The sequence below is a fragment of the Deltaproteobacteria bacterium genome, assembly GCA_023382265.1.
Taxonomy (GTDB): Bacteria; JAMCPX01; JAMCPX01; order JAMCPX01; family JAMCPX01; genus JAMCPX01.
Genome location: JAMCPX010000017.1, coordinates 1 through 57,671 on the forward strand (window position 1 = coordinate 1; position 57,671 = coordinate 57,671).

The following is a 57,671-nucleotide window of genomic DNA, read 5'->3' on the forward strand; positions in this document are numbered from 1 at the left end:
ACCAGAATCTACATACTTCTCTACAAGTCGTAACAAATGATTCTCTGGGATCATTTCCTCTACCTTGATATGGTAAAACATTGGTTCTGTCTTTTGTTTCTCTCCTAACATCATGCCTCCTGTGAATGAATTACTGATGTTTTATCACCCTCGGATCATAAAATAAATGGTTTTTTAAGAGGAGTTTTTCAACAGTCCATTGAAAAACTCGGATTACTGTTATTGCGAACGCGGGCACACAGCGGAGATGGGTCGAGCAATCCCGGTTTTTATAAATCAATAAGTTATAGATTGCTTCGTCGTCCCGCCTCCGGCGGGACTCCTCGCAATGACAAATGAAGATTGTGACACGCCCCTTGCCCCTCTTTATAGAGGGGACACTTGGGCGCCGCTCCTCGCAATGAAATACAGGGGCTTTTTCAACAGCCTGTCAAGAGCTGTACCCTTTGCCCCCAGGAAGAAGAAAAAATCACGGGTCTGAAACTTTATTCCTGAACAATAAATTGCTATAGTATACGTAAGGAGCATCACATGGGTATGAAGCGATTATCGAAAGAGGATCTGAACAATCTGAAGTATGCAAAGGCTCTTCTTGAAAACATAAGCCTTGCCATCAAGATAACCAACAAGATTGGCCAGCCGATTGAAAAGGGCATCAAGTTGCTGCCCCGGGGATGGAATAACAAGGTCAACACGTATGTACAAAAGGCGCTTATGTCGGCGTTGAATTTTGCCGTGTACACACTCAAGGATACCACGTCCGCATCTTCCAATAATGTATTCCATAAACTCATGGTTGGTGGAACGGGATTTCTTGGCGGGATGGGCGGATTTCTGACGCTCCCCATCGAACTGCCGGTGACCACAACATTGATGCTGCGGTCTATTGCACAGATTGCATCGGGTGAAGGGGAAAATATCAGGAACATTGAAAGTAAACTTGCCTGCATCGAAGTGTTCGCCCTCGGTGGAAACTCAACCGGGGATGATGCAGCGGATACAGGTTATTTTGCAGTCCGGGCTGCGTTGGCGCAGGAGATTTCCAAAGCAGCGGAGTATATATCGGAGCGGGGATTGGCAGATGAAGGTGCGCCGGTGATAGTACGGCTGATCGCAGAGATTGCCTCCCGTTTTGAAATCAACATCACGGAGAAAGCAGCGGCCGAGCTCATGCCCCTTGTCGGCGGCATCGGCGGTGCAGGGATCAACGTTATTTTTATGCATCACTTTCAGAATATGGCGCAGGGACACTTTATTGTACGGAGGCTGGAGCGTACATACGGGCCGGATCAGATACAACAGGCGTATAGGGACGCGTGATGTCCCTGCTGTCGCAATGGGGCAGCTGATTAATGACCGGGGGCAGGGCTACACATTACTCAATTCCCAATCCGTTGAGAAGAGCAAGGAAACTTAGTGACAACCCACATATTTTCACTGCAATAAAATGCGGTTAAATCTTTCCAGAGTGATGAAAAATAGAGCCCACATAAATATTCCTTACAAACTGAAATATGCTTATTAAGAACAATCCATTCTCTCTAATATGGAAGTTGTTCATGGATTTCTACACATCGCCAGTAGATATTTGTCAGAATAGATTTTGAGTAGATGCGGTATTTAGGGTTAAAATGGCACAACCTCATAGAGTATTATGCCGCAAGAATGTTTTTCGGGTTAATTTACTGAAAACTGTATGCGCAGCTTCAGCGTACCGTTTACCGGTTGCCCGTCCATGGTTGCGGGAGAAAATTTCCACTTCTTGAGTGTATCTATCACCACTCTGTCCAATTCATCATAGCCTGTGGATGACAGCAGTTTCGAGGTAAACGAAGCATCCCTGTTTACAAAGAATTCAACCCGCACGTATGTACTGTACCCGTGTGTCCTCAGGTTTGATGGTATGACAGGCAGGGGATTAAAGATCGGTATGGGGGGCAGGAAGATGTTGTTCGATACGGATGTCGAAGTGGCTGATGTGCCCTGATGTGCAAGTACTGTCCCTGCCTTTATGTTTCCTCCTGATGGTACTGAAAATCCATGATTTGTCGTTGTTGAACGTGCCAAAAACCTGTTATGCCCGGTTTTGTTACGCTCCGGTGCTGTTTTGACCGGATGGATCCGTTGCGGATGAATATGACTTATGCGAACGGGTATCTTTGGTTTGGTGACTTTGTTGAACTGTTTTATCTGCATCGTTACGGGGATAAGGATTTTCTGCGGCTGTTTCCTGCTTGATATGCCTATCCATCCTATGGCGTACAACGCGACTATGTGCAGCGCTACCGCAAGAGTGGCTGCTGCAATCAAAAGTATCTTTTGCCGATCAGTTTCCATGATTCTATTTTGTTACTGCTGCAATGGCGAATTTCGTTGCACCGGCTTCCCGGGATATATTCATGATGTTTACAACAGCGCCATAGTTAGAATCCCTGTCAGCATTGATCACAACCACATCATCCGGATACTCTATAAGCTCCTGCGACAGCTTTGCAGAGAGCCGGTCCGGGTTCGTCTTTTTGCCGTTGACAAACAGCTTTTGGCCTTTTGTCAGGGTAATGGTTATAAATTTGGCATCCGTCGTTTTTGCTGTCGATGCATGCGGAAGATCAACCTTGATCCCTTTCATGGCTATGATTGAGGCGGATGTAACCATAAAAAACACCAGCAGGAAGAATATCACATCGATCATGTTGATGATCTCTATCCGTGCCTTTTTCGGCGGTTCCAATTGCCGTATCTTCATGGCTCTACCTGCTTGACCATTCTGAGGAATTCATTGGACGCAAACTCCATGTCCTTTATCAATCGCCGTACCTTTGTGTTGAAGTAGTTGTAAAACAGCAGGGTAAAAACAGCGATGATCAGGCCGGTTGCCGTTGCAATAAGTGCCTCGCCTACGCCGCCGGATATTGCGGTGGGCTGGTTCAAGCCTTTTGTCGAGAATATCTGGAACGCCTTGATCATGCCGGTTATGGTGCCAAGGAGCCCGAGCAAGGGTGCCATGGTGATAATGGTATCAAGCAGCCATAATTTACTTTCGAGTTTCGGTATGATGCTGACCGCGTGCTGCTCCATTGCAATATCCATGTCGTTCGCATTTGCATCCATGGTATCCACGCCGGTCATGAGTACATCGGCAACCGGCGTTTTTTGGCTCGACAGAAAAGCCCTTAAGTCTTCCCTTTTATTGTCCGTTAACAGGTGTTTTGTTTTTTGCAGTAATGAGACATCCAGATTGTTTATCTTGGCGAAGAACATCAGCCTCTCGATGATCAATGCCATGGATACGACGGATACGAATAGAAGCGGGTACATCATGATCCCGCCTTTCATGATAAACTGTAACGCATTTGATATGTTTTGCATGTTTCACCTCATAAATATTTTTTAAACAGAATAGCTATGGTACGCGGACTCCCCCAATGGGTATTGTTAAATCCGTTTTGCTGGTTTATCAGATACGATGTGTTCAGGATATTGCCTATATCAAGTTCTATATCCGATTTGCCAAGGTAGAATCCCTTTTCGAAATTGTATCCTAAATTTAAACCTGCAATAGTGTGCGGAGGAACCCTTAAATAGTTTACATCCCCTGTTACAGCATTATATCCATACGGGAGACCGCTGCCGTATTCGAGATCAAGCATGCTCCAGAATCCGTGGTTCCGGTAACTGATAAGTGCCGAGGACGTGTATGTTTGATCGTGATCGAAATAGAAATAGCCCTGCGGTACCGGTTCGACCGTGAACAATCCGCCGGTTATTGCGCCCTTTCCCTGAGACCTTTCCCACGCTATGTTGAACTCTCCGGATAGCCCGTCCACCTCTCTTGATTTAATGCTGAATTCAATGCCCCTGGTATAACCGGATTGGATATTATAGGGAACATAGATGTTGGAATTCAGCAATTGGTTGTAATCTATAACATTGGTCATCAGCTTGTAGTACCAGGTAAGCTTTGCGAGGAGATAATCGGTTATCATCTGCTGGTCTCCGACTTCGAAGTAGTTGTCACGCTCAGGCTGAAGAGGTATACTCATATTCTGGTTCGCAAACATGGGTATTGAGTTTACATGGATATTTTCGAACGGTGCAGGCTGGAAAAAACGTCCATAATAAGCGTGGATGGAATTTGTTTTGAAGAGTTTTACCGCTATCCCGATACGCGGGCTTAACTGATCAGCGGTCACGTATTCATTGATGTAATCATACCGTAACCCTGCATTGACAGTTACCGGGTCGTAATGTAATTCGTCCTGCGCATAACCGCTGTATTCAAATCCGCTGTCCGTATGGTTATCAAAAAACGGCGGATAGGATTGTGGGCTTTCAGCCAGGAAAAAGCCCTGCTTGTTGATTAGATATTTATAGCTTATGCCTGCCTTTATCTGGTTGTGTTTTATGACATTATTGGTATAGTTTGCCTGGGCCCCGGAACCGAGGAATGATTCTGCAACATTGTTTAAATATGCAGGAGACGTAAGGGTGCCGCCGTACAGATCAGCAGGGCTCCCATCGTAGCCGAGTGTGGATCCCCTCCTGTAAGCGGATACGATAAGATTGGAATCACTCTTGAAATTGTGGTGCCAGAGAATGGTTTCATAATCATTGGATTCGTTCTGATTATCATTCACCACAAGAGCCTGTTGAAGGTCCGTATTCGGTATCTGATATTGAGATATATCCCCGTACAACAGCACACTCACCCAGTTGTTGTTGTCAATCATATAGCTGAAATTACCGAACAACGAATGTTTTAACAGATTGTCGTGAATGGGATTTACAACCGGGGTGTCGAGTCCTCTGCCCGTAAAATAGCTTATGCCCGATAAAGAATACGTGAATGCGGATTTGCTGCCCGAGACATTAAAGTTTATGCTGTGCGTATTGAAATTGCCTTCTTTTATACCTATCTCCTTTTCCGGATGCTGCCTGGTTGTAATATTCACCACACCCGCAAGGCTGTTTCCGTATTCAGCAGGATAGCCGCCGGTCATAACGTCAATGCTCTGGATGTCCTGAGGATCGAGTATGTCCGAAAAGCTTCCGGAAACGGCAGACGGTATGCTGACGCCGTCGATTCTGTACGTTATTTCTGTGTGGGCACCGCGGAAATGCACCTCTCCGAAAGGCCCCTGTGCTGCACCGGGAACCGTATACAGGAGCTTGGAAAGGTTGTCGCTTCCTGATAAAGCCGATACTGTTTTTTGCGATATCTCTGTAGAAGATGAAGAGCTTTTCGTGTTTATGACCAAGGCATGTGCATGCACCGTATAGACAAGTTCGCTATGGAGATTGATATCGTGCAGAGAGGCCTGCCCGCCGGTAATGTTGATCGTTATTGTCCGCTCTTCAAATCCCTTTGATTTTATCTTTACGCTGTATTTGCCGGGTTTAAGGCTGGCAATGATACATTGGCCATAGGTATTGGTAGTGCCGGTTATCGTCGCACTGTCCGAGCGTACCGTTATGGCAGCGCCCGGTAAGGGTTTGCCGGTATCACCTATTGAAACATGTATGATAAGCGTGCCGGATGAAGGTACAGTGTTCGCTTTTAAAATACCTGCACTAACAATTACAACTGCTGTAGACAGTATGATTGCATTTATAAATTGCATTGAAAACCTCCTTGTGTTCGTCGTTTTTTTATTCGTTACGGGAGCGGTATAGTGTACGATCTGATATCATGGTGTAACTCTCAACATTCATTTTTCGTGTTATTCCCGCGAAAGTTGGAATTCAGTTATTTACTTTTTTCTGGATCGCCCCGCATCAAGTACCGGGGCAGGCTGCGTCAAACACAGAATGACATCGTGTTAGTGTTTTCCCGGAGTAGCCCGCTTTGTGGGTATCTGTTTGCGAACGTACTGACCCGTAATATTTATGAAATTTGGTATATTCTTATGAAACGAACGCAGGAGGGGCTCTTTCACTGATAGCTGAAAGGGCAGTATACTTAATCCTAATAAGTCTGACCGGTATGTTATAGATGAATGAGAAGAATGATATTACTATTGGCATTACGTGATTAACAACACCATAACTTGCAATGACAAAGGCATGTTCAGGGCAATTAGCAGGCTCCGGTTGGCCAAGCACAAGAGGATGATTGTGCAGGAATGGAAGGAAGATAATTATAGATAAATAAAGCGACGCAAGTGCTATTTTTACAAGCCGGACTTTATCTGTCGGTTTATTATTTTTTAAAAACATATATTTATACATATAAGGCATACAAACAATTTATTCAAGGTTTTGAGAAAATAGTAAATAGGTGTCAGTTTGTTGACTTTTGCATACCATGCCGTGTTGCTTCATTAGAGTTATCCGTTGATGACGCTTCTTGTATTTTTATTCCATAATATCTTGTTGCATTTTGGACATACTTAACGAACAAACCATGCTTCACTATTTGATTATCCCGGTTAAATACATACCCGGTTTATGTGGACTCGGGATATTTTGTTATACCGAGTAATGCCTTTGTAAAATTAATCTTTGAGAAATGTCCACTGCTTAACAGGGTCATCGTGTCCTCTTTACCGAAGATCTTTCTTGTTATAGCACGCAGGCTCATACCGTTTTTGTAAAGAGCTTCTACCTGCGCCTTTTTCTCCTCAAAAAACTCGAGTTTTCTGCTTAATGCCCTTTTACCATTTGTTACAGGTCCGATAAGGCTATCAAAAATAACATCAAAATCCAGTGTCAAAAGCATTTTCAGGCTATCTATCATTATAATGGGACTTTCATCATCCCTCATATACTTTAATGTCTCCGAAAGAAAAACATCACCGGAAAATAGCCAGCCGTGTTTGCTTTCATAAAATACCTTATGATCATGACTATGACCGGGTGCAGGGATCACTTCAAAGGTGTAATGCCCTGTTTTTACCCGGGTATCGAGCACCTGAACATTTGACGGCTCTGGTGTGCCCCATACAAGTCTTCTGTGGAACTGCAGCCTGCGCGGATGCATTATCAACTCAATACCTTCTTTAGGCGCGTACGGGACTAAACCCATTTTGTTTGCCTCAGCATTTGCACCTATGTGGTCCTCATGATGATGCGTAATTATGATTGTTTTAATATTATCATCCTTTATAATCATGGCAGTTTGTTTGCTTGCAATTGGTGAGCCTGTATCTATCATAAGATTATCAACGATAAATGCATGCACAAAATATACCGGTGAGCCGAAAAGAATTCTGGACATTTTCAATATCTTTACTTCGTTAAAAGTGTCGGTCTTATAATAGATCTTCATAAATGTTGTTTTATATTTAAAACATGCTCTATTCTTATAAGTATACTATGCTAAAAGATTATATACTTGCATTCATAACAATATTCGTTGCAATTGATGTACTCGGTTTGTTACCCATATTTATTTCTATTACCGCTGATTACGAAGTCAAGGCAAGGGATTTGATTGTAAAACAGGCAACGTTAACAGCTTTTTTGGTAAGCTTATCTTTCATAGCGATAGGAAAGCTTGTTTTCAGCGCTCTGGGCATAACAATACCTGATTTCCAGATTGCGGGCGGTATCATCCTTCTTATTATAGCAATAAATGATATAATATATCCGGACAGGCCGACGAGGAAGCCGTCATCAGCCGTTGGCATAGTTCCTATCGGCATTCCTCTTATAACAGGTCCGGCAGTGCTTACCACATCAATACTGGTTATTGATCTTTATGGTACAGTACCTACAATCGTATCGCTTGTTGTAAACATGCTTATAGTGTTCTTTGTTTTAAAAAAAGCAAGCCTTGTTGTAAGAATGTTAAGAGATGGCGGCACAAAGGCTATCGGCAAAGTGGCGAGCATACTGCTTGCCGCCATTGCTATTAAACTAATAAGAATGGGTCTGGTAACTATAATATCAGGAATAAAATTGCATTAGTTTTTATTGCTTATGATAAAAATCTGTATATTTTTAAATTTATGGAAGTCGTAAAACATATTCATATTATCATATCCGGCAGGGTTCAGGGTGTGTGGTTCCGGTCAAGTACAAAAGAAAAGGCTGATGAGCTTGGAATAATAGGCTGGGTGAGAAACCTGCCCAATAGAGAAGTTGAGATAGAGGCTCAAGGAGGAATATTACAGTTAGAGAAATTCATAGAATGGTGTCATAGCGGACCGCCCGGTGCTGATGTAACAAATGTAGAGATAGAAAACATTGAACCGGGGCAGGCATTGATGGATTTCAGAATTATCAGGTAACTCAAGATTACATCATGAGAGTTTGATCAATAACCGTATATATTTTAAGAGATAAGAGATGATTAAATGTCAAAAATGAACGCTTCCAAAAGAATGGAGAACGTAACAATATTTTTTGGCGGTAAAGAAGGTCCAGTGTTGTATGCTAATACTATTGTTGTAAATGCTGCTTCAAAGAAGATAATCCTTGATCCTTCTGCCGATTCAGAGGAAGTTAAAAAGCTTGCATCCGAAAGGCCTTTTGTAGTTAACAGCCACTATCACGGGGATCATAGGAGGCTAAATTATTTATTCGATAAAAGTGAATTTTTCTCTCCAGAATCAGACGCACCAATGCTGTCGGATAATAAAAAATTCATAGACGCCATAGGTGTTGATGATAAGGAAATCGGTTTTCAATGGATTAATGCAATCAAGGGCATGTATAACATAACAGAGCATCATATAACAGGTACATTTAAAGATGGGGATTATGTAATAGATAAATCTTACGGTATTTATGCAATAGGCCTGCCAGGCCACACACTGGGACATTCGGGCTTCATATTTAAAGATGCTGACATCGCAATTATAACGGATATAGATCTTACAAGTTTTGGACCGTGGTATGGGAACGATACATCGGATATTGATGCATTCCTTGACTCAATAGAAAAGGTGAAACATCTTGATGTAAAGTATGTTATGACATCCCATGTAAATGCAATATACACAAAAGAAGAGCTGATTCCGTTACTTGATAAGTTCGCAGCACATATAAAGAGTCGTGAAGATAAGCTGATGAATTGTCTGAACAAACATCCAATGACCCTTGAAGATCTGTCAAAAAAAGGGATTATCTACCCTAAAAAATGGCTTGATAATAATAATTTCCTTATCTTTTTTGAAAAAAAAATGCTTGAAAAACACATAATAAGACTTAAAACCAAGCTCTTAATAAAAGAGCAGGATGCCGTTTTATCTATATTATAAAAAATCAAATGGAGCATTCTTCCAAACTTTTAAAAGCTGTATTTTATGACGGGATCAATGCCGTTAATGGTTACAATGCGGTCAAAGGTGTAATAAGAATCAATAGAAAAGAAATCATCATTTCCGGTAATGAATATTTATTCGGGCAATTCAAGCACATTATCGTAGCTGGTGCCGGTAAGGCATCTGTATCAATGGCGAAGGCAATAGATGATCTTGTCGGGGAAAGGATTGAACGCGGCATTGTAATAACAAAATACGGGCATGGGAACAGATTGAAGCATATCGATGTTTTAGAAGCAGGTCATCCACTCCCCGATCAGAACAGTATTGATGGAACAAAACGTATACTGCATCTGTCCAAATATGCCGATGAACAAACCCTGTTGATCATGCTCCTGTCAGGGGGGGCATCTTCTTTACTCGTTGCGCCTGATGGAATCCCGCTTGAAGATAAGATAAACACGACAGAGCTTTTGTTAAAAGCCGGCGCAGGGATAGATGAATTGAATACGGTGCGAAAGCAGTTGTCTCTTGTAAAAGGCGGCGGGCTTGCAAACGCATTTTATCCCGCACACGTAATTACACTTATGATCTCAGACGTTATAGGTAACAAGCTTGATACGATAGGTTCAGGTCCAACCGTTAAAGATAGCTCAACATCAAGAGATGCTCTTAAGATTATTCAGCACTATGGCTTGATTAAGCGGGTTCCTATAAGAGTAAAACAGCTTTTAGAACAAAAAAGCAAAGCATATACGCAACACACCCGGATAAGGCGTACAAAGAATATCATCATAGCAGATAATAGAAAGGCCATAGAGGCATGCAGGATTAGAGCCTCAAAAATGGGACTAAAGACTATCATCTTAACCGATAGCCTTCACGGTGAAGCAAAGGAAGTTGCAAAGGTGCTTGCATCTATAGCATTGGAATTAAAACATAAGAAAATAAATAGAGGTATCTGCCTGATCAGCGGTGGAGAGACCACCGTTAATGTAATAGGCAAGGGCAGGGGCGGTAGGAATCAAGAGCTTGCGCTCAGTTTTGCAATGGAGCTGAAAGGCATCAAAGGTATAACATTATTATCGGCAGGTACTGATGGGACTGATGGACCAACCGATGCGGCAGGTGCAATAGTCGATTATAAAACAATAACAAAGATAAAAGTGCATGGGATAGAGCCGTATCAATCACTTTTGAATAATGACTCCTACACAGCATTGGACATCGCTAATTGCTTGTTAAAAACAGGACCTACAGATACTAATGTAATGGATTTGCAGTTGATTATCGTGAATCCATGATACCGGTATAATGCAAGATTGTATACTTAAAACATAGTTAGAACATAGTTAAAACTTATAAAAGCAACATACTCTTACTGTAGCTATTTAAAAAACATGTAAATGAGATTATTAGAGTTTGTTGTTTATCCTTTTGCCCACCTGTTTAATTCAAGAGGTATCAAGTAGTATGGTAAAACGCGATCTACCTTTCCGGTTGCTATTGCCTCCCTCGGCATGCCGAAAACAACCGCCGTTTCTTCAGATTCTGCTATTGTATATCCGCCGGCATCCTTTATCATCTCAATCCCTTTTTTACCGTCATTACCCATACCGGTCAACACGACACCCGAGCACATACTCCCAAACCTTTTGGCGGCAGAAGCAAACATTTCATTAACGGATGGAACAAATTTATCTGTTTCCCTTTTTGGAATGAGATGGGCTATCTTTTTATTACCTTTAGTACCTATGGATATGCTGTATCCGCCTGGTACAACTAAAGCATTGCCTCTGTGTAAAGCGTCTCCGTCTTCTGCTTCCTTAACGTTAAGATGAGTGTACTTGTTAAGCCTTTGAGCAAATGTAGATGTAAACCCGGGCGGCATGTGCTGAGATATAACAACACTTATATTAAGCTCCCTCTCCAATCCGGCAAGTATCCTCTGCACTGCAGACGGTCCTCCGGTGGATGATCCGATTGTTATAAGTTTGAAATCATTATTCATACTAAACGGTTCACTTTCAGGACTGTTAATCTGGACTATAGGCTTTGATGAAACATCTATACCTAAATTTAACTTAGCATTTATATCGGCAATCCTCCTTTGAACATTATGAAGATTTATAGACCGAATACTCAACACCTTTTTTATAATATCTTCCTTTATAGAATAAAGTTCCATCGATATTCTTTTTGTCGGCTTTGGTATAAAATCTACTGCACCAAGCTCCATTGCTTTAAATACACTCTCCGAATCGGAAAGAGCACTGACAACGATTGTTGGAGTCGGTTTTGTTCTCATCAGAATTCGCAGGAAGGTAAAACCATCCATTTTTGGCATTTCGAGATCGAGGGTTATAATATCTGGAGAAAGCACCTTTATTTTTTTTAGAGCATCTTCACCATCCGTGGCTGTTCCTACGACGACAACATCAGGAATTGATTCAAGGATATTCTTTATTGCCCTCCTGTTAAAGGCTGAATCATCTATTATTAAAACCTTGGAGACCTTATTCATTTTGCAGGTTTCCTATATACAAGATCATTTTTAAGCTGGACAAGTTTAAATACATTTGTAACACATATTAATGATTCTGCATGTCCAAGCAATAACCAGCCATTATCAAACAGCTTTTCGTAAAAACGTTCGGCGAGTTTTTTCTTGGATTCGGTATCAAAATATATCAAAACATTTCTGCATATTATTGCATCAATCCGAGGGAGTAGATTCATCAAGTTTGAGTCCATAAGATTGATCCTTGATATCTTAACCATATTTTTTATCTCATCCTTTATTTTATACCTGCCTTCGTAAGGTTCAAAGTACTTTTTCTTATAGTAATCATCAATTACTCTGAAAGATGATTGTCCGTATATGCCCTTACGGGCTATTGCAAGGACCCTCTGGCTTATGTCGGAAGCTAATATCTCAAGATTAAAATCTTTATCCACTCCATACTCTTTTGCTAACATAGCTATCGTATAAGGTTCTTCACCCGTTGATGAACCGGCACTCCATAACTTTAAGGAAGGCTTTGACGAATAAGCCTTTTCTACCTTTAATGTGGGAATAATTTCCTCAAATAATGCCTTTATCTGGGGAAGTTCTCTAAAAAAATATGTTTCGTTAGTTGTTAATATATCTACGATTGCGCTAAGTTCCTCTTCTTTAGCCTTGTCGTATTTTAAAAACAGATAATAATCACGGAATGAATTTAATTTTCTGAAAGCAAGTCTGTCTACGAGTCTTGATTCTATCAGATATTTTTGCTCTTCAGAAAAAAAGATACCGGTATAATCCTTTATGAAATCCCGCAGTTTGTGAAAATCTTCGTCCTCCAGCACCACTTTATTATTACCCTGTTCCTGAATCACTATCCGATCCATCGAATATTATCTTTTTGAGTAACAATAACCTGTTTTATTTTGTCATCACTACTCGATAGAAGTTTTTTAAGTATCTCCTGAGCACTACCGGTTTTGCTTTTCCCTACTATCTGGATCGCTTCTGAAATTACATCGACATCTCTACCGGCTAAAGTATTCTCTATATCTGCACCCGCATCCTTGCACTGTAAATTTACAATATTCTGGAGTGCTGTAAGCATAACTATGGGTGATTCATCATAGAGATACGGTTTTAACAATGGATAAGCTTCTTCCGAATTATTAAAACAAATAAGGTTTTTGACAATCTCCGCCCTAATCCATGGATCTTCATCATTTGAAATCCATTTAATTGTTTCTATAAAATGTTCCGGCTCTATCAATGATACCGTTCTTATAGCTTCTATCCTTACATCTCTATTCTCGTCTGTTAATGCCATTTTAATATCTTCAACATAGGTATGCAGTTTTATTTCTCCGATTGTTAATATAATGGCTGCTCTTACAGCAGGTTCGCTGTCGTTAAGCAGGGTTTTCACATAATCATCCGAATCTTTGTTATAGAAACTTTTTATAAGCTTTGCAGCGGACAATCTTAAACGATAATCCGTACTGTGGACCATGTCTTTAAGCAAATTAAAAGGAAAAACCTTTAACCTTTGGCCGACTTTTACAAAGTTGTTAATAATGTGATCCTGAATCTCATTTACGGATGAAGTTATAATCTTCATAAAGAGTTTTAAACTATTTTCATGTATATAATTACCTATAACATCGGAGAGAAGCATAAGTATATCAGGCTCATCCGTGTATTTTATTATGTAGGATAAACCTTCCGGGTACGGGTTCTGTTCTTCAGGAAGATGGGATAAATACTTTAAACCAAGTCTTATGTGATATATGTTATTACTTCCTATGAGCAAACCAATTACATCTTCCTTTACCTGATCATTGAGATCCAATAACGCACTCAGGCATGCATCCTGCATTTCAGGTTCTTCTGCATATCTGAAAATAAGATTCAGGCTGCTTGCTATTCCTGACCAGCCGGCAATCCTGATACCCGCTGCTCTTGCATGTGGATTAATGCTTGATAATAGTTTTTCTATTAAAAACTGATCATATAGATGCCCGTTTTTCACTTCGTTTCGTACGTACGACTTACCCTGTTCATCCAGACTCAAGTATAACTTGAGCATGGACTGTGCAGCAGCTTCCATGTTTATCCTTTTTGTATCTCTTATTCCTTCGATTAAGTATTGTACGGCATGAGCTTCATGGCTTGAACCAAGCAGATCGTAAACAGCCTTTTTGAATAATGGATCGTTTAAAAGCGGGACAACATTCTGTATGGGTATTTTGAATCCTCTTTGTCCAAGGTTTGCAATGGATTCAACAGTTGAAAAAACAACATATAATTCCTTTTCTCTTAAAAGCTCACACAAATCATTTACAATATCCTGAGTTCCAATCTTTCCAAGAGCTTCTATAGCAGCGGTAGCAAGGTTTTGTTGTTTAACGTGCGTTAGAGCCAAGAGAGTCCCGATCGCTTTAGGGTCATTTAGCTCACCTATGACATCTACAAGAAGTTTTGACAGCTCCCAGTCTTCAGGGTTTATCGCCCTTAATATTTTTTTTATCCCATGCCTGCCAATCCTTGTGAGTCCTTCTATGCCCGCTGTCCTGAGCCCCGCATTATTATGATCGGAAAGCATATCTATAAATATATCAATAAGTTTATCCTTAGAATATATCTGTAGAATCTCATCGATCGCGGCCTTTCTTACTCTGAAACTCTCATCACCGAGTAGAGATTTGATCACATGAACATTCTCATCGTAAGAGAATTTATCCAGGCTTTTTGTTAACCGTATTTTCTCTTCTTCATTTAAATCCGTTGTCGTTAGTTTGTCATCCGTCATTATGATATGCCCAATTCCTTTTTCTTCCTCGTTATCAGTTCATTAAAAGATGCTGCAAGAAAATCTTCTGCGGTTCTTATATGTTCAGGAATCCTTTTCTCAAAGTATCTATTTCCTTCCTCGATATCATCTCTCAGCAATTCCGAAAAATTTCCGTGTCTTACTCCCTCCTCAACCAACTCCTGGTTGTAAAGTGCAATATCCGATACAATAATTCTTGCAAGTCTTCTTGCCTTTTCTATTTCTTCCTTATCTAAGGGTGTTTGTACAAATCCCTCTTCTTTTAATCTCTTTATATCTTCTTTACGAAGTTCCGGGATTGTTGTCTCCACTCTCTCTGTTCCTGTCTCTGCATGTTCTATGGGTTTCTGAGGTTCTTGAATTTCTTCCAGTTTTATTAAAAGTTTGTTTATCTTGGCAATCAAATGATCTCTTATATGATGTTTCTCTATAAAATCATTGGCACCGTAAAGGCTCTGCGGCATACGTTTATAACGGGTTTTATCGTATATGGAAGCTATAAGTATAACTTTTATACCGTGAAGTCTTTCATCATTTTTTATCATCTCCGGGAACTCAAATCCAAATATCTCGGGCAAAGCTACATCAACAATAGCTACATCCGGATGTGAGTTCATCATAATGGAGATAGCCTCTATGCCGTTTTTAGCAAATAAAGGCACATAACCTGCTGCTTTTATAATAACACCAATCATATCCCTCATTGCATTACTTGAATGGGCGATTAGTATTTTTCTTACTGCCCTGTCATGATGCGGCTTGTTTGGCTCATTATTCGCTTCTTCACCTATTGCTTGCGATTTTTTCCTCAACATAAAGATAGCTTTGCATTTTGAACACCTTATCTTAATCTTATTAGAAGATAACTTATCTTCAAAAAGTTTGTATTTGGTTGAGCATACAGGACAGCTTACAATCATAAAATGGTTTATACCTTAAACATCTTTATTATATCGTGAAGAACCTTAGCCTGTTTATCTAGCAGTTTTGAAACCTCATTTAGTTGGGATATGCTTGCTACATTCTCTGAGGAACCTTCTTTAATCCTGTTCAAAGATGATGCAACAATATCATTCGTTTTGGCCTGTTCCCGTGTTGCTTTATTTATGAAATTTACCATCTCCGTTATATTTTCTATAGCCTGACTGATGAATTTGCTGCTTTTAGCCTGCTCTTCCATCGATTTCTTGACCTGCTCTGAAACTCCCCTCATCCTTTCAGCAGCACTTGTTATCTGTTCTGAACCCCTTGCCTGTTCCTGTGTTGCCTTTGCTATCTCGACCATCATGGTAGTTATATTTGTAATAGCCTCTGTTACTTCTTTTGATGCCTTTGCCTGTTCCTGTGTTGCCTTTGCTATCTCGGATGACATTAAACTGGATTTGGCCGAGCTTTCCGATATCTTCATAAGTACGGCGCCGGCTTTGTTTGCAAGTTCGCTGCCTTTTTCTACGGTTTCACTGCCAAGGATAACAGACTCCCTTGCCTGCATGGATTCAGCCTGTACAGCCCTTATTATATTTGTGATCTCCTTTGTGGATGATGCCGTTCTTTCTGCAAGTTCTTTTATTTCATCCGCCACAACTGCAAAGCTTTTTCCATACTCACCGGACTGTGATGCGATAATTGCCGCATTAAGGGCAAGCAGATTTGTTTGATCGGTAACTTCATCTATCACATTAAGTATCTTGCCTATATCATCTATTTTCTGGGTAAGATTATTTATTGTATCCTCCACATGATTAGAGGCTTCTTTTATCTTCTGCATGCCGTCTATTGTAATATTAACAGCCTCAACACCATTCTTTGCATCGCTCATAACCTGGTTGGCTATGGAAGCCGTTTCGTTTGCATTTGTTTCGATCTGTTTTGTAGATGCATCCATTTCTACTACAGAAGCGGCTGTTTCGTCTGTTATTTTAAGTAATTGATCTACATTGTCGGCAACCTGTTTGATAGAAGCACTCATCTCTTCTATTGATGATGTTGTTTCTTCAATAGAGGAAGAAAGCATCTCAACGTTTTCAAGCACCTCTTCTATACTTGATGACAGCTCAAGTACGGATGATGAGCTTTCTACCGCGGATGAATGGAGCGTTTCTGTATTTGTTGCGATCTCCTTTATGGAGGCATTTAACTCCATCATGGATGAAGAATTTTCTTCAACCGATCTTTGCTGAAACCCTGATGTCTCAAGAAGTTTTCCGGCATTATCGGATATCCTTCTAACAATTTCTGTCGTATCAGATGATGCGTTCTGTATGCGTTTTAGTATGTCTCTTAAATTCGAAGACATGGTATTAAATGAATTTGCAAGCATGCCGATCTCATCTTTTGATTTTGCAGATACCGTTTGGGTAAGGTCTCCTTCTGATATAAGAGACGCCTTTTCAGCTATAACAGGGATCTGTCCTATGATCCTCTGAACAAAAAGAAACGTTATACCAGCACCGATTATGAAATTCATGAGAACGATAAGTAATGCGCCCCATATAAATGATACGATCTTTTTTGATATACCGGCAAGAGACATGCCGAGATACACATAGCCCTGAACCGTTTTAGCCTGCTGCAAGGCTCCGCTCGCGTTTGGCTTGGAACTCTCTGTGACAACATCCTTGTTTACTTCAATGAATTGTCCGATATGGTGAATGGTAATTGTCGTGTTATGATTTTTTGCCGTTCTGAGTATTTCAGCTAAAAAATTTGCTGTCGCCTTATTCCTGTATTTAGATGCAAGCGTTACTCCGTTTGCATCCGTTATAACAACATAACTTACATCATTATCCTTAAACATATTATCTATAAGTTCCTCAAGAACAACTCTATCCTGAGCAATAACACCAAACCGGACATTGTAAGCGAGGTCCTCCGCTATCGTATTACCCCTTTTAACAAATTCCACCTTATCGAGTGATCTCATAAGGAATAGATAATATAAGCTGTAGACAGTGCTAAGTGCTATGATTCCCCAGAGTATGTAAATAATGAATTTAAGCCTGAGGCTATATTTGACATTCTCCAACTCTCCAAAAAATTTCATCTTGTGCCTCCAGTTTTTTGTTTTTTATCCTTAAAAATTAATTTCTCGAATTGTATTTTCTCTGTTGTCGAAAGGATTTTATCCAGCTCAAGAACCATGATGATCCTTTTTTTATCGCTGACAACACCGGAAAGATACTCAGAACCAATGCCTTTTGCTATTTGCGGCGGCGGCATAACCTTGCTCTCAGGAACTTTTAACACCTCTTTAACTTCATCAAGGATTAAACCTGCTACCCTATCCAGAACCCTTACTATAACTATACGGGCATTTTCATCGGGTTTGTCGGATAGCACATCGAATCTCTTTCGCATATCAACAATAGGTATGATCGTTCCTCTGACATCAATGACGCCTTCAAGAAAATCCGGTGCTTTGGGAACTTTTGTAAATGGTGTGTATTTTATAATCTCTACGATTTTATTTATGTCAATTGCAGAATAAACATTCCCGATTTTTAATACTATGAACTGTTTAATAAGCTCTTTCTGATTAACGTTTTTATCAAGTTTTTGCGTATCACTATTCTTTGTATTCATACATTAAGCCTTTAACATATCGGACGATTTTATTATTTCTTTAAGGTTCAATACAACAGTAAATCCACCATTATAAGTGCTTATCCCTGATAAAAACTTAACATCCACACTACCGGAAACATTGGTAAGCTTGATAGAGTCGGAAGAGATCCTTTTTACATTTGTTATTTTATCCACTACAAGCCCCAAAGCTGCATTATCCATATCAACCATAACAAATCTCGTATCTGTGCCAAAGTTTAAGAAGGGTAAACCTATACGCGTTCTCATATCTATTAAAGGCATGATCCCACCCCTTAGCACTACTATACCGAGGACGAACTTGGCTGTATTGGGTACGGGCGTGATATCTCTGACCCTTATTATTTCCTTTACCAAAGAGATCTCTATTCCATACTCTTCCTCGCCGAGATTAAAGCATAGAAGTTCTTTTTCACTGTCCAGTGGTGTATACTTTTTTAGTTCATTATGTGCAAGTTCAAGTAAAGTATGAGGCTCCGTAGATACAGGTTTCCTCTCCTGATCCGGTTGTGATTCTATCAAAGGCTCTTTAATCCGGTTCTTTTCGCCTTGCTCTTGAGAAGACATTATCCCGGGTTCTTTTTTTTGTTTCTCTTTAAGTTTAGCAAACTTCTCTGATTGCTCTTTTGCCTTTTTTCTTAACTTCGATATATCCATTTTAGGTTAAACTTATCCTGACATCATCTATAATTGCATTTATAGATTTATCATCGATCATTTCAAGCTCTTCACCATAACCATAAAGCAACGCATTGTTGCATAATGTGTTTATAGATCTCGGAATGCCTTTTGAGTATTTGTATATCATATCTACAGCGGAAGATGTAAACAGAGGTTTATCCCTGCCCGCGACATTTAATCTAAAATATATGTATCCCTCAACCTCTTCTCTGCTGAGTGAACCAAGATGAAAAGCAACCCCTATCCTCTGTCTGAATGCATCGTAATACTTTGTCTGTATCCTTTTACGAAATTCGGTTTGACCGATAAGTATTATGCTTAAAAGATTCATATTATCAAGCTGATAGTTTGTTAATAAGCGGATTTCATCTATTGTGCTTTTTGATGGAATCAATTGTGCTTCATCTATTATTATAACCGGAACCGTATTTTTATTATAAAGGTCTGAGATCTTATCGCTGATCTGTTCTATTATCTCATATTTGAAGTATCTGAGATCCTCTATCCCAAGCCTTTTTGCAACGGTTTTTAAAAATTGGGTCGGAGAAAGTCGTGGATTGATAATATTTATAATTGTATAGTTTCCCTCAAGACTATCCATTACACTTCTCGATATTGTAGTTTTGCCCGATCCTATATCACCCGTAAGAACAGCGAGCTCTTTTTCCTGTATTGCAAACAAAATCCTTTCGTATGCCTCTTCGTGTTGTTTTGACTTATACAAAAATTTGGGATCGGGTGTTTTATTAAAGGGCTTTTCTTTTAATGAATAAAACTCTTCGTACATATTAACCCCTTACCACTTCTTCCACAAATATAGATACATCTATTACAAGAACGATTTCGCCTGAACCCACATCAGCAGCACCGGAAATACCTTTTACGCCTTTCAATAATTTACCGAGAGGTTTGATAACAACATCCTGCTGCCCGATAAGGCTGTCGGTCAATATCCCTATCAATCTTTCACCAACACCCACCTCAACGACATAATAGTGATCCGGACTTTTATCTTCCTTTTTACCGAAATCCAAAACCCTTGATAGTCTTACAACCGGTAAGACAGTATCCCTGAGTTTGATTATTTCTCTATTCTCTACAGTTCTTATATCCTCTGAACGTATAAAAATGCTTTCATTTATTGAGTTTAGAGGAATAGCATATCTTTTGCCGTCTGCCTCAACGATTAAAGCCTGAATAATGGCAAGCGTTACCGGCAGTGTAAGTTTGGTTCGTGTCCATTTACCTTCCTCTGTTTCTAAATCTATCATACCGCTTATTGCTCTAAGATTTGTTTTTACAACGTCAAGTCCAACTCCTCTGCCCGATATTTCGCTCACGTCAGACTTTGTAGAAAAACCTGGCAGAAATAACATGCTGAATAATTCATCCCTGGTTGGTTTTGAGGATGATGAGAGTAACCCGCTTTCTACAGCCTTTTTTCTAATAGCTTCAAGTGATATTCCTTTACCATCGTCTTCTATTTCTATAATGACATGATTGCCTTTTTGATATGCACGTATCGATATCCTGCCTTTTTCCGGTTTACCCGATAGTAGTCTTTCCTCTGCTTTCTCTATTCCGTGATCTATTGAATTCCTTATTATATGCATCATTGGATCTGTCAGCTCTTCTATAATCAATTTATCCAATTCCGTTTCTGCACCGTAAAAAGACAGTTCCATTTCTTTGTTGAGACTTTTAGCGATCCTTGTAGCTGTTCTTGTGAGTTTATCAAAAAGCTGGCTCAAAGGGATCATCCTTATATCAAGAATACCGAGCTGAAGTTCATTCAGTTTCATCTCCAGTCCTTTCAATATTTTGGCAAATTCAACGGCTGTACCTTTAAATCCAGTCTCCTGCCGTAAGGTCTCTAATGTTCTTAAAAGGTTTGTTTTGAAAAGGATAAGCTCACCTACAATATTCATGATATGATCAAGCTTCGCTATGTCAACCCTTACAGTCTGAGCTATACCCTTTATCGACGTGGTCTCATCAATACCCGATGAGACTACGGATTGCGAGCCGTTATTATCATGTGTAACGGCGGCAGACTCTTTTTGATTTCTCAAGTTTTGTACTTCCAAATTTTTAAAATCCAGGGCACTGCGTATTTTGTCTTCCGACTCTTTCGTTCCAATAATGATATCGAATTTTATTTCGTTTTCTTTTGCCTCTGTTGTGCTTGGAAGTGTAGTAATAAGCTCTCCAAAACTTTTTAATTCAGCAGTTAAATCGGATAGCTCTTTATCAAAACTCATAATATTAAAAATTGTTTCTATCTTAAATATGTCGTTGCCCTCCTTGATGTTTTCTCTTAACCTTGATTCCTCATACTCCGTGAGAACACCCAGTATGTCCTTGTTTAATGAGAGTAACGAAAATATATCGTCCTTTTTCTCTTCCGGTTTATCATTCTCTGCATCTAAAAGCTTTTTGAGCAGCGGTTCTATATCAGTGCCTCTGCCGAAATTTTCCGAAGAGACCATTGTTCTCAAAAGATCGCCTGCAGAGTACAAAGCATCTATAAGCTGATCCGAAATCTTAACTTTACTCAGTCTTACTTTATCAAGCAGATCCTCCATCTTATGGCTTGTATCTGTAACTTCTTTGAAACCAAACATACTGGATATCCCCTTCAGGGAATGTGCCGCACGGAAAAGATCGTTTATTACATCTGGATCGGGCTTAGCCGTCTTTCTTGCATTGTCTATGATAAGAACGTCCTCAAATAATTTATCTATAAGCTCTTCCGCCTCTGCAATAAATTCTTTTGTTGCTTTATTTTGTTCCATGAGCTATCCTATATACCTTTTTATAAACTTTTGAAGCGCCTCAGGCTTAAAGGGTTTAACAAGGTATTCGTTTGCACCAAGCCCGATACCTTTTTTCCTGTCATTCTCTGTTCCCTCTGTAGAGATAATGATTAGAGGTATATCTTTATACTGCTCATTTTTTCTTATAAAATTTATGAGTTCAAGCCCATTTATGTCAGGCATATTTATATCCGTTACGACTAGTTGAAATCTTACCTGCGGCAGCAGTTTTAGAGCTTCAAAACCAGTTGGAGCTTCATAGATATCATAGTCACCAACACTTTCTATAGCGGAGGAAATAAATGCACGCATGGTAGCGGAATCCTCTACAATAAGGATATTGTCTGTCATTATTACTTTCGCTCCTTTAGCATTCTTTCAAGATAAGACTTTTCCATAACCACACTTGCCTGATTCATAAATATCTCAAAGGCTGTCATATCGCCGATTGGCTTTTTAAAGGGGACATTATCACCGTAGAATATGGCTGCAACTCTATTTGCCGTTAAGAGTGGTATAACATAGCATTCGATAGGCCAGACGCCGCCAAGCTGATCTATAAATCGCTTATTGGCTTCTGTATGCTGCGGCTCTGCTTTGATGGGCCTTTTGTATTGCATTACCCTGCCCAGTATTAAATCATCATCTATTTTGATCTCCATTTTTTTTATAACCATATTGGGATTTTTAAAAAAAGACTCAAGCCCGAATTGTCCGAGCCCTTTTACATTGTTCTTTTTGACAAGAAATAAGACGCCTCTGTTGAGGAGTTCACTTGCAAACCTCATTGTAAGCAGTGTTACCTCGCCTGTAAAATTTGGATGCATAAGTTCATCAATCATTGATTTCAAAGTAAGCAATCCGGGACTTGATTCGGTTTTAAGTATGGGGCCTTCCGGTAAAAGGTCTGTTTCATTAACAAACTCATTCGTTAATTCCTCTGTTATATCCTGTATAAGTTTGTGTCCTGCATCATCTTCTTCTTTTATTTCCTGTTTTGTTGTTACCACTTCCTTCCACACAGGTTTAAATGTAAAACCTGCCTCATGATACTGCCTCATAAGGGTTGAAATCTTTTCAACTATATCCATATAGGTATCAATTTCATTCAAAGATCTTGAGAATTTCTTCGGCTTTTTTAAATATGCGTACACACCAAGCATCTTGGCCTCTTTTAAAACTTCTTCATTGTTTACACTGCTCAAAAGTATAATCGGTATCTTTAGTTTTTTTTCTATTGTCCAATTAAGAAGTTCCAGACCGCCAAGCATACCCTCACCTTTAGTTTTTGGTATGGCAAGTTCGGTAACGATTAAAGGAAACCTTGGTGAATCATGTATAGATTCAAGATAGTTATAAAGCGTCCTCAGATCATCCATAACAGTTATTTTCAGTCCTCTTGACTCAAGGCTTTCTTTAAAAAATGACTGTGATTCTGTATTGGGATCAAGAATAATAATCTCTTCCATCTCCATTAACTTCGGTTCCATTTCTTCTGTAACAGAAATCGGCGTACTCTCGGCTCTTTTTTGTTCATCGATTTGGCGCACAGCTTCCATTGCCACGTACTGAGGATTAATAGGAACAGATAAATAACACTCATACGCATTTATCAAAACATTCCTGTCACTCGCTTCACTCAGTTCAAAGTTGAAATTTCCCTCTTTCCATTCAAAAAAGTTAAATATGATTGATGTCACATACGATTTTATAAATTCATCAATGCCCTCTTTATCAATAACATTTGAGTTTATCAAAAGAGATCTCGGATCCTCGATCTCTTCAACCCTGATACGATCGTACATCTTTTTTTCCAGTTGTTCTGTAAGGATACCTTTATTTTTAAGTAATCCCAATATATTATTAGGATTGGATGATATTGATGCGGATATGAGCTGACCATCAGAAAATACAAGTTTACCTTCTTCACCCTTCTTCGTAAGATAAAGAATTCCAGACCGCCTGCTAAGGCTTACTATCTGTAGTATATCACCAAGAGCTAAATCCTCAAGGCTACCTATTAAACTCATTTATTAAGAATTCTCCTATATATCAATTGTTTAATTTTATTATCATACCAATACATAGGTGTAAAGCAACAAACATTAACCCGAATAAGACAATGACGTAAATGTGCATCAAAAGATGCGAATTTGATTGCATAATAACATAAATAAAAGTATAAGGGTAACAAAAGGTATGTGATACTATGCGTATAGGTATTATTACAAGCGGAGGTGATTCACCGGGAATGAACGCGGCTTTAAGGGCATCCGTTAGAACAGGATTATCTTATGGATTTGAAATGATAGGCATACATAGAGGTTTCTCCGGTTTATTACAGGAGGCTTTCCAAACTCTCGATTCTAAATCCGTAAGCGGCATACTTCAGTTTGGCGGGACAATTCTTCAAACGGCGAGATCTAAAGAGTTTTATGAGGAACAAGGCAGGCTCAGGGCTGTGGAGATCATAACAAAAAATAATATAGATGCATTGGTTATTATAGGAGGAAACGGCTCATTAACCGGCGCTTTAAAATTGGATGAGCTTGGCATCGCAACGGTTGGTATACCTGCATCTATTGATAATGATATGTATGGTACGGATATGGCAATAGGTGTCGATACGGCACTCAACACAATAATACAAGTTATAGATAAAATAAAGGACACAGCCTCATCGCATGAAAGGGCTTTTATCATAGAGGTAATGGGGAGAGAATCCGGGTATCTTGCAACAATGTCGGCAATAGCAAGCGGTGCTGAGATTGTTATCGTTCCTGAGGTTCCTTATGACATAAAGGATATCTCCGTAAGACTTAAAAAACGTTACGATGAGCAACGTTCGAATAGCATAATCATTGTCGCCGAGGGTGCTGTAAGCGCTTTTCAGATCGAAAAAGAATTAAAAGATGAAATCGGATTTGAAATAAGAGTAACCGTACTCGGGCATATCCAGAGAGGAGGCTCTCCCTCCATATTTGATCGTTTGATTGCATCGCGTTTCGGATATCATTCTATAAATTTTTTAAAACAAGGCGGGAAAGGTAAAATGGTTGGGCTCGTGAAAGACGAGATTACCTTTACACCTTATAAAGATGTGATCTCAAAACAAATTCCGTTTAATGCAGAATTAATTCATATCATGGAACTGCTTGGTACATAAAAACATAAACCCGAAAATACAACAAAGAAATAGCGGCGACCCGTTGAGTCGCCAAAAACAGGACGGTTCACCGAATCTCCCATACAATAAAAGACATATTAAAATGTCCTCCGGAAGTTTATATGCAGTTATTAGTGGGGGCATATCATGCCCTTGTCTTTATAGTCTTTTTTATTCCTGTGAATGAATTTTTTTGCTTAATCAAAAAGAAAGGCAGCAAAAAACTCGCTGCCTTTTTAAAAAGAGGGGGATTACTATTTAAGGTAATTTCTGTAATGTATCATTAAGTATCGTCAGTATATAGGTTGGGTTGTGTATGCCAAGACTGCCGTCGCTATTAACAAGTGCGTAGTTCCAGCCTGCTTCCAAAACCGTCGTGGTTAGAGGATTTGCTGCACTATTGATCCAGAATACAGGACCCGGGGCAGAACCTGTTGTTGCTGTTATAGAACCCATCGCAAGTGTGAATGTTGCGTTAGAGGAATCCCACAACTGGTAGCCCTGCTGTCCGTGCACCTCCGAGAATGCCGCTGCCGTTACAGGAGTTGCGATTGTCTTGGTGTTTGAGGCCCATATTGTATAACCTGATGAAGCTGAAAAGTTGATTGCAGCGATTACAGTATTAGAAAGGTTCGTTTCAAGCTGATTCAGTAAACCCTGAACCTCTGTTTGTAAGCCGTAGCCTGTAACACCCGATCCATGACAGTTCTGACAGATCGTGCCCTGGTCCTGTGGATTGATTGTCCATACATGTGATGAAGGCGCACCTCCTGGATTGTTTGGATTATAGACCATGTGACATGTTACGCATGTATCTGCAATGTTTGCGTGCTTTGACACATATATCGTGGTTGTGCCTGTAATACCTGTAAAGTATGAGCTTTGGCCCATCAGTATGTCTGCCTGCGAAGGTGTATGAGGCGCAGAGTAATCAGCTACTGGAACAGAGTCATTCCTTAATCCATTTCTTGTATTATGACACTCCATACAAATTGCACCCGCACCTACCGAGTCCGCAGTAAACCCTGCTGCAAGTGTAAATGTGTTGCCGTAAACTCTTAGCTGATCAGGGTTGGCGGCATTATGGGGATCATGACATGCCTGGCATGTTTGAGGTTGAACCTGCGATACTGTAAGCCCTAAAGCTGCAAGCTGGGTAAGATTAAGACCAACGAGGTTTTGCATGCCATTGTTTACGCCAGAAGAAACCTGGTCAATATATGCATTAAATCCCTGTGCAGAGTGACATCTTCCACAGTGTGCCGCATTTGAACCCATTCCCTGGATTGTTGCCTCTGAAAGTGATAAGTCAAGATTCGCATGAGGTGATATTGCCCAGTCAGGGCCATTTGAATCATGGCACTGACTGCATACCCCTGCATCCCATCCAACCCTTGCCTGTAAATCATAAGCCTGGTTGGTACTGTGATGTGCTTGTGAGTTACTTGGGCCGTGGCAATTCTCACATTGTATATTGGAAAGTGCTGCAAGCCCTGCATAATTTGAAAGCATATTTGTCCAGTTTGATAATTGAAGAGTGTCCGGAAATGCCCACCCAAGGGTTTTCATCACATCGTCAAACCCATCGTTATTCGCGAGCGGCGCCTGATCATAACCAACAGTATGACAGCTCAAACACACCTCATTAGTAGTTAAAGGTATTGGAGAGGAGTCATAGGGCGGGATATCTGCCGGTTCATATCCAGAAGGACCAACAGTGCCGTCTCCGATTAATCCCTCAATACCTCTTGTAAACATACTCGCATGTTGAGTCTGAAACCATGGTGCAAAATTACCTGTAATAGTGCCGTTATGACATGCGCTGCAGCTTGAATTTGAATACCCGCCGGAACCATCAATAGCTCCCATCCATGTTCCTGCTGCAATTGTGAAATAAATACCCGTAGTCGTTTCTTTTATTGTATATAAACCCGCTACATCAGGAGTAAATGTTACAACTGTGTATGGGCTTGCTGCTACATTTGTTACAACAGCATTAGAGCCTGCTGGTTTTGATATAATTGATATTGACGGTGTGGTTGATGTAAAACTAAGGTACACGGGAGTTCCGATACCCACATTTTCTATACCCGCTGTTTTACTCGCGGCTCTTACCATTATTTCCGATACCGCTTGAACGCCGGCAGGATTTGTCACATAAAGTGTAAGTCTGTATAAACCTACTTGCGTTGGTCCTATTGATATAATGCTGTCTCTGCCCTGATCGGGTGTTATACCATTAACCTGAGACATCATTGGATCCGTCGTAAAAGTAATTGATGCTGTTGTTGCTCCCGGTATCTGAGTTTCAACCCCCCCATACTGAGGGTACGGAATAACTGTCCATGTATAAGAGAGTGCTGACGCTGGATAATTCTGATCTGTTACATTTGCAGATATATTAACAGCTGCATTATATCCTACATTGTAAAGCCCGACATCATAAGCATCCATATAATAATTAGATGGCCACGTAATCAAAGAAGGCTGCAAACTCAATGGGGCCAAAGCTAATGATACTGATACCGTAACCGTTGAGCCTGCCGCTACTGCAAAGTACCCTGAAGTATACTGTGCATATCCTTTTGCACTGACCACCACCTGATACGGACCCACTGGTATGTTAGGAAAACTGAATTTACCCTGCGAATCGGTAGTAGTTGTTGGAAGAACTGCAGGAATCAATGCTACTGTAGCATTTGAAACAGCCTTGCTGCTTGAACTATCAACGACAACTCCAGCTATGGTTCCTGTGCTTAATCCTGCCTTACCCGCAGGTCCGGCAGACCCTGCGGCACCTGTTGAACCTTTACATCCTGTAATACTTATAGATATCAGGATGCTTGCTAAAAAGAACAAACCTTTTAATTTCATATGTCCTCCTTCAATAATACTTACTTTGAACGCATTTTTTATACCATCTGTTGTTTTAAGATGGCAAGCTTATAAGTATTTATTTTCCCTGAATATCTTAGAAAATAGCTATATTGATTCAGTAGTATGAAATGGTAATTTTTGGTTATAACGCACTATTATATGGTGAAATCACCCATTTACGAACAAAAAAGATTATTATGCAAAAATAATTCTGGGATGCGTTAAAAAAAAACGGTGAGACTGAGAAATGTGTAAAAATGGATCATAGTGCCGAACCAGCGTACAGCGGCGAGTCAGTCTAGCCGCTCACACTTAGCATTTTATTTTGATTTAATTGTTTTACAAAAGGAAAAATCGTATGAGCAGAAAAACACTTTTTGTTGACACTATTAAAACTAATATGTATATTGTATACAATTAAAAGTATAAGGAGGAAGACATGGGAAGACTTAAAGACAAACTATCAAAGTTGATTCCAATATGGAGAAACAATGTTAGCACTTTATCTAAAGAACATGGAAAAATAAAGATCGATGAAGTGGAATTGGATCAGGCCTTAGGCGGAATGAGGGATATAAAATCAATGGTATGTGAGACCTCTTATCTTGACCCAATGGAAGGCATAAGATTCCGTAATTATACAATTCCGGAAGTAAGAGAAAAACTGCCAAAACCGGAACCCAATAGTGAGGCATATCCGACAGGATTATGGTACTTGCTACTTACAGGAGAAATTCCTTCAAAAGATGATGTACTTGAAATAGAGGATGAATTTAAAGTTCGGGCGAGTGTGCCTGAATATGTATTTAATGTAATAAAAGCACTTCCCTCGGGAACTCATCCGATGACACAATTTGCAGTAGGAATTCTTGCATTACAAAAAGATTCTATCTTTGCAAAAAAATACAATGACGGCATGAAAAAAACAGATTACTGGGAACCGATGCTTGAAGATTCTATGAATCTTCTGGCGAAACTGCCGGGAATTGCTGCGTATATCTACAGACATACCTACAAAGACGGGAAAATTATTCCTGCTGAACCAAAGCTTGACTGGGGAGCAAATTTTGCCCACATGATGGGTGTTGATAACCCAGAATATAAAAATCTGATGAGACTTTATCTTATATTGCACAGTGATCATGAAAGTGGTAATGTCAGCGCACATGCTGGACATTTGATTGCCTCGGCGCTTTCTGATGTATATTATTCTATTTCGGGTGCTATGGATGGATTAGCCGGACCATTACATGGACTTGCAAACCAGGAATGTCTTAAATGGATAATGGATCTTTACAATAAATACAATGGAATCCCGACAAAAGAACAGGTTGAGCAATTTACAAATGATACTTTGAACAGCGGCAAGGTCATACCTGGCTACGGTCATGCCGTTCTCAGAAAAACCGATCCAAGGTACACCGCACAAAGAGAATTCGCATTAAAATTCATGCCCGATGATCCATTGTTTAAAACCGTAAGTAATATATTTGACGTTGTTCCAAATGTACTCATGAAACAGGGTAAAGCAAAAAATCCATGGCCCAATGTTGATGCACACTCCGGCGTACTGCAGTATCATTATGGTGTAAAGGAATTTGACTTCTATACAGTCTTATTCGGTGTTTCCAGGGCACTCGGCATAACAGCTCAAATCGTGTGGGATAGGGCAGTGGGTGCACCTCTTGAGCGACCAAAATCTGTTACTCTCCAGATGCTAAAAGAGGCAATACTAAAAGCTTAAGTTGTGCATTTGGTAATACATGGGATCTTGGGTAAGTGAAAAACGGGTCACCCCAAAAAGCATAAATTTTTTTGGGTGACCCGTTCTGCCTGTTCTTCTTTTGCAATGTCTTTCATAATCTTTACCCCTATTAGGAAGCATTCATTTATTATGCCGCTTTCCTCTTTCTTTTCCATCAGGCACCAAGGTATTTTTTAAAGAGATCGAGTGTCCTTTCCCATGCGTCTTGTGAAGCATCCTCATTGTATGAGGTACCGGTGTGATTGAAAAAGGCGTGATGTGTACCGGGGTAGAGTTTCATCTCAAAATTCGTTTTATACTCTACAATAGCTTTCATGAGCTCAGGCAGTCCCTGGTTTATACTGCTGTCTTCGCCCGCATATATCCCGGGCACAGCGCCTTTTATGTTTGCAACGGCTTCTATGGGTTTAGGATTTGCCCGGTAATACACCGCTGATGCCTCAAAAGGCTTTATTGTTGATATCTGGAAGGTCAGCCCGCCTCCCATACAAAAACCGATTACCCCCATTTTGTGGACATTATAGTTTGCTTTTAAAAAGTTGTATGTGGATTCCAGGTCCTTTAACATATTTTCTTCAACCTTATGTCTGTTTATCATAAGGTCCGTAATGATCTTTTTCTGTGTTTCGTCAGACTTTGACATGATCTCATTCAACACAGATGGATCTCTTCTTTTTTCGGGTGGGATAGAGAACATCGGGGTCATTGCATTCGTTATAATCTTCTATGTAAACAGCGCATCCTGGTTTTATCTTGAATACAAGTGTGGCGCAAGGGCTATATACCCCTGTCCAGCTAATCTATTAGCAACACCACGTATAAAATCGGTAAAACCGAATATTTCCTGTATAACTATTATGCCGGCTGCCTTGGTTTTGACTTCCGGCACTGCAAGATGCGTCCTGATTTCGCTGTTATCGTGTGTTTTATATCTTACATTCCTGCTATCCATAATCGTTGATCCTTATCTATCTTGTCTTGGACTTTGGACTGCTGTATCATTTACCCGAATCCAGTACTCTATCTACCCTGTACACAGGACTTTTCAATAATTTATCGTCTTTTCTAATAATGTTAACTTTGATGGATTATGGGGTCTACACACACTTGACAAAGATTCTGATCTGCTCCCTATTTCTAACTACTTGAAAAACAACATGCGCCCGGGGGGATTTGAACCCCCGGCCTGCGGATTCGTAGTCCGACGCTCTATCCACTGAGCTACGGGCGCATTATTTATATTTCAATATGTTATATGATGTTCCTATTTACTGTCAAGCGGCTGCTGCCAACTTATCCCCGTTTTTTTTGTGAAAATCAGTTCCCATCATTGCATCCTTGAGTTAAATGTTGACAACGATCCACATTAAACGCTTACATGCAAAAACATCCTTAACCCATAGCCAATCAAAAAAGATAAACCCGCAACTCCAATGCTGATCAAGCTCATCTCAAGAAACCTGCTCAAGAACGGTACTTCTTTTGTTACAGAAATGAAGTAGGTGAAAAAAAATATAATAACAACAGCAGTGATAATGGATAATAATATGGCAAGATGATAGCTTTGAAAAATAAAAAATGGGGCAACAAGTAATGCCACAGCAATTATATAAGCCACACCGGTATACATTGAAGCTTTAAAAGGATTTTTATCATTCCGGTCTGATTTTTTTGCAAGATACTCTGATGACATCATCGATAAAGCCGCTGCGATACCTGTGATCAAACCTGCTACCCCTATAAGGTGCGTTTTCTGGAATGCAAAAGATAAACCTGCAAGTGTACCTGTGATCTCCACAAGTGCATCATTTAATCCGAGGATCATGGAGCTTATGTAATTGAGTTTATCTTCATCAATTAAAGATATTAGTTCTCTCTCGTGCTTCTCTTCATCTTCAATTATTTCTGCCGTCTCTTTAAATTGATCGGATATCCGCCTGTAAGCAAGCTGCGCCCTATCTTCTCCTTTTTCCATAATCTTTATGGCAAAAGTTAAACTGAATAGCTTAACAATAGCAATGTAGAAAAAGATTTTTATTCTGCTCGGTTTTATATCTATTTTCGTATATCTTTTCCATATATCATAATGACGAAGCTCGTCATCGCATATTTTCTGTAATACTTCTTTATTTTTATCTTTTGAGTTATCAGAAAGCCTTTTATAAACAAAATGTTCTGTAATTTCATTTTTTTGAAAAGCCATCAGAGACAGCATCATGTTCTGTTCCAAAGTGTTTTTATTCATATAATCTCTCCTTAAAACTCATTCTCATTTTTTAATATTATCAGAACGCATATAAACTGTCATCTTAGGCTTATACCAGATTTATCGAATTATTATCATCTGATTGCAAATTTATATCGATTAACATATATCTATACTTAAACATGACAAAAAGAGAAATAACAAACACTATAAAGCTATTGGTATTCTTCATAATTATAGGGATCATAGCAGGTGTCTCATTACATTTAATAGCAATACATACAAAAATGATTCCTATGGGTTTTTCTTCTATAATCGATGCTGCCATAATCTTTATTTTAGGTATGATAATTATTAAGGTAATACAGAGATTTATAGCCAACACATTCATGTATATAAGTGAAGACAATGCAGGTGTTTTAAAATTTTTTATCAACCTCATTGTATACTCAGCCTTACTCATTATTATCTTTTCTGTACTTGGCATTAATGTCACAAACATACTGCTTGGTGCCACATTTCTTGGTATAGTTTTAGGCCTTGCAGCCCAGACAATATTATCTAATTTATTTGCGGGTATTATTATCCTTTTTGCCAAGCCTTTCAAGATAGGAGATAGAATCACTGTTGTGACATGGCAATGGGGAGTATCTCCATCTACTTATCAACATGAGGCCCTTAAACCAGGATATACAGGCATGGTTAAAGATGTAAACCTTTTATTTACAACCATAAAAGAAGATAACGGCATGGAATTAAAAGCACCAAATAATGTACTTATGTCTGCACTTATCACGAATTATTCGGGAGTGAAAAAGCGGATAACAAGGGTGAGATTTGAGCTCGATAAAAAAGTTGAGCCTGGTGCATTTAAAAAGGCTCTGGAATCGTATCTTGATCAGGATGAAATTATATTAAAAGAACCTTCACCGGCCATAAGAACAGTGGATTTAACTTTGAACAGCTATTTCATAGCAGTAGAAGTGTATTCGGAAGAGATAAATGAAGATCCCGTCAGAGATATAATACTTAATTTTTGTTTAAATTATACTAAAGGGGTAAAACAGAATTAAGCAAGATTGAGTGAATGATCCGTGGATGAAGATAAAATAAAATAAGGAGGACAATAAGTGAGATGTTATAAATGCCTTAAAGAAGTTCCTGCGGGTGTAGAAAAGTGTCCTCATTGCGGTCAGATTTTGTTTCCCAAATTTTCAAAAAACAATCCGGAGCAAAAATATAAAACAGGGCAAGAATCAATAGAATCAGCAAATGGAGGAAAGTCAAGCACCCCTGTACAGAAATCAGCGATTTTTCATGTTGGAGATATAATACTCTCCAGATACGAAGTAAGGGAGTTACTCAACTCTAAGGGCCTTGGGAACACGTACAAAGTAAGAGATAAAACTCGAAAAAAGATTTTTGTACTCAAAACCATACAACCCTCGTTGCTTTCATCGCAAAAGATAAAAAACCAGTTGTTCAACATTATGAAGATACTGAAAGAGCTAAAGCTGCCGGAGATTGCGATCATATATGATTATGGGGAGATAGAAACTACTCCATATATTGTTACAGAGTACATAGAGGGGCTGACGCTCAGAAAATTGCTTGATGTAAGAAGAGACATGAAGCGTTTCTTTAAAGGTGAAGAACTCGAATCCATACTTAGACATCTGTGCAAAGCATTGATTACCGCCCATAATAACGGCATTGTTCATGGTGATTTAAAACCTGAAAATATCTTCATACTTCCAAACGGTATAAAGATCACGGATTTTGGCATTGCAAGCGCGCTCTCGCCATTAGACTTCGCATCAATACAGCAAGATCTCGGGTATGCTTATGCATACATAGCCCCGGAGATCATCATAGGTGGGGCATTGGCAAAAGTAAGTGACATATATTCACTCGGGGTTATAACCTATGAGATGCTAACAGGGCTTATACCTTCCGGCGTAGTAAGCCCGCCGAGCACCTATAATAAAGAACTTTTCCCGGACATTGACAGAGTAGTTTTGAATGCCATACAGCAGGATTATGAAAAACGGGCTCAATACATAACCGATTTCTATAAAACACTCGTGCACTTATTTGGAAAAGAACCGGATGCCTTTGAAGAAAAACAATGGGAAACAAAAGAACAGCAAGGAATAGAAGAGGCTGGCAAACTGCATACAGAAATCGATAAAGAATTATTAATGTATATAGACACGGAAGGGACAAGTATCCCTCATACTAATCTTGAGGAGGCATCTAAAAAAGAAACAGCAAACCCTTCGGAACCCCGGCAGCAAATTATAGAAAATCTTCCTCTGATAGAAGAAAAACACTCACCTGTTAGACAGCCAGAGCCTGAAAGCGATATCGTTCAAGAACAACAGTTAGAGCCTAAAAAGGTACCGTTAATACCTTCTCCAGAAAAGGTTAAGGAGAAACTCGCTAAGAAATCTCCAATCGGACTTATAACAGTTATAAGTGCTGGTACTGCAATTATATCAGCAGTCATTGTATGGATGGTTTTGAAGCCATCTCACGAGATAATAGCATCTCGTATTACTCCATCTCAGATGGCTTCAACTCAAATAACCCAATCTCAGATGACTTCAACTCGAAAAACCAAATCTCAGATGACTGCATCTACTATAAAACATGTCCTAAGAAAGGTCATAAAACATACAAAACCTGTTGAAAAAGCAAAAATCATACCGCACCAGTTACAACAGCCTGAAAGCATTGCAAAGCCGATAGAACAAAGAAAAGAAAAGCTACCTGTAAAACCTGAAAAAGAGGTAAATGCAGCTGTAGTGCCGGAGAAACTCATTACACCACCTGCACCAAAACCTCAATGCCCTGATAACATGGTATATATACCTGCCGGCAGCTTTATAATGGGCAGTTCTCCTTCCGATCCTATGAGAGATTTTTCAGAAAAACCAAATGTAAAAACATACATAGATAGCTTTTGTATTGATAAATATGAGTACCCGGATAAAAAAGGCGTAATACCTGTAGTAGATATAAATTTCTATACCGCCAAACAGATCTGTAGCGAAGAAAATAAAAACCTTTGTACTGAAGCTGAATGGGAAAAAGCATGTAAAGGATCCGGCAATCTCAAGTACCCTTATGGAAATAAATGGGATGATTCAAAATGCAATACGCAAACATCCGACGGAACGAACAGGTCTATTGCACCATCAGGGAGTTTTATAGGATGTGCGAGCGGTTATGGTGTTTACGATATGAGTGGAAATGTAATGGAGTGGACTGATAATGTTTTTTCATCGGCAGATACTCGGTATAAGGTAGTAAAAGGGGGCTCTTATACAAGGCCTGACTGGGGGACACGCTGTGCATCCAGATACAATATGCTACCCAATTCAACGAGCCCTGAAGTGGGATTCAGATGTTGCAGCAACCCGTTGAAATGATCTAAGAACTCAAGTTTTCAATTTCAGCTCTCACCTTATCAATAAGTACCTCTTTATTATCCATATTGTATTGATCAACTTGTATGGGTTTACCTATCTTAACCCTTATTGTGCCTGATTTTACCAATAATGAATGAGAAGGTAAAATCTCAAAACTTCCTTTTATTCCAATAGGAACAATTGAAAAGCCTGATTCTATAGCAAGTACGAATCCGCCCTTTTTAAACGGCCCTATTTTGCCGGTCAAGCTTCTTGTACCTTCAGGGAAAAGTATAATAGAAAATCCATATTTAAGCATACGCCTTCTTGCTTGTTCAATACTCTTTCTTGCCAATATAATGTTTTTTCTATTAATAATAACGTGCCTGCCCAAATACACTGCCAAGCCAAAAACCGGAATCTTCAGCAGTTCTTTTTTTGCAAAAAATCTTAATTCCAAGGGTGATTTGAATACAATAGCTGCCGTATCAATGTGGCTTATGTGATTGGACATAAAAATGTAAGATTTGTTTTTATCGAGTTTATCAAATCCTTCAATATCCACTTTTATACCGGCGGTTTTAAGTATCAGCCATGCCCAGATCCTTGAAATAAAAAATACAATATTACCCGTTGGATCAAATAAACCTATTATTATTGCTAATGTCGCTACAACGGCGGTATAGATAATAATTCCAACAAATGTAATATACGATCTCATAAGCAAGTATTACATAAATATCTGTTTTTTTCAATATATCTCAAACAGCTACCAGATAAGTGGATCGTGGTAGTTATGTTGAAAGAATGTACTTGATTTGTCAGGATTGAACAGGCAATTAAACGGCAAAGCCAATCACTCACTTCACAATCATTCTTTAAGTGCCCTCTCCGTAAAGTCTCTATTGGATAATCCTGTATTGATCTTCATTTCCTTTACGATGATGTACGTTGTATGATTTTCCTGCACGTTACGCATTTCCATAGACATCGGGAACCATTTACCGTTGATCTCTTTCATCTCTGTATTTGTCAGAATTTTCAAGAGCTTTCCGGAAGGATCATAAAATTCTATCTTTAACGGTACAAAGGTATCATCCTTTACCCAGAGCTTTACCTTACTGTACGCTGAGCCGGACTTTTTGGGCGTAAGGGTCAATGCATATTCATGATCTTTATAACTATCAATGGCCGCATTAAAGTCCTCTGCAAGCCCGCTCGAGCTTAGATCTCTATAATTAAAATCAGAACCCATAAAATCCCCGTGTGATGCATATCCGGCGATACGTCTTACCCTGCTTAAAGCAGGCAGATATAACCACATATTCTCGCTGCCTCTTGATAGGAAGGCAGTTCCTTTAATATCGGCAGGTGATAAGAACCTTATAAGCTTATCATTGGCACCTTTCATATACATTTTTAATGTTCTTTCTACTGTTGTGCCGCTGCTATCAATAAGCTTCATTACAGCCACACTCGTTTTATCCTTTGTTAATTGCTGGTTATCGATTTTTTGTAACACTTCATTCCCGGTTAAAGGTGCAGATGCGTTTACAATTAAGGGTAGAACGACTGGTAATATTGAAAATATTGTTATCTTCTTCATTTTTATGCCTCCCGAACAGCTATATAAATAGTCATTGTAAACTTATATGTCAAACAAAGTTGCCATTTACTTAAATCCGATATATAAATTTTATGTATTATCAGATAAGGCGTAATTCTACTATCTCAAGATAGTCGGTCATTAGAGGAAATGGTGTAATGGAGGTTTTTTTATGAAAGATAAAGAGCATTACAAGCTTGGCAAAGAATATTTCCTTGATAATAAATATGATCTTGCAATGAAACATTTTACAATCTTTGAAAAGAACAATAGAGATTATGCTGATGTTTATAACATGCTTGGAGTGATTTATTATCTAAAGGGCAATATAAAGGATGCGATAGGTTCGCTCGAAAGATCTCTTGAACTAAACCCAACGTATCTGGAAGCAGCAACAAGTTTATCCATTATTTATAACGATATAGGGCAATATGAGAAAGCAAAAAACGTGTTAAATAAGGTTAAAGAATCGTCACACACAAAAACCATAAAAGAGATGGAAGATAAACTTATCTATTCCAGGCTTGCAAATATGCATGCAAAACTCGGAGATCTTTATACAGAAATAGACAATTATGATAGTGCAATAGAGGAATATCAAAAGGCTTTAAAACTTCAACCCGTTTATGTTGATATAAAAACAAAACTAGCTTTAGCATTAAGAACAAAAGGACTTATTGCACAAGCTATAAAGGAGCTTGAAGAAGTCCAGATGATAAATGCCGATTATATACCTGCGAAGGTTAATCTCGGGATACTATACTATCTAATGGGTAGATACGATGATGCAATTGTCGAACTTGAAGATGTGCTCAGGAGAGAGCCTAAAAATGGAATTGCCAATATATATATTAAAGCTGCTAAGAATGGATTGATGAAGAAACAAAATGCGTAAAATTACTACCTACATTTTGTGCATAACGCTATTATTGATAGCGTATAACTTAGCTTACGCGGAGTCGTATAAAGATATAGATGATTTTAAACTCCTTGAGGATAAAGAATATTATAGTTATCTTATAAAAGATATAGGTGCGGCGAGACATAGCATAGACATAATTATGTACTTGTTCAAACCAACAGGTTATAGAAACGGATTACCGGATCATATCCTTGACTCAATAGAGAGTAAACATAAACAGGGTGTTAATGTGATAGTACTTTTGAATATAGATGATAGATATAAGAACAACGGAAAAGCTGTATCGGTAAATGATTCAAACACTTCTGTAGCAAAGGATCTCGAAAAAAGGGGTATAAGGGTTTATTTCGATTCACCTAAAAGAATAACTCACGCAAAGGTCATTATAATTGACAAGCGTATCGTTTACATAGGCAGTCATAATTTTACTCAAAGTGCGTTGAAATATAATCATGAAATAAGTGTAAGGATTGTTTCATCCGATTTAGCAGAAATGCTTTTAAGATACATGGAGGTCATAGAACATGAGATATAGGTTTTTATCAATATCTCTCTTATTGGTAATCGTATACAGTTGTGCTCCCAGGATTGTTTATGAAGGCAGGATGATGAACGTAGAACAGGTGATAAGTATTGTCAGGAACAAGGCATCCGAACATGAAAAAAAACATGATCTTATAGAAGCCATAAAGCTGTACGCATCAATACCAAAGATATACAAGGACAGCATTTATGCACCCTATGGATTATTTAAGGCCGGTGAGCTTTCAATGAAATTAAAATTATATAATGATGCCAGGGGCTATTACAATCAGATAATAACACAGTATTCAAACAGCAGATACTCATACAATGCAATGATTGGTTCCGGGGTTATCGATATGATAGAGACTCAATACAGCAATGCAGCGGATCAATTTAAATCAGCCATTAAACGGTCAGAAGGCGATAAAAAAGGAAGAGCATATTTTTTGCTTGGCGAGGCATATTATATGGGAGATAAGTATCGGGATGCATGTAATGCTTATGCTCATTCAATGACTCTATTCTCCAATAAACCCGATATAGAGCTTTCACGTATGATGATTGATAAAATCGTTAATGCCTATCTTAGTGATAATGATGCAAAGCAACTTCTAAAAGGAGCGTATACGGTATATGAGACGTCGCTTCTACAGCTAAAGCTTGCCAGGGCTATGCTCTCTTCAAATAATTACATGGCAGCGCTAAAACTTTTAAATGCGATAATAGCCTCCGGCATTCCATACCCTGAGGTCATGAATACGGCAATTTCTTTGAAGCAACAAATCGAATCTATCGTTAATGTGGATATGAAACACATAGGCTGCATTCTGCCTTTAAGCGGAGAAATGGCTCCTTTTGGTGAACAGGTGTTAAAAGGTATAGAACTTGCTATCGGATTTTCAGGAACCAATGGATCAGGTTATAGGCTTTTTATAGGGGATTCAAAAGGTGTACCCGAAGAGGCTGTTAAACAGGCAGAGGAATTAGTTAAAAAAGATCATGTGTCTGCAATCATTGGTCCATTGCTGAATGCCACTTCTCAGGAGGTTGCTTATGAAATGCAGGAGTACGGTGTTCCGGACATAACAATTAATCAGAATTCGAATATCACGAAAGTAGGCAGTTATATATTCCAGAACAGCCTTACATCCGCGGATCAGGCAAGAAATATTGTTGACTATTCAATGAAAGTGCTCGGCATAAATAGTTATGCAGTACTGTATCCGGAATCTAATTATGGTGAAAGTATGATGCGTTCTTTTGTAGAAGAAGTATTGCAAAACGGCGGTTCAATAAATGGTCTTGAAGGATATGATACTACAGAAACAGATTATAAAGTCCAGATCAAAAAGCTTATAGGTACATATTATCTCGATCTACGGAAAGCAGATATCTTAAAATTACCGCGAGATCAACGTTCTAAACCCCCGCCGATAATAGATTTTAAAGCGATTTTTATTCCCGATTATTATGAAAAAATTGCAATGATTGCACCGGAATTGCTCTACTATGATGTTAACAATGTTCAGTTATTAGGCGGCAATGGCTGGAGCAGTGAAGCCCTTATCAAACTCGGCGGCAGGTACGTTGATGGTTCTATATATGTAGATGGTTTTTTTACTCAGAGTACCGATCCAGCAGTAGTGCAATTTGTGAACAAATACAACTCCGAGTTTTCGGTTGAGCCGACTATCCTATCAGCACTTGGTTATGATACAGCCAATATCCTTATTAATGCTATTAAGGATGCTAAGACAAGAAAGGATATAAGAAACAACATTATGGGGCTTAAAAATTATAACGGTGTTACAGGTATTACAACGTACGATGGCAGTAGAGTGCCGGTTAAAAAACTTTACATATTAAAGGTATATGGTAATAGAATAATCGAGGTGGGGCATTGAGGCATTAGTCATGAAACCGAAAAGCACAATAGATAAAATAAATATGGAACTTGGCGATATTGCAATAGAAACAATAAAGACTTGGATGTATGCGGATATTGGTATACCCGATATTAAAAGTGACATCTACGAAAAACAGGATGAACTTATCATAGAGATGGATGTTCCTGGTGTAGATGCCGGGCATGTAGAGTGCTTTGTGCAGAACAATGTAGTTTATGTTTACGGAGAGAAATTCGAAGTAGTTGAGCATAATATTATTAGATACGGTCAGGTAGAAAGGACCTTTGGAAGCTTTACTAAAATAATACCGATACAGTCCACGTGTGATACCAGGAATATAAAAGCAGTATTAAAGAATGGTGTATTGAAGATTATCCTCAAAAAAATACAGGATAGAAGAGTTAGTAAAATAAGGATAAAAATAGAAAAAGGATCATGATATGACGGAAGAAATTGATTTAAAACAAGAAAATGAACAGCAGCCAGACAGGACAAAGATTCCCGATGAACTGCCGCTCGTTCCTATAAGGGATGTTGTACTATTCCCCAATATGATACTGCCGCTATTTGTCGGGAGAGAAGCATCAATATCCGCAATCGATTATGCGCTTACAAAAGAAAGGCTTGTAGTATTCTCGACGCAAAAAAATATGAACGAGGAATCTCCGCTGCCGGAAGGGATATATGAGACAGGGACTGTCGGCTCCATAACACGCATGCTTAAACTGCCTGACGGTAGGGTAAAAATTCTCATACAGGGGCTGTCGCGCGTACATATAAAAGAGTATAAACAACAGAAGCCGTTTTATCTTGTAAGCATTGATGTTATACAGGAAGAACCTGTTACAGAAACTGTAGAGATACAGGCACTCATAAGAACCGTTAAAGAGCAGCTTGAAAAGGTAGTTGCAATGGGCAAACCAATTCAGCCTGATGCACTTATACTACTTGAAAACATAACAGATCCTGGAAGGATAGCGGATATAATTGTAACAAACTATGGCTTGAAAACCGCAGAGCTCCAAACATTTCTTGAGACTGTTGATCCTGTACAGAGATTAAAGTCTGTCATGGAAATACAGAACAAAGAAATGGAACTTTTGACATTACAGGCAAAAATACAGTCTCATGCAAGAGAGGAGATGGGTAAGGTTCAAAGAGAATATTTTTTAAGGGAGCAGCTCAAAGCCATTAAAAGTGAACTCGGTGAAATCGATGAAAAAGCGAGAGAGATACAGGAGTTCAGAGATAAAATAAAAAAGGCAAAGATGCCGAAAGATGTTGAAGAAGAAGCGCAGGGTCAGGTAAACAGGCTTGAGATGATGCATCCAGATTCTGCTGAAGCATCTATAGTAAGAACTTACCTTGAATGGCTGACAGAGATTCCATGGAGTAAAAAAACAAAAGAAAATATTGATATAAAGCATGCAAAAAGTATACTCGATGTGGATCATTATGATCTTGAAAAAGTAAAAGAACGTATACTTGAATATCTCTCAGTGAGAAGGCTTAAAAAAAAGGCAAAAGGTCCTATACTATGCTTTGTAGGACCACCGGGTGTAGGTAAGACATCCCTCGGTAAGTCAATAGCACGCGCACTCAACAGAAAATTTGTTAGGATGTCTCTTGGCGGTATAAGAGATGAAGCAGAGATAAGAGGCCATAGGCGAACCTATATAGGTGCCATGCCTGGCAGGATTATACAGGGGATAAAACAGATCGGCACAAAAAATCCTGTTTATATGCTCGATGAAATTGATAAAATAGGCGTAGATTTTAGAGGAGACCCGTCTGCAGCACTTCTTGAAGTTCTTGATCCGGAACAGAATTTCTCATTTTCCGATAATTATCTCGGTGTTCCTTTTGATTTAAGCGATGTCCTGTTTATAGCAACTGCGAACATGATGGATCCTGTTCCGCCTGCATTAAAAGATAGAATGGAGGTGATAAGCCTCGCCGGATACACCGATGAAGAGAAATTACGCATTGCACAAAAATTTATAATCTCAAGACAGGGGAATGAAACGGGTGTGGGGAAAAATAATGTTAAGTTTGAAGAGGCAGCTATACTCTTCATTATAAATAACTACACCAAAGAAGCAGGCCTGAGAAATCTCGAAAGAGAAATAGCAACAATCTTTAGGAAAGTTGCTCAAAAGATAGCAGAAGGAGAGAAGCCGCCTTTCAATATAACAAAAAATGATGTGAGAAAATATCTTGGTGCCCCCAAAATTCCTATAGAAGACCTTATGTACAAAGATGAGATTGGTGTTGCAACCGGTCTTGCGTGGACGCCTTACGGCGGAGATGTGCTTTACATAGAGGTGATAATAATGAAAGGCAAAGGCAGACTAACACTTACAGGACAGCTTGGCGATGTGATGAAGGAATCCGCAATGGCTGCTGTAAGTTATCTTAGATCAAAGGCAACGGAACTTGGTATAAATGATGGATCTTTTTTTGATAGGTTCGATATTCATATACATGTGCCTGCCGGTGCTATTCCTAAGGATGGGCCCTCAGCAGGGATCACTATGGCTGTTGCAACTGCGTCTGCTCTTACACGTAAAAAGGTTAGAAGAGATGTTGCAATGACCGGCGAGATTACATTGAGGGGTAATGTACTGCCAATAGGGGGTTTGAAAGAGAAGTCTCTTGCAGCTCTCAGAGCAAAGATATACAGAGTTATAATGCCGGAAGCGAACAAACCGGATCTCGAAGAATTACCGGATTATGTTAAAGATAAAATCACTTTTATCCCTGTAAAACACATAAGCGAAGTTCTGGAACAGGTTTTGCTCACAAATAAAAAATCAACTCATTCAAAGAATGATGCAAAAAACAATAAAAAACTGGGAAGAGATAGACCTCATAAAAAGAATTAAAAAAACTTCGGGAAAATCCAGAGGTGATGTTTTACTTGGTATTGGAGACGATACGGCTGTTGTATCGTGTAAAGGCAATAAGCAATTACTTTATACGGTTGATAGTGTTGTAGATGGTATACATTTTCTTGGCGAACTAAATAAATGGGAAAGTGCCGGGAAAAGAGCCATTGGCGCGGCGGTAAGTGATATAGCAGCAATGGGTGGAATTCCCCTTTATGCAATGTCTTCACTATTTCTGCCGGTAAGTTTTAATGAAAAGAATGTCCACAGGTTTATGCATGGATTTACATCCCGGTTAAAAGAATATGGTATTACACTTATAGGAGGGAATATTACCACGACCAACGGGAGTTTTGCAGCGGATACGGTTGTTATAGGTGAAACAGAGAACAATACATTTATAACGAGGCATGGTGCAAGAGTCGGTGATATTATATGCCTTGCAGGTATAACAGGTGAAGCGATTGCGGGGCTTGATCTTTTGTTAAAGAGAAAAGAGAAAAAATATCCAGGGCTTGTGAACAGATATTTAGAACCCGTTCCAATGTTATTACAGGCACGTACAATTGTAAAACATCTTGTTCCTAATTCAATGATAGATGTATCTGATGGACTTATGCAGGATCTTAATCATATACTTGAAGAAAGCAATGTTGGTGCAAGACTTGATCTTGATAAAATACCCGTATCAAATGGTGTAAAATACACAGCAGAACTCATGGGTAAAGATCCTTATGAGTATGTTTTAACCGGAGGTGATGACTATACACTGCTTTTTACTGTTTCTGTTACGCATTATAAAGGCGAGATAAACAGGCTTGGTATAAAAAGGATTGGTACGATAGTGGAGGATAAGGGTATCTCTATGTACAGGCATGGGAAAAAAATAAAATTGGCTTATGAAAGCAAAGGCTATATTCATAGGGGATAAAAATGAGAATGGAAGATCTGAAAATGATATTAACAGATGTAAAGAATCATAAAACGGACGTGCAGGATGCATTAAAGCTTATGAGCAATTTACCTTATGTAGATATCGGATTTGCCAAGTATGATACGCATAGATTTTTAAGACAGGGTTTTCCGGAGGTAATCTTTGGTGAAGGTAAAACAGATAAAGAAACGGTTAAGTTGTGCAAAATAGCCGTTGAAAATGGCGGTATTGTTATGGTAACAAGAATAGTTAAAAAAACAGCAGACTATGTGAGTAAGCACATAGATGGGTTTAAGTATCATACGGATGCGCGTATGCTTACCTACGTGAAGAGTAACGGCAAAAGGAGCAAAACAGGCATTCTCATTGTGACGGCAGGAACGGTTGATCGCTTTGTTGCTGAGGAGGCAAGAATTACAGCACAGATGTTTGGTAATACGGTAGATACGTCTTATGATGTGGGTGTTGCAGGGTTACATAGATTACTTGATCAAATGGATAAAATAAAAAAAGCAAGGGTTATAGTTGTTGCTGCCGGTATGGATGGTGCGTTACCAAGTGTTGTGGGGGGACTTGTGGATAAACCGGTTATTGCTGTGCCGGTTAGTTCTGGTTATGGTGCAAGCTTTAAAGGACTTTCAAGTTTATTGACAATGCTTAACAGCTGTTCTCCAAATGTAGCTGTTGTAAATATAGATAATGGGTTTGGTGCCGGATTCATGGCATCCCTCATAAATAGGTTATAAATGCAGGAAAAGAATACTGAGATCAACGACCACACAAAACAGATCCCGTCAGCAGAAGGGATAATACAAGAAATTTCTTCTACTTATGTAAGGCTTTCAAAAGCCTGCACCTATAAAGAGGTTCTCGAAATATTCTCAGAGGTTCTTTCAAAGGAACTTATAACGTTTGATGTAAGTATTATAGTCTTTACAGATCCGGATAAAGAACAGGGAAAGGTAATAGCAAGCAGTGAGATAAAAGATGAAAAGACGCTTCTTTTAGATATAAGAAAGTATCCGGAAATCAGGATATCCGTAAAAGAGAAAAGGGCATTGTTTATAGATGATATTAAAAATACTGACTTTTTTAATGATGAGACAAAAAAAGTGATAATATCTAAAAATATACGCTCTACATTTGTAATACCCATATTTGATATGGATGAAATTATCGGCGTTGTTTTTGTAAGGTCTGAAGAACCTTTTTACCTCTCACCATTCCATCAAAGATACTATTTCAGACAGGCAAGTATGTTAACTGGTGCTATACTCAATATATCGAAATTAAATGCATTTGAACAGGCCGTAAAAAAGGCATCAGAACTTGTAAAATTAAAAGAGGAATACGAGTTTTTATTTGATGAATCAACAGAAGGATTAATGTTGATTGACAGAGAAGGAAGAATAAATAATGTAAATAAAACGTTTCTCAAACTAACAGGTTATTCCAAAAAAGAAGTCATTGGCAGACATTACTCAGTGGCGATTGCAGACGATAGTTCAAAACTCATAGCTAATAAGATATTTTATGATTTTATTAACAAAAAGTTTACCGATCAATTTGATATCGATATTAAAACAAAAGCGGGTGAAATAAAATCATTTTCGATAAGGGCAACACCCCTAAAGGGGCGTAAGGATCTGTCACTTGTCTCTGTGAGAGACATTACAGAAGAAAAACTATTAAGCAAAGAACTCCTAAAGACAACAGACTTACTTTTTAAAACCGTCAGCAGTTCGCCGGACTCAATCATAGCCGCTGATACAGGCGGGGACATTTTACTTTTCAATGAAGAGGCGACCAAACTGTTTGGTTATTTTCAAGAAGAGGTTATTTCGCATTTTAATGTTACACAACTGTACCCCAATAATGTTGCAAAAGAGATTATGAAAATTCTCCGTGATAGCCCCGCAAAGTATGTTAGGAATTATCCTGTAAACGTCAAAACAAGGATAGGTGAAGAGATACCCGTTAGCCTGTCGGGGGCGATTGTTTATAATGATAAAGGCGAAGAACAAATGACGGTAGGTTATCTGAGGGATGAGCGTAAGAGGATCAAGATGGAAAAATCATTGGATGAGGCTTTATCAAGGCTTATAGAGGCAGAAAAGAGCGAGACTATGGCCGCGCTTGCAGGCGCATCAGCACATAAACTTAATCAGCCTCTTACAGTAATACAAGGGTATTCCGAACTCATAATTCAGCATTTAAAAGATAAAAACGATCCCATTTCTCAATATGCGGGAAAGGTTATGGCAGAGGTCGCAAAAATGTCGGATATAATAAAGCAGATAAGTAAGATTACCAAGTATGAAACAAAATCTTATGCTGGTGGTGCAGTAATAGCAAAGATAGGTGATGGAGATAACAAGAGTGATAACAATGACAAACCCGTAAAGATTCCTGAAAATAAGTAGGACTTATGTATGAACAGATTAACTAAAAAGCAAGCGATTGAAATGTTTAAATCGATGGATCTTCTGGAGCTTGGAAGGCTCGCCTATGAAAGGAGAATGCTTATTCATACCGAATCTATTGTAAGTTTTGTCATAGACACAAACATAAATTATACAAATGTCTGCGATGTTGGTTGTCTTTTTTGTGCTTTCTACAGGCCGCTTGGTCATCCCGATGCGTATGTTATGGATATAGATCAACTTCAACATAAGCTCGATATCGCTTATAAAAACGGCGTTACAACAGTGCTGCTTCAAGGCGGTATGCACCCTGATTTGGATCTTAACTATTATAAATCCATCATATCCTTTATAAGAGACAATTACCCTTCTATGCATATTCATGCATTCTCACCTCCCGAGATTATTCGTATGACAGAAGTTTCCGGATTAAGTATTGGGGATGTGATTAAAGAACTGATTTCCGCTGGTCTCATGTCTATTCCTGGAGGAGGTGCGGAGATCCTTGTAGAAAGGGTAAGAAAGGCTATTAGTCCATCCAAACCCGATGTTGATAAGTGGTTTGATGTTATGGAGACAGCACATAATATTGGTATTCCAACAACAGCTACTATGATGTATGGACACGTTGAAACACCGGAAGAAATCATAGAACATCTTGATCGTCTGCGTAAGTTGCAGGATAAGACAAATGGTTTTACGGCTTTTATTGCATGGGATTTTAAAACAGAGAATACGGTACTCGGTAAAAGAATCAGGATACACAGCAGTGCAGAAAAGTATCTTAGAATCGTTTCTATTGCAAGGTTATATCTGGATAACTTTGATAACATTCAGGCATCATGGTCATCACAGGGTAAGGATATAGGACAGATTGCACTTTATTTTGGGGCAAATGATATAGGAAGTCTGCTTTTTGAAGAAAACGTAATGAGGCTTGCAGGCCATAGGATTACGGCACAGGCTAATGAGATTGTTGAGCTGATAAGAGAAGCCGGTTTTATACCTGTTCAGAGAAACACATCATATGAAACATTGAAGGTTTTCTAAACCCTTTAATGTCAGAGATACCGAACAGCTTTAACCCCAAAATTGCATTTAAAAAAAAGGAAAGCACATTAACCCAACCTTTTTTTGAACCTGCTCACGCTGAGCAGGAAAAGAACAATGCCGAAGAAGGCAAGTGCAAGTGCATCAGGCCAGAGGATGTACATGCCGGACCCCTTCATGAATATATATCTGACAATAACGATAAAATATCTCAGAGGTATAAGGAATGTGAAATACTGTACTGCAACAGGCATGTTGTCTATGGGAGACATAACGCCTGAAAGCAGTATTATTGGCATGATAAGCAGCATGGATATCATCATTGCCTGCTGTTGAGTCTTTGAAACGGTCGAGATCAGAAGACCGAGTCCGAGTGTTGTAAGCATAAAAAGTGCGGACAACAAAAATAAAAGTATAAAGCTGCCGTGTAACGGTATCTGGAACCAGAACACCGAGACCATTGTAACGAGAGTGATGTCGATCAAACTGATAATGGCAAATGGCAGGAGCTTGCCTGCTATGAGTTCTATGGGTTTTATCGGGGTTACGATAAGCTGTTCAATTGTGCCGCGTTCCTTTTCTTTTACTATAGCCATGGAGGTAAGCACTGTACTTATGATCATGAGCACAAGTGCAAAAACACCTGGCACCATAAAGTCCATGCTCTTGAGAGTTGGGTTGTACCAGACCCTTGGCTGTATATCCAGAGGTGTAAAAGGTTTGAGTCCGGTTTTAGACATCTGTTCTGCCGAAAGTTCAAGAGCCCTGTTGGTTATGATTCTTTCCAAATATGACCTTACCATTGTTGCATAGATGGCATTCGATCCATCAATGACAGTCTGTATGTATGCCTTTCTGTCCCCGTTTATGTCTCTCTCAAGACCTTCTGGTATAACAATGCCGACCATGTCTTCACCGTCATCAAGGCTTTTTCTCACATCTCGTATGGAAGGTACTCTGTTCTGTATTACAAAATATCCTGAAGCTGTAATGTCGTTAAGGATGGTCCTGCTCTGCATGCTCTGATCCATGTCGCAAACGACAACAGGCACCGATTTTACGTCCAATGTTGCTGCATATCCAAACAGTGTAAGCTGTATGATTGGTGCCATAAAGGCAATAAACAGCATACGTTTGTCGCGTCTCAACTGAATAAATTCCTTGCGTGCTATTGCCTTTACCCTTAACAAAAAAAGTTTCCAGTTAATCATATCAATCAAGGCTCTTCTTTGTTTTTAAGATGCACAGTGTCAACACGATAACCGAGATTAGGATCATGATCAGTATCTGTGGCATAAGAACAAACATGCTCGAATTTTTAAGAAAAATACCTCTCAAAACAACAAGAAAATATTTTGCTGGTACAACGTAAGAGAATATTCTTAATGCCAGAGGCATACTGTTTATGGGATATATGAATCCCGACAGGAGCAGGGATGGCAGCATGGTGCCTACAAAGGACATCTGCATTGCGACCTGCTGGGATTTTGTTATGGCTGAAAACAGAAATCCTATGCCCATGGCACTCACCAGAAATAAAAATGTTGTAAGTGTCAGGAGCAGAAGGTTCCCCTTTAGAGGTACGTGGAATACAAGCACAGCGATTAGCGTAACAAGTGTCACCTGGATAAAGCCTATCACGATATAGGGAACAAGCTTACCTATAATAAGCTCGTATACTTTTACGGGTGAGACAATAAGCTGTTCCATTGTTCCCCGTTCATACTCGCGTGCAACGCTCTGGGATGTCATGAGGACTCCAAGGATCATAAGTATGGTCGCTATGAGTCCGGGTACAATGAAGTTCTCCGTCCGCAGTGTTTGATTATACCATATACGGAGACGCTGCGATAAAAGGGGAAAATTCCTTGAAAGACTGGAATCACCTTGTTTATTGAGCATACGCTTTGTAATATCGAGGGAGTATCCCTGTGCTGCAGCTATAAAATAGCCGAGGGCAACACCGCCTACATTGGCATCCGTCCCATCGATAAGAAGCTGAACGCCGGCTGTTTTATCGGCATTTATATTGTCCGCAAAATCGGGCGGAATAATAATGCCTATCTTTATATCTCCTTTCTCAATCAGGGTATTGATCTCTGTTCTGCTGTTTGCATTATCTGCAATGAGAAAATATGAAGATGCTGTTACCGCACGTATGAGCTGTCTGCTCTCCTGGGTATGCGATTGATCGAAAATACCCATGGGTATATGTTTAATATCAAAGCTTACCGCATAGCCAAACAGCAGCAGCTGTATAATGGGGATCAATATGACAACGGCAAGGCTGATGGGATCCCTTATGATCTGGATGAATTCTTTTTTTATGACTGGTCTGAGCAGACTATGACTTTTCATTTTTGTCTTCTTGTTTTATGAGACTTATGAATATATCCTCAAGGGAAGGCGGGATCGTGTTTAACCTGTTTACCCTTACTCCGTGTTCTTTCATAAGCTGTAGAATGTTTTTTATGATCGGCTCTATTGTGTCTGCGTGTGTAGTGGTAACAGCATGGATGAGCCTGCCGAAAAAGGACACCTCATCCATTGTTTCCATGGATTTTATAAGTTTCAGTGCTGCCGAGGGAGAGTCTGTATCAAGCTCTATAATTATTCCCTTCATCTGAGTACGTTTTATTTCCAGAGGTGTTCCTGATGCAACCATCTTTCCGTTGTAAATAAAGCCAAGCCTTGTACAGTTTTCTGCCTCATCCATGTAATGGGTTGTTACGAACATGGTCATACCCTTTTGTGCAAGGCTGTAGATGAGATCCCAGAACATCCTTCGAGAATCCGGATCAACACCTGCTGTCGGCTCATCCAGGAACAGGATCCTCGGTTCATGGATGATGGAGCATCCGAGTGCAAGCCTCTGCTTCCATCCGGCAGAAAGAGTGGATGTTATGACTTGCTCCCTGCCTTCAAGTCCTGTCAATTTTATTATCTCCTTTTTTCTCACTTTTAATCTGCTGTCATCTATCCCGTATATATTCCCAAAAAAGTCTATATTCTCCGAGACCGACAGATCACTGTAAAGAGAAAACTTTTGAGACATGTACCCTATAGAACTTTTCACATCGTCCGGTTGCACTGCGATATCGAATCCCGCAACCCGTGCAGAACCAGAGCTCGGCAGAAGCAGGCCGCAGAGCATCTTTACGGTTGTTGTTTTTCCTGCACCGTTAGGACCCAGAAAACCAAATACCTCGCCCTTTTCAACGCTTAACGTTATATCGTCAACCGCTACAAAATCCCCGAATGATTTTCTTAAATTTGTTGCTTTAATAGGTGTTTCTATCATTCACGTTCCTTTTCAATGATAGATACAAAGACATCTTCGAGCGTCGGTGGTGTAAATCCTGTTTGCTCTACAGCAATACCGTTATTATTGAGGATCTGTTTAACATCGGTTATATACCAGGGATCCTGTTTGTCTACATAAATATGGATTCTATCCCCGAGTATGTGTACATGCCTGTAATTGTCAATTACGTTAAGTATCTGTTTTGCGTGTAACGGTTCTTTTACTACAGCCTCAAGCATTGTGCCTTTAATAAGGATTTTAATATTCTGGGGTGTGTCAACGACAGGCATGATACCATTATTCATAAGTGCAATGGTTGTGCATCTGTCGGCCTCATCCATATACGGCGTTGACATCAGGACTGTCATACCCTGATGCAGAAATGAATCAAGTATCTGCCAGAACTCGCGCCTTGATACAGGATCAACGCCTGTTGTCGGTTCATCGAGTATGAGCAACTGTGGCTGATGAATAAGCGTACATGCAAGCCCGAGCTTCTGCTTCATACCGCCCGAGAGCTTGCCTGCGAGTCTTTTTGTGAACGGTTCGAGGTTTGTAAACTTCAACAAATAATCTTTTTGCCTTATGAAATTAGTCCGTTCAACAGAACGAAGTGATGCGAAAAATTTGAGGTTTTCATCTACGGTAAGTTCTTCATAAAGGCTGAACCTCTGTGGCATGTATCCAATCATCATGCCCGTTTCAGCCTTACGTTTTACGGCATCGGTCCCGAATATCTTGATTGAACCGCTGTCCGGCGTCATAACACCGGTGAGCAGCCGTATGAGCGTTGTTTTACCAGCCCCATCGGGTCCTATGAGACCGAAGAGATCGCCTTTATTTATACGGAAATTCACGCCGCGTACAGCCTCCGCTTTATCAAAAGATTTTTTAAGCTCTGATGTCTCAACAGCAAGCATTACTTGGTCTCAAATACTGCATCGGCCGGCATGCCAGGTTTAAGAAGCATTTGACTATTATTAATATAAACCTTTACTGCAAACACAAGCGCAGTCCTGTCTTCCTTTGTCTGGACATCATGTGGTGTGAACTCCGCTTTATTGGCTATTTGCTCAACAGTACCGTCAAAGGTCTTATTTGGAAAACTATCGACACTTAAATGTACATGCTGTCCAAGCCATACCCTGCCGAGGTCTATGTCGCTGACATATATTTTTATCCACGGTCTGTTCAGATTGCCTATCGTGAATATTGTTGAACCAGGCATGATAACGTCACCGCGTTCGTAATTTTTTGTTAAAACAACACCCGTGATTGGTGACGCAAGCATACCCTCATCATACTGGATCTCCGCAAGTTTTAAGGCACTTTTGGCTTCTTGCTTCATTGCGATTGCAGCATTTAATTGTGCCTTTGTTGAGTCCGTTTGTGATTTAATAAGATCAAACTGCTGCTTTGAAGCCCCTCCTTTTTTATAAAGTGCCTCGATCCTTTTCAGGTCTGTTGCTAAATATCTCAGCTGAGCCTGAGCCGATACGATCTGTGCATTTGCTGCTTTAAGACTTGCCTGTGCCCTGTTTTCCCCGGCAGTTAGTTCGCGTGTTGTCAATCTTGCAATAACTTCATCATTATTGACTTTATCACCCTCATCAACACCAAGCCACCCGATCCTTCCCGGGATTTTTGAAGCAACGTTATATTCTGTAACCTCTATGGTCCCGCTGCCTGTTACGAGATTTGCGTTTTTATTTGAGCAAGAAACGGTAATAAAACCTAACATACCGATAAACGTAAAAAACAATATATACGGTTTTCTAAACATCATTCAGAACTCCTTTATTTGCTTTTATATATTCCTCATACTCTTTTTTATTGTCTAAATTTTATTAAAAAGAGACCTTGCTTTATTCGACAAAACACCATTAAAAAAGATACTTATTATACCCCTGAAGGCGTCTTCTGTTGAAAAGGGTTCATTGATCAAAATTTCGGGGGTAATTATTCCCTCAACAGCAGAGGTAAGCATGAGCAAGCTTAAATCCTTTTGAATATCGTTTCTTATGATCCCGAGTTTTATACCTTCATCAAGGATATTTTCAAAAATCGGAAACACCTCCTGCTTTCGGTAAAGTTCTATCTTTTTCCACAGATCAGGCCTGTGTTTTATGAGGTCTTGTTGAGCCGTTTTATTCATTCCCGATAAAAACCTACTGATAAATTCGCAGAGCCTGTAAAGACGATCAAGATAAGCACCAGGTTCACTCGTGATCTCTTGAAGTTTGTTTTTCACAGAAAGCACATTCCATTTATAAACTGCATCTGCAATCTCGTCTTTACTTGTAAAATATCTGTAAAGGGTCTTCTTGCTTATCCCGAGCTCTTTGCTCAGTTCATCAACAGTAACCTTTGAAAAACCAAAACGTGGGAACAACTCTGCTGCCTTCTCAACAATCCTCTGTTTTATATCCGTTTTTGTATTTATTTTATGTTTAACCATAACTATCGCTTATAATTTAAAATAAACACCTTATTCTTTGTCCGAATACTATAATGCAAATAAAATAATACTGTATGGAAAATAAGTCAACTATTAAAGTATTTTTAGTTTCCTTATAGGTAAACTGCTCTAAAAATATCGGACAGTTTTTTACTCACTATATTCTTTCTTCAATGTGCCGGTAAAAAAGGATAAGATATAACTCTTTACTGGATGCTGAAACAATATCGCTATATTGAATTCCCTATCTTGTATCCCAGCCATATTCCGATAATACCGCCAACCGCACTGAATACCATAGAAGATATGGAGAATACACTCCCTCCCCAAAGGGAAGGGACAAAACTACCAATTGTTGAACCGATAAAAAGCCCTAAGCCAATAAACAACTTAACAACTTTATTCATGTGCATAAGATAAACAATGTATATGAAAAGTAAAGCGGTTGATTTGATTCTTGCCCCTGATTTTTAAGGAATAGTGACCTGTTAATTCACTTGGATCTGTGTTTTTCGGGTTAATTGTCTTTATAAATCTTCGATAAAGTTGGGATGACAAGTAAAATGACTTAAGGATACTTGAAAGTTTCTTATTTAGTTATACAATGAATAATATGAAGAGAAAAGGCATAGCAAATATTGAAATAGGTATGGTCTTGTCGGCATTTCTGCATTTGGCAGTTCTTCTGGTATTTGTTTATGTTTTTAGACTTAATAGCTCAGAAGCGTTGCCTGCTATGGTAAAACCGAACGCGGATTATATTAGATTAACAACAATCCCGAAACAAAATAAGAATGAAATAGCCGCGAATAAGCCGGCACTAAAAAAAACGGACAAACAGGAAAAACTTATTATAAAGAATCAGATCGTGGATATCCCAAAGCCGCTTATACAGGAAGAGCCAAAAAAAACCGCATACCTATCTGAATATTCACAGAGCGTAAAAAAAGAAATGGTAAGCAGACATAAAGGTGGCGGGTATGGAACAAACGTCAAAGAAACCATAGAGTTACATCAAAGTGCCGGTATTTCTCAAAACCCAGGGCAAACCAATACAAGTCCTCCCACACAATCTCAGCTTCAGGAGAAGAAAGCTAAAGAAGGTCTATCTAACATACCTGCTCATGGCTTATCTTTTACACAACAGTCAGGTTTACCCAACCAATTACAAGGACAGAATCAAGGTCCGGCACAGAATAAAACAAATATTGCCATGAATACTATGTTACCCTCATATTCAAGAATGCGGGCAATACCTGGGATTGGGGATAATAATTATCTGCCTGGGCTTAAAGAAGGGGATGTTACGCTTCTTAATACCAAAAGTTTTGTTTATGCCGGCTTTGTAAGACGTGTCGCGTACAGGATATTTGACCAATTTATCTTTGAGGTACGGAATGATAATGTGTCATCGGACACTATAACCACAATAAACGGATATGCATATGTAGAAGCGAACATGTCTAAAGATGGTAAGTTGATTTCCGTTAATTTGTTAAAATCATCGGGTTCACCGACATGGGATAAGCTTGCTATCCAGGCATGTAAAACATCTGCATGGGATGCCAATCCTCCTAAGGGGGCGGAAGGCAAGGATGGAATAATACATTTTGTTTTTGCACCTGGGAGGGATGTTCTTGTAGTCGGGTTACTTGAATAAAGGGGTAAATCATATTATTGGTTTATTGAAAACTCTTGATATTAAGAAAGTATTCATTATATTTTAGGTAATTACTTTTTCAACAATCATAAAATGTAATAATAAAAAAAATAATAAGGAGGAAAGAAAAATGGCTAAGGAAATAAAGTATTCTGAAACTGCAAGAGCGTTATTGCTTGAGGGTGTCAATACTCTGGCAAATGCTGTAAAAACAACTTTAGGCCCAAGAGGCAGGAATGTGCTTATTGAAAAAACTTTTGGGGCACCAACCGTTACAAAAGATGGTGTAACAGTGGCAAAAGAGATTGAGATTGACGATAAGTTTAAGAACATGGGTGCTCAAATGGTTAAGGAGGTTGCAAGTAAAACCTCGGACGTTGCCGGTGACGGAACAACGACCGCTACAGTCCTTGCTCAGGCTATATTCCGTGAAGGGGTAAAGCTTGTAACATCCGGTAATAATCCAATACTTATTAAACGCGGTATTGACAAGGCGGTTGAAGTTATCGTGGATGAACTCAAGAAGATGAGCAAACATACCCGCGATCAAAAGGAAATTGCACAGGTAGGGACGATTTCAGCCAATAATGATGAAACGATTGGCAAGATCATTGCAGAAGCAATGGAGAAGGTAGGGAAAGAAGGAGTTATAACCGTTGAAGAGGCAAAAGGTATGGAAACAACTTTAGAGGTTGTCGAAGGTATGCAGTTTGATCGTGGTTATCTATCACCATACTTTGTAACGGATGCAGAAAGGATGGAAACAGTTCTTGAAGATGCTTACATCTTAACTTATGAAAAAAAGCTAAGCAACATGAAGGAATTATTACCTCTGCTTGAGCAGATTGCAAAATCCAGCAGACCTCTTTTGATTATAGCCGAGGATGTAGAAGGTGAGGCTCTTGCTACAATTGTTGTTAATAAATTAAGAGGAACACTGAACTGTTGTGCGGTTAAAGCACCCGGCTTTGGCGATAGGAGAAAGGCAATGCTTGAAGATATTGCAATCCTCACAGGTGGCAGGATGATCGCAGAGGAGATGGGTATAAAACTTGAAACAGTTACACTTAAGGATCTTGGTAAGGCAAAGAGGATTGTAGTTGATAAAGAGTATACAACTATTGTTGATGGTGAGGGTAAGAAGTCAGAAATTGATGGCAGAATTAAACAGATTAGAACACAGATTGAAGACACAACCTCTGACTATGATAAAGAAAAACTTCAGGAAAGGCTTGCAAAGTTAGTCGGCGGTGTTGCTGTTATAAAGGTCGGCGCTTCAACAGAAGCAGAGATGAAAGAAAAGAAGGCAAGGGTTGAAGATGCACTCCACGCAACAAGAGCTGCTGTTGAGGAAGGCATTGTTCCGGGTGGTGGAGTTGCCTTACTAAGAACATTACCTGCTCTCGAAAAACTTAGTCTAAGCAGAGAGGAACAACTTGGTGTAGCAATTGTGAAGAAGGCTATTGAAGAACCCATAAGGCAAATCAGCTTTAACGCGGGTGCTGAAGGTTCTATTGTTGTAGAAAAGGTAAAAGCCGAGAAAGGAGCCTTTGGTTTTAATGCACTTACCGAAAAGTACGAAGATTTAATAGCAGCCGGTGTTATAGACCCAACAAAGGTTGTGAGGACAGCAATACAGAATGCTGCATCCGTCTCTTCAATGCTTTTAACAACAGAGGCTATGATTACAGAAAAACCAAAAGAAGATAAGCTGCCCTCTATGCCGGGAGGTGGAATGGGTGGTATGGGAGGCATGGGCGGAATGGGTGGAATGGAGTATTGATTTTAATCAGCATGAGGCAAAAAGCAGGCACAAAGTGCCTGCTTTTTTTGTGTGTACGACTTCAGGTAATGGAGGATGATCTCGCTGCGTAAGTCAGCAATGAATGCTGGTGGATAAATAAAGAACAAAAAAATTTGGCTTAATGTTTTTTGTCTTGCTCCGAGAGTGTTTCTTTGAATTCGGCTAATGTAAAAATGCCCTTTTTTATAAGAATCGCTATTAATGCTTTTATGAATGGCTGCAATTGATTCTCTAAAGGTTCTTCAGTATTTTTTTCAAGTTCATCCTGTTTGATATGAGAATCTATCTGATATTTGTCCATTTTAACAGAAAGCTCTTCATCCTTTTGTGTTAGAATGGGCTCGTTAATCTTTGCAGGCAGAGGTTTATCTTTATAATAATAATTTATAAAATCAGAAATCGTTGATTCCAGCGCGAGGACGGGTTGAATCTTATAACCAACCGCAAACTGAACTGCATCTATTGCTTCAAGGTTTGTAGGATCCGACATTGCCAAATACAGACTGGGCTTGCCTGATGCAGCCTTGATTGCTAATGGTAAAATATTATATTTTTCCACAGTCTCAACATGTATGAGGTTAAGAACTTTTTTATCTATTGTAATCTTATAAAGATCAACCATTTGTATACCAAGCTGTTTACTGAGGAATTTGAGAATATCCATATCTTTTAAGAAACCTAATTTTACGATTACTGTACCAAGCCTGCCTCCGTATTGTTTCTGATTCGATAGTGCAACTCTTAATTGTGTTTGATCTATAATACCATGTTCCAATAACATCTCACCAAGTTTTTTGTGAGCAGGTGGAGTCATTTTAGATGCTGTTTCAGATCAGATTCCTTCATAATACCGCTGTCAATCAAAGTTTCTATAAGTGAATATAAGACAGATTTGGTTTCCTTACCCGATAGAGTATTTGAGAGTTCTTGTGATAGCCCCTTTTTTGTACCAAGTGTTGAATCAAGAATTGCTTTTGCTTCTTCAGGCAATTCATTATCGGTTATTGTTGTAGATACGGACTGACCGCCAGGTTCATCGTGCATTATAACCATTTCCTCTGCATTTGAAGAATTTGTTACTTTTGGCTCATTTGGTGGTTGTTGTTCACCATTATTTACAG

The 57,671-nt window shown here is 39.3% G+C and carries 50 protein-coding genes, 1 tRNA gene and 1 pseudogene (1 of these 52 running past the window's edge); 20 read left to right on the forward strand and 32 right to left on the reverse strand.

The features are described 5' to 3' along the window. The first annotated feature begins 531 nt into the window (after positions 1-531). Positions 532-1,320 (forward strand): EcsC family protein, encoded by a 789-nt coding sequence (locus M1381_03185; protein MCL4478093.1) that lies wholly within the window; start codon positions 532-534, stop codon positions 1,318-1,320. Between the two features lie 357 nt (positions 1,321-1,677). Here M1381_03185 and M1381_03190 read toward each other — a convergent pair whose 3' ends face one another. The 6 genes from M1381_03190 to M1381_03215 form a co-directional block, all read right to left on the reverse strand. After that, positions 1,678-2,337, reverse strand: coding sequence for a TonB family protein (locus M1381_03190; GenBank protein MCL4478094.1), 660 nt, complete (start codon positions 2,335-2,337; stop codon positions 1,678-1,680). A gap of 4 nt (positions 2,338-2,341) precedes the next feature. Continuing rightward, positions 2,342-2,746 carry a biopolymer transporter ExbD gene (locus tag M1381_03195; GenBank protein ID MCL4478095.1) on the reverse strand — a complete coding sequence of 135 codons (405 nt, stop codon included), beginning with the start codon at positions 2,744-2,746 and terminating at the stop codon, positions 2,342-2,344. Then, entirely contained in the window at positions 2,743-3,369 is a 627-nt protein-coding gene (locus M1381_03200; protein MCL4478096.1) for a MotA/TolQ/ExbB proton channel family protein, read from the reverse strand. The genes M1381_03195 and M1381_03200 overlap by 4 nt, the downstream gene beginning before the upstream one ends. Before the next feature lie 8 nt (positions 3,370-3,377). After that, positions 3,378-5,621 carry a TonB-dependent receptor gene (locus tag M1381_03205; GenBank protein ID MCL4478097.1) on the reverse strand — a complete coding sequence of 748 codons (2,244 nt, stop codon included), beginning with the start codon at positions 5,619-5,621 and terminating at the stop codon, positions 3,378-3,380. Positions 5,622-5,904: 283 nt separating this feature from the next. Next, positions 5,905-6,216 carry a hypothetical protein gene (locus M1381_03210; protein ID MCL4478098.1) on the reverse strand — a complete coding sequence of 104 codons (312 nt, stop codon included), beginning with the start codon at positions 6,214-6,216 and terminating at the stop codon, positions 5,905-5,907. A gap of 229 nt (positions 6,217-6,445) precedes the next feature. Further along, a complete protein-coding gene (locus M1381_03215; protein MCL4478099.1) occupies positions 6,446-7,216 on the reverse strand; it encodes an MBL fold metallo-hydrolase in 771 nt (256 codons plus the stop codon). A gap of 98 nt (positions 7,217-7,314) precedes the next feature. On the opposite strand from M1381_03215, the gene M1381_03220 reads away from it, so the two are divergent. The 4 genes from M1381_03220 (at position 7,315) to M1381_03235 (ending at position 10,510) form a co-directional block, all read left to right on the forward strand. Further along, entirely contained in the window at positions 7,315-7,908 is a 594-nt protein-coding gene (locus M1381_03220; protein MCL4478100.1) for a MarC family protein, read from the forward strand. A 41-nt stretch (positions 7,909-7,949) separates the two neighbouring features. Further along, positions 7,950-8,231 (forward strand): acylphosphatase, encoded by a 282-nt coding sequence (locus M1381_03225; protein MCL4478101.1) that lies wholly within the window; start codon positions 7,950-7,952, stop codon positions 8,229-8,231. Positions 8,232-8,324: 93 nt separating this feature from the next. After that, positions 8,325-9,203: an MBL fold metallo-hydrolase gene (locus M1381_03230; GenBank protein ID MCL4478102.1), complete on the forward strand. Its 879-nt coding sequence runs from the start codon at positions 8,325-8,327 to the stop codon at positions 9,201-9,203. A gap of 8 nt (positions 9,204-9,211) precedes the next feature. Then, entirely contained in the window at positions 9,212-10,510 is a 1,299-nt protein-coding gene (locus tag M1381_03235; protein ID MCL4478103.1) for a glycerate kinase, read from the forward strand. Positions 10,511-10,635: 125 nt separating this feature from the next. Here the strand turns inward: M1381_03235 and M1381_03240 are convergent, their stop codons facing one another. The 11 genes from M1381_03240 to M1381_03290 all read right to left on the reverse strand — a co-directional run bounded on the left by M1381_03240 (position 10,636) and on the right by M1381_03290 (position 23,672). Beyond that, on the reverse strand, positions 10,636-11,730 hold the full coding sequence (locus M1381_03240) for a chemotaxis response regulator protein-glutamate methylesterase (protein MCL4478104.1): 1,095 nt from the start codon (positions 11,728-11,730) through the stop codon (positions 10,636-10,638). Next, positions 11,727-12,599 (reverse strand): protein-glutamate O-methyltransferase CheR, encoded by an 873-nt coding sequence (locus tag M1381_03245; GenBank protein ID MCL4478105.1) that lies wholly within the window; start codon positions 12,597-12,599, stop codon positions 11,727-11,729. The genes M1381_03240 and M1381_03245 overlap by 4 nt, the downstream gene beginning before the upstream one ends. Further along, on the reverse strand, positions 12,587-14,521 hold the full coding sequence (locus tag M1381_03250; protein MCL4478106.1) for a HEAT repeat domain-containing protein: 1,935 nt from the start codon (positions 14,519-14,521) through the stop codon (positions 12,587-12,589). The genes M1381_03245 and M1381_03250 overlap by 13 nt, the downstream gene beginning before the upstream one ends. Continuing rightward, positions 14,521-15,357 carry a response regulator gene (locus tag M1381_03255; GenBank protein MCL4478107.1) on the reverse strand — a complete coding sequence of 279 codons (837 nt, stop codon included), beginning with the start codon at positions 15,355-15,357 and terminating at the stop codon, positions 14,521-14,523. The genes M1381_03250 and M1381_03255 overlap by 1 nt, the downstream gene beginning before the upstream one ends. A gap of 113 nt (positions 15,358-15,470) precedes the next feature. Then, positions 15,471-17,585, reverse strand: coding sequence for a methyl-accepting chemotaxis protein (locus tag M1381_03260; protein ID MCL4478108.1), 2,115 nt, complete (start codon positions 17,583-17,585; stop codon positions 15,471-15,473). After that, positions 17,582-18,124 (reverse strand): chemotaxis protein CheW, encoded by a 543-nt coding sequence (locus M1381_03265; protein ID MCL4478109.1) that lies wholly within the window; start codon positions 18,122-18,124, stop codon positions 17,582-17,584. The genes M1381_03260 and M1381_03265 overlap by 4 nt, the downstream gene beginning before the upstream one ends. Before the next feature lie 3 nt (positions 18,125-18,127). Further along, the gene (locus tag M1381_03270) at positions 18,128-18,802 is read right to left on the reverse strand and encodes a chemotaxis protein CheW (GenBank protein ID MCL4478110.1); all 675 of its coding nucleotides are present in this window, start codon (positions 18,800-18,802) and stop codon (positions 18,128-18,130) included. A 1-nt stretch (position 18,803) separates the two neighbouring features. Further along, the gene (locus tag M1381_03275; GenBank protein MCL4478111.1) at positions 18,804-19,613 is read right to left on the reverse strand and encodes an AAA family ATPase; all 810 of its coding nucleotides are present in this window, start codon (positions 19,611-19,613) and stop codon (positions 18,804-18,806) included. Between the two features lies 1 nt (position 19,614). Next, positions 19,615-21,621: a chemotaxis protein CheA gene (locus tag M1381_03280; GenBank protein ID MCL4478112.1), complete on the reverse strand. Its 2,007-nt coding sequence runs from the start codon at positions 21,619-21,621 to the stop codon at positions 19,615-19,617. A 3-nt stretch (positions 21,622-21,624) separates the two neighbouring features. Then, positions 21,625-21,993 (reverse strand): response regulator, encoded by a 369-nt coding sequence (locus tag M1381_03285; protein ID MCL4478113.1) that lies wholly within the window; start codon positions 21,991-21,993, stop codon positions 21,625-21,627. A 2-nt stretch (positions 21,994-21,995) separates the two neighbouring features. Beyond that, on the reverse strand, positions 21,996-23,672 hold the full coding sequence (locus M1381_03290) for a response regulator (protein MCL4478114.1): 1,677 nt from the start codon (positions 23,670-23,672) through the stop codon (positions 21,996-21,998). A 179-nt stretch (positions 23,673-23,851) separates the two neighbouring features. Between M1381_03290 and pfkA the strand changes: the two genes are divergently transcribed. Further along, positions 23,852-24,808: a 6-phosphofructokinase gene (pfkA, locus tag M1381_03295; protein ID MCL4478115.1), complete on the forward strand. Its 957-nt coding sequence runs from the start codon at positions 23,852-23,854 to the stop codon at positions 24,806-24,808. Between the two features lie 258 nt (positions 24,809-25,066). On the opposite strand, the gene M1381_03300 is transcribed toward pfkA, so the two are convergent. Next, complete coding sequence (locus tag M1381_03300; GenBank protein ID MCL4478116.1) at positions 25,067-27,682, reverse strand: carboxypeptidase regulatory-like domain-containing protein; 2,616 nt, start codon at positions 27,680-27,682, stop codon at positions 25,067-25,069. A 442-nt stretch (positions 27,683-28,124) separates the two neighbouring features. Between M1381_03300 and M1381_03305 the strand changes: the two genes are divergently transcribed. Further along, positions 28,125-29,429 (forward strand): citrate (Si)-synthase, eukaryotic, encoded by a 1,305-nt coding sequence (locus M1381_03305; protein ID MCL4478117.1) that lies wholly within the window; start codon positions 28,125-28,127, stop codon positions 29,427-29,429. A gap of 175 nt (positions 29,430-29,604) precedes the next feature. On the opposite strand, the pseudogene M1381_03310 reads toward M1381_03305, so the two are convergent. The 3 genes and pseudogenes from M1381_03310 to M1381_03320 form a co-directional block, all read right to left on the reverse strand. Continuing rightward, positions 29,605-30,402 (reverse strand): annotated as a pseudogene (locus M1381_03310) (dienelactone hydrolase family protein). Positions 30,403-30,608: 206 nt separating this feature from the next. Beyond that, a tRNA-Arg gene (locus M1381_03315) sits at positions 30,609-30,681 on the reverse strand. 135 nt (positions 30,682-30,816) lie between these two features. Then, positions 30,817-31,695 carry a VIT1/CCC1 transporter family protein gene (locus M1381_03320; protein MCL4478118.1) on the reverse strand — a complete coding sequence of 293 codons (879 nt, stop codon included), beginning with the start codon at positions 31,693-31,695 and terminating at the stop codon, positions 30,817-30,819. Positions 31,696-31,838: 143 nt separating this feature from the next. Here M1381_03320 and M1381_03325 point away from each other — a divergent pair, with 143 nt between their 5' ends. Together M1381_03325 and M1381_03330 are read left to right on the forward strand one after the other, a co-directional pair. After that, positions 31,839-32,729: a mechanosensitive ion channel family protein gene (locus M1381_03325; GenBank protein MCL4478119.1), complete on the forward strand. Its 891-nt coding sequence runs from the start codon at positions 31,839-31,841 to the stop codon at positions 32,727-32,729. 57 nt (positions 32,730-32,786) lie between these two features. Continuing rightward, the gene (locus M1381_03330) at positions 32,787-35,090 is read left to right on the forward strand and encodes a bifunctional serine/threonine-protein kinase/formylglycine-generating enzyme family protein (protein MCL4478120.1); all 2,304 of its coding nucleotides are present in this window, start codon (positions 32,787-32,789) and stop codon (positions 35,088-35,090) included. Position 35,091: 1 nt separating this feature from the next. Here the strand turns inward: M1381_03330 and M1381_03335 are convergent, their stop codons facing one another. Then, positions 35,092-35,790 (reverse strand): 1-acyl-sn-glycerol-3-phosphate acyltransferase, encoded by a 699-nt coding sequence (locus M1381_03335; protein MCL4478121.1) that lies wholly within the window; start codon positions 35,788-35,790, stop codon positions 35,092-35,094. 150 nt (positions 35,791-35,940) lie between these two features. Further along, positions 35,941-36,675 (reverse strand): outer membrane lipoprotein-sorting protein, encoded by a 735-nt coding sequence (locus tag M1381_03340; protein ID MCL4478122.1) that lies wholly within the window; start codon positions 36,673-36,675, stop codon positions 35,941-35,943. A 172-nt stretch (positions 36,676-36,847) separates the two neighbouring features. Here M1381_03340 and M1381_03345 point away from each other — a divergent pair, with 172 nt between their 5' ends. The 9 genes from M1381_03345 to mqnC are packed head-to-tail and all read left to right on the forward strand — an operon-like array spanning position 36,848 to position 47,324. Continuing rightward, complete coding sequence (locus M1381_03345) at positions 36,848-37,570, forward strand: tetratricopeptide repeat protein (protein MCL4478123.1); 723 nt, start codon at positions 36,848-36,850, stop codon at positions 37,568-37,570. After that, complete coding sequence (locus M1381_03350; protein MCL4478124.1) at positions 37,563-38,132, forward strand: phospholipase D-like domain-containing protein; 570 nt, start codon at positions 37,563-37,565, stop codon at positions 38,130-38,132. The genes M1381_03345 and M1381_03350 overlap by 8 nt, the downstream gene beginning before the upstream one ends. Next, a complete protein-coding gene (locus M1381_03355) occupies positions 38,122-40,026 on the forward strand; it encodes a penicillin-binding protein activator (protein MCL4478125.1) in 1,905 nt (634 codons plus the stop codon). Before M1381_03350 ends, M1381_03355 begins: the two co-directional genes overlap by 11 nt. A 10-nt stretch (positions 40,027-40,036) precedes the next feature. Further along, positions 40,037-40,468, forward strand: coding sequence for an Hsp20/alpha crystallin family protein (locus M1381_03360; protein ID MCL4478126.1), 432 nt, complete (start codon positions 40,037-40,039; stop codon positions 40,466-40,468). 1 nt (position 40,469) lies between these two features. Further along, positions 40,470-42,914, forward strand: coding sequence for an endopeptidase La (gene lon, locus M1381_03365; GenBank protein MCL4478127.1), 2,445 nt, complete (start codon positions 40,470-40,472; stop codon positions 42,912-42,914). After that, positions 42,859-43,848: a thiamine-phosphate kinase gene (gene thiL, locus M1381_03370; protein ID MCL4478128.1), complete on the forward strand. Its 990-nt coding sequence runs from the start codon at positions 42,859-42,861 to the stop codon at positions 43,846-43,848. Before lon ends, thiL begins: the two co-directional genes overlap by 56 nt. 2 nt (positions 43,849-43,850) lie before the next feature. Continuing rightward, entirely contained in the window at positions 43,851-44,597 is a 747-nt protein-coding gene (larB, locus tag M1381_03375; GenBank protein MCL4478129.1) for a nickel pincer cofactor biosynthesis protein LarB, read from the forward strand. After that, positions 44,598-46,274, forward strand: a complete 1,677-nt coding sequence (locus tag M1381_03380) for a PAS domain S-box protein (protein ID MCL4478130.1) — start codon at positions 44,598-44,600, stop codon at positions 46,272-46,274. Positions 46,275-46,283: 9 nt separating this feature from the next. Continuing rightward, positions 46,284-47,324 carry a dehypoxanthine futalosine cyclase gene (gene mqnC / locus M1381_03385; GenBank protein ID MCL4478131.1) on the forward strand — a complete coding sequence of 347 codons (1,041 nt, stop codon included), beginning with the start codon at positions 46,284-46,286 and terminating at the stop codon, positions 47,322-47,324. A 68-nt stretch (positions 47,325-47,392) separates the two neighbouring features. On the opposite strand, the gene M1381_03390 is transcribed toward mqnC, so the two are convergent. The 7 genes from M1381_03390 to M1381_03420 form a co-directional block, all read right to left on the reverse strand. Then, positions 47,393-48,535, reverse strand: coding sequence for an ABC transporter permease (locus M1381_03390; GenBank protein MCL4478132.1), 1,143 nt, complete (start codon positions 48,533-48,535; stop codon positions 47,393-47,395). A gap of 1 nt (position 48,536) precedes the next feature. Continuing rightward, the gene (locus M1381_03395) at positions 48,537-49,682 is read right to left on the reverse strand and encodes an ABC transporter permease (protein MCL4478133.1); all 1,146 of its coding nucleotides are present in this window, start codon (positions 49,680-49,682) and stop codon (positions 48,537-48,539) included. Beyond that, a complete protein-coding gene (locus tag M1381_03400) occupies positions 49,669-50,625 on the reverse strand; it encodes an ABC transporter ATP-binding protein (protein MCL4478134.1) in 957 nt (318 codons plus the stop codon). The genes M1381_03395 and M1381_03400 overlap by 14 nt, the downstream gene beginning before the upstream one ends. Continuing rightward, on the reverse strand, positions 50,622-51,548 hold the full coding sequence (locus M1381_03405; GenBank protein MCL4478135.1) for an ABC transporter ATP-binding protein: 927 nt from the start codon (positions 51,546-51,548) through the stop codon (positions 50,622-50,624). The genes M1381_03400 and M1381_03405 overlap by 4 nt, the downstream gene beginning before the upstream one ends. Next, positions 51,548-52,414 (reverse strand): efflux RND transporter periplasmic adaptor subunit, encoded by an 867-nt coding sequence (locus M1381_03410; protein ID MCL4478136.1) that lies wholly within the window; start codon positions 52,412-52,414, stop codon positions 51,548-51,550. The genes M1381_03405 and M1381_03410 overlap by 1 nt, the downstream gene beginning before the upstream one ends. A gap of 51 nt (positions 52,415-52,465) precedes the next feature. Continuing rightward, on the reverse strand, positions 52,466-53,086 hold the full coding sequence (locus tag M1381_03415; protein ID MCL4478137.1) for a TetR/AcrR family transcriptional regulator: 621 nt from the start codon (positions 53,084-53,086) through the stop codon (positions 52,466-52,468). Positions 53,087-53,316: 230 nt separating this feature from the next. Beyond that, positions 53,317-53,493, reverse strand: a complete 177-nt coding sequence (locus M1381_03420; protein MCL4478138.1) for a hypothetical protein — start codon at positions 53,491-53,493, stop codon at positions 53,317-53,319. Positions 53,494-53,699: 206 nt separating this feature from the next. Between M1381_03420 and M1381_03425 the strand changes: the two genes are divergently transcribed. Together M1381_03425 and groL are read left to right on the forward strand one after the other, a co-directional pair. Further along, positions 53,700-54,746 (forward strand): energy transducer TonB, encoded by a 1,047-nt coding sequence (locus M1381_03425; protein ID MCL4478139.1) that lies wholly within the window; start codon positions 53,700-53,702, stop codon positions 54,744-54,746. A gap of 130 nt (positions 54,747-54,876) precedes the next feature. Beyond that, a complete protein-coding gene (gene groL, locus M1381_03430; protein MCL4478140.1) occupies positions 54,877-56,529 on the forward strand; it encodes a chaperonin GroEL in 1,653 nt (550 codons plus the stop codon). Positions 56,530-56,668: 139 nt separating this feature from the next. On the opposite strand, the gene M1381_03435 is transcribed toward groL, so the two are convergent. Beyond that, positions 56,669-57,364, reverse strand: a complete 696-nt coding sequence (locus tag M1381_03435) for a hypothetical protein (protein ID MCL4478141.1) — start codon at positions 57,362-57,364, stop codon at positions 56,669-56,671. Next, positions 57,361-57,671, reverse strand: the 3' portion of a protein-coding gene (locus M1381_03440; GenBank protein MCL4478142.1) for a hypothetical protein. The gene runs 475 nt beyond the window's last position; the window shows 311 of its 786 coding nt (coding positions 476-786); its start codon lies off the right edge, out of view — the gene reads right to left on this strand; its stop codon occupies positions 57,361-57,363. The genes M1381_03435 and M1381_03440 overlap by 4 nt, the downstream gene beginning before the upstream one ends.

Coding starts and splice junctions, on each gene's coding strand:
- M1381_03185 (MCL4478093.1), top strand. CDS start 532: ATGGGTATGAAGCGATTATCGAAAGAGGATCTGAACAATCTGAAGTAT.
- M1381_03190 (MCL4478094.1), bottom strand. CDS start 2,337: ATGGAAACTGATCGGCAAAAGATACTTTTGATTGCAGCAGCCACTCTT.
- M1381_03195 (MCL4478095.1), bottom strand. CDS start 2,746: ATGAAGATACGGCAATTGGAACCGCCGAAAAAGGCACGGATAGAGATC.
- M1381_03200 (MCL4478096.1), bottom strand. CDS start 3,369: ATGCAAAACATATCAAATGCGTTACAGTTTATCATGAAAGGCGGGATC.
- M1381_03205 (MCL4478097.1), bottom strand. CDS start 5,621: ATGCAATTTATAAATGCAATCATACTGTCTACAGCAGTTGTAATTGTT.
- M1381_03210 (MCL4478098.1), bottom strand. CDS start 6,216: ATGTTTTTAAAAAATAATAAACCGACAGATAAAGTCCGGCTTGTAAAA.
- M1381_03215 (MCL4478099.1), bottom strand. CDS start 7,216: ATGTCCAGAATTCTTTTCGGCTCACCGGTATATTTTGTGCATGCATTT.
- M1381_03220 (MCL4478100.1), top strand. CDS start 7,315: ATGCTAAAAGATTATATACTTGCATTCATAACAATATTCGTTGCAATT.
- M1381_03225 (MCL4478101.1), top strand. CDS start 7,950: ATGGAAGTCGTAAAACATATTCATATTATCATATCCGGCAGGGTTCAG.
- M1381_03230 (MCL4478102.1), top strand. CDS start 8,325: ATGGAGAACGTAACAATATTTTTTGGCGGTAAAGAAGGTCCAGTGTTG.
- M1381_03235 (MCL4478103.1), top strand. CDS start 9,212: ATGGAGCATTCTTCCAAACTTTTAAAAGCTGTATTTTATGACGGGATC.
- M1381_03240 (MCL4478104.1), bottom strand. CDS start 11,730: ATGAATAAGGTCTCCAAGGTTTTAATAATAGATGATTCAGCCTTTAAC.
- M1381_03245 (MCL4478105.1), bottom strand. CDS start 12,599: ATGGATCGGATAGTGATTCAGGAACAGGGTAATAATAAAGTGGTGCTG.
- M1381_03250 (MCL4478106.1), bottom strand. CDS start 14,521: ATGACGGATGACAAACTAACGACAACGGATTTAAATGAAGAAGAGAAA.
- M1381_03255 (MCL4478107.1), bottom strand. CDS start 15,357: ATGTTGAGGAAAAAATCGCAAGCAATAGGTGAAGAAGCGAATAATGAG.
- M1381_03260 (MCL4478108.1), bottom strand. CDS start 17,585: ATGAAATTTTTTGGAGAGTTGGAGAATGTCAAATATAGCCTCAGGCTT.
- M1381_03265 (MCL4478109.1), bottom strand. CDS start 18,124: ATGAATACAAAGAATAGTGATACGCAAAAACTTGATAAAAACGTTAAT.
- M1381_03270 (MCL4478110.1), bottom strand. CDS start 18,802: ATGGATATATCGAAGTTAAGAAAAAAGGCAAAAGAGCAATCAGAGAAG.
- M1381_03275 (MCL4478111.1), bottom strand. CDS start 19,613: ATGTACGAAGAGTTTTATTCATTAAAAGAAAAGCCCTTTAATAAAACA.
- M1381_03280 (MCL4478112.1), bottom strand. CDS start 21,621: ATGGAACAAAATAAAGCAACAAAAGAATTTATTGCAGAGGCGGAAGAG.
- M1381_03285 (MCL4478113.1), bottom strand. CDS start 21,993: ATGACAGACAATATCCTTATTGTAGAGGATTCCGCTACCATGCGTGCA.
- M1381_03290 (MCL4478114.1), bottom strand. CDS start 23,672: ATGAGTTTAATAGGTAGCCTTGAGGATTTAGCTCTTGGTGATATACTA.
- pfkA (MCL4478115.1), top strand. CDS start 23,852: ATGCGTATAGGTATTATTACAAGCGGAGGTGATTCACCGGGAATGAAC.
- M1381_03300 (MCL4478116.1), bottom strand. CDS start 27,682: ATGAAATTAAAAGGTTTGTTCTTTTTAGCAAGCATCCTGATATCTATA.
- M1381_03305 (MCL4478117.1), top strand. CDS start 28,125: ATGGGAAGACTTAAAGACAAACTATCAAAGTTGATTCCAATATGGAGA.
- M1381_03320 (MCL4478118.1), bottom strand. CDS start 31,695: ATGAATAAAAACACTTTGGAACAGAACATGATGCTGTCTCTGATGGCT.
- M1381_03325 (MCL4478119.1), top strand. CDS start 31,839: ATGACAAAAAGAGAAATAACAAACACTATAAAGCTATTGGTATTCTTC.
- M1381_03335 (MCL4478121.1), bottom strand. CDS start 35,790: ATGAGATCGTATATTACATTTGTTGGAATTATTATCTATACCGCCGTT.
- M1381_03340 (MCL4478122.1), bottom strand. CDS start 36,675: ATGAAGAAGATAACAATATTTTCAATATTACCAGTCGTTCTACCCTTA.
- M1381_03345 (MCL4478123.1), top strand. CDS start 36,848: ATGAAAGATAAAGAGCATTACAAGCTTGGCAAAGAATATTTCCTTGAT.
- M1381_03350 (MCL4478124.1), top strand. CDS start 37,563: ATGCGTAAAATTACTACCTACATTTTGTGCATAACGCTATTATTGATA.
- M1381_03355 (MCL4478125.1), top strand. CDS start 38,122: ATGAGATATAGGTTTTTATCAATATCTCTCTTATTGGTAATCGTATAC.
- M1381_03360 (MCL4478126.1), top strand. CDS start 40,037: ATGAAACCGAAAAGCACAATAGATAAAATAAATATGGAACTTGGCGAT.
- lon (MCL4478127.1), top strand. CDS start 40,470: ATGACGGAAGAAATTGATTTAAAACAAGAAAATGAACAGCAGCCAGAC.
- thiL (MCL4478128.1), top strand. CDS start 42,859: ATGATGCAAAAAACAATAAAAAACTGGGAAGAGATAGACCTCATAAAA.
- larB (MCL4478129.1), top strand. CDS start 43,851: ATGAGAATGGAAGATCTGAAAATGATATTAACAGATGTAAAGAATCAT.
- M1381_03380 (MCL4478130.1), top strand. CDS start 44,598: ATGCAGGAAAAGAATACTGAGATCAACGACCACACAAAACAGATCCCG.
- mqnC (MCL4478131.1), top strand. CDS start 46,284: ATGAACAGATTAACTAAAAAGCAAGCGATTGAAATGTTTAAATCGATG.
- M1381_03390 (MCL4478132.1), bottom strand. CDS start 48,535: ATGATTAACTGGAAACTTTTTTTGTTAAGGGTAAAGGCAATAGCACGC.
- M1381_03395 (MCL4478133.1), bottom strand. CDS start 49,682: ATGAAAAGTCATAGTCTGCTCAGACCAGTCATAAAAAAAGAATTCATC.
- M1381_03400 (MCL4478134.1), bottom strand. CDS start 50,625: ATGATAGAAACACCTATTAAAGCAACAAATTTAAGAAAATCATTCGGG.
- M1381_03405 (MCL4478135.1), bottom strand. CDS start 51,548: ATGCTTGCTGTTGAGACATCAGAGCTTAAAAAATCTTTTGATAAAGCG.
- M1381_03410 (MCL4478136.1), bottom strand. CDS start 52,414: ATGATGTTTAGAAAACCGTATATATTGTTTTTTACGTTTATCGGTATG.
- M1381_03415 (MCL4478137.1), bottom strand. CDS start 53,086: ATGGTTAAACATAAAATAAATACAAAAACGGATATAAAACAGAGGATT.
- M1381_03420 (MCL4478138.1), bottom strand. CDS start 53,493: ATGAATAAAGTTGTTAAGTTGTTTATTGGCTTAGGGCTTTTTATCGGT.
- M1381_03425 (MCL4478139.1), top strand. CDS start 53,700: ATGAAGAGAAAAGGCATAGCAAATATTGAAATAGGTATGGTCTTGTCG.
- groL (MCL4478140.1), top strand. CDS start 54,877: ATGGCTAAGGAAATAAAGTATTCTGAAACTGCAAGAGCGTTATTGCTT.
- M1381_03435 (MCL4478141.1), bottom strand. CDS start 57,364: ATGACTCCACCTGCTCACAAAAAACTTGGTGAGATGTTATTGGAACAT.